At 51.9% G+C, this 57671-nt stretch carries 51 protein-coding genes and 1 pseudogene (2 of these 52 cut by a window edge); 24 read left to right on the forward strand and 28 right to left on the reverse strand.

From position 1 onward, the window contains the following. Positions 1-495, forward strand: partial view of a Glu/Leu/Phe/Val family dehydrogenase gene (locus ACO0K8_RS18040; protein WP_422948037.1) — the 3' end only. The gene continues 537 nt to the left of window position 1, outside the view; only the last 495 of its 1032 coding nucleotides appear in the window; the start codon falls outside the window, past its left edge; it ends in the stop codon at positions 493-495. A 343-nt stretch (positions 496-838) separates the two neighbouring features. On the opposite strand, the gene ACO0K8_RS18045 is transcribed toward ACO0K8_RS18040, so the two are convergent. Further along, a complete protein-coding gene (locus ACO0K8_RS18045; protein ID WP_422948038.1) occupies positions 839-1864 on the reverse strand; it encodes a transglutaminase domain-containing protein in 1026 nt (341 codons plus the stop codon). A gap of 211 nt (positions 1865-2075) precedes the next feature. Between ACO0K8_RS18045 and ACO0K8_RS18050 the strand changes: the two genes are divergently transcribed. From ACO0K8_RS18050 to ACO0K8_RS18075, 6 genes are all read left to right on the forward strand, one after another. Further along, a complete protein-coding gene (locus tag ACO0K8_RS18050) occupies positions 2076-2975 on the forward strand; it encodes a DMT family transporter (RefSeq protein WP_422948039.1) in 900 nt (299 codons plus the stop codon). Positions 2976-3116: 141 nt separating this feature from the next. Continuing rightward, the gene (locus ACO0K8_RS18055; RefSeq protein ID WP_422948040.1) at positions 3117-3416 is read left to right on the forward strand and encodes a hypothetical protein; all 300 of its coding nucleotides are present in this window, start codon (positions 3117-3119) and stop codon (positions 3414-3416) included. Between the two features lie 82 nt (positions 3417-3498). After that, complete coding sequence (locus ACO0K8_RS18060) at positions 3499-4959, forward strand: hypothetical protein (RefSeq protein ID WP_422948041.1); 1461 nt, start codon at positions 3499-3501, stop codon at positions 4957-4959. Positions 4960-4968: 9 nt separating this feature from the next. Then, positions 4969-5886, forward strand: a complete 918-nt coding sequence (locus ACO0K8_RS18065; RefSeq protein WP_422948042.1) for a metal ABC transporter substrate-binding protein — start codon at positions 4969-4971, stop codon at positions 5884-5886. Then, positions 5883-6683 (forward strand): metal ABC transporter permease, encoded by an 801-nt coding sequence (locus ACO0K8_RS18070; RefSeq protein WP_422948043.1) that lies wholly within the window; start codon positions 5883-5885, stop codon positions 6681-6683. Before ACO0K8_RS18065 ends, ACO0K8_RS18070 begins: the two co-directional genes overlap by 4 nt. Positions 6684-6860: 177 nt before the next feature. Further along, entirely contained in the window at positions 6861-7454 is a 594-nt protein-coding gene (locus tag ACO0K8_RS18075) for a hypothetical protein (protein ID WP_422948044.1), read from the forward strand. Positions 7455-7478: 24 nt separating this feature from the next. Here the strand turns inward: ACO0K8_RS18075 and ACO0K8_RS18080 are convergent, their stop codons facing one another. The 9 genes from ACO0K8_RS18080 to ACO0K8_RS18120 form a co-directional block, all read right to left on the reverse strand. Beyond that, positions 7479-8159, reverse strand: a complete 681-nt coding sequence (locus ACO0K8_RS18080; RefSeq protein ID WP_422948045.1) for an ABC transporter ATP-binding protein — start codon at positions 8157-8159, stop codon at positions 7479-7481. Then, positions 8152-9381 carry an FtsX-like permease family protein gene (locus ACO0K8_RS18085; RefSeq protein ID WP_422948046.1) on the reverse strand — a complete coding sequence of 410 codons (1230 nt, stop codon included), beginning with the start codon at positions 9379-9381 and terminating at the stop codon, positions 8152-8154. The genes ACO0K8_RS18080 and ACO0K8_RS18085 overlap by 8 nt, the downstream gene beginning before the upstream one ends. Continuing rightward, positions 9381-10664 carry an efflux RND transporter periplasmic adaptor subunit gene (locus ACO0K8_RS18090; RefSeq protein WP_422948047.1) on the reverse strand — a complete coding sequence of 428 codons (1284 nt, stop codon included), beginning with the start codon at positions 10662-10664 and terminating at the stop codon, positions 9381-9383. The genes ACO0K8_RS18085 and ACO0K8_RS18090 overlap by 1 nt, the downstream gene beginning before the upstream one ends. A gap of 147 nt (positions 10665-10811) precedes the next feature. Then, complete coding sequence (locus ACO0K8_RS18095) at positions 10812-12134, reverse strand: TolC family outer membrane protein (RefSeq protein ID WP_422948048.1); 1323 nt, start codon at positions 12132-12134, stop codon at positions 10812-10814. A 160-nt stretch (positions 12135-12294) separates the two neighbouring features. Beyond that, positions 12295-12618: a rhodanese-like domain-containing protein gene (locus ACO0K8_RS18100; RefSeq protein WP_422948049.1), complete on the reverse strand. Its 324-nt coding sequence runs from the start codon at positions 12616-12618 to the stop codon at positions 12295-12297. A gap of 54 nt (positions 12619-12672) precedes the next feature. Next, positions 12673-13323 (reverse strand): protein-L-isoaspartate O-methyltransferase family protein, encoded by a 651-nt coding sequence (locus ACO0K8_RS18105; RefSeq protein ID WP_422948050.1) that lies wholly within the window; start codon positions 13321-13323, stop codon positions 12673-12675. Between the two features lie 168 nt (positions 13324-13491). Next, complete coding sequence (locus ACO0K8_RS18110) at positions 13492-16683, reverse strand: efflux RND transporter permease subunit (protein WP_422948051.1); 3192 nt, start codon at positions 16681-16683, stop codon at positions 13492-13494. 3 nt (positions 16684-16686) lie between these two features. Next, positions 16687-17838 (reverse strand): efflux RND transporter periplasmic adaptor subunit, encoded by a 1152-nt coding sequence (locus tag ACO0K8_RS18115; RefSeq protein WP_422948052.1) that lies wholly within the window; start codon positions 17836-17838, stop codon positions 16687-16689. 111 nt (positions 17839-17949) lie between these two features. Continuing rightward, positions 17950-18603, reverse strand: a complete 654-nt coding sequence (locus ACO0K8_RS18120; RefSeq protein WP_422948053.1) for a TetR/AcrR family transcriptional regulator — start codon at positions 18601-18603, stop codon at positions 17950-17952. Positions 18604-19127: 524 nt separating this feature from the next. On the opposite strand from ACO0K8_RS18120, the gene ACO0K8_RS18125 reads away from it, so the two are divergent. Next, a complete protein-coding gene (locus tag ACO0K8_RS18125) occupies positions 19128-19481 on the forward strand; it encodes a YkgJ family cysteine cluster protein (protein WP_422948054.1) in 354 nt (117 codons plus the stop codon). Positions 19482-19621: 140 nt separating this feature from the next. On the opposite strand, the gene arsA is transcribed toward ACO0K8_RS18125, so the two are convergent. Then, the gene (gene arsA, locus ACO0K8_RS18130; RefSeq protein WP_422948055.1) at positions 19622-21397 is read right to left on the reverse strand and encodes an arsenical pump-driving ATPase; all 1776 of its coding nucleotides are present in this window, start codon (positions 21395-21397) and stop codon (positions 19622-19624) included. A gap of 95 nt (positions 21398-21492) precedes the next feature. Continuing rightward, positions 21493-21861, reverse strand: coding sequence for an arsenite efflux transporter metallochaperone ArsD (gene arsD / locus ACO0K8_RS18135; RefSeq protein ID WP_422948056.1), 369 nt, complete (start codon positions 21859-21861; stop codon positions 21493-21495). 500 nt (positions 21862-22361) lie between these two features. Here arsD and ACO0K8_RS18140 point away from each other — a divergent pair, with 500 nt between their 5' ends. The 5 genes from ACO0K8_RS18140 to arsH all read left to right on the forward strand — a co-directional run bounded on the left by ACO0K8_RS18140 (position 22362) and on the right by arsH (position 26053). Further along, positions 22362-23012: an outer membrane beta-barrel protein gene (locus ACO0K8_RS18140; protein ID WP_422948057.1), complete on the forward strand. Its 651-nt coding sequence runs from the start codon at positions 22362-22364 to the stop codon at positions 23010-23012. A 286-nt stretch (positions 23013-23298) separates the two neighbouring features. Then, entirely contained in the window at positions 23299-23640 is a 342-nt protein-coding gene (locus tag ACO0K8_RS18145; protein WP_422948058.1) for an ArsR/SmtB family transcription factor, read from the forward strand. 33 nt (positions 23641-23673) lie between these two features. Then, positions 23674-24162: an arsenate reductase ArsC gene (locus ACO0K8_RS18150; RefSeq protein WP_422948059.1), complete on the forward strand. Its 489-nt coding sequence runs from the start codon at positions 23674-23676 to the stop codon at positions 24160-24162. A 75-nt stretch (positions 24163-24237) separates the two neighbouring features. Beyond that, positions 24238-25344, forward strand: coding sequence for an ACR3 family arsenite efflux transporter (gene arsB, locus ACO0K8_RS18155; protein WP_422948060.1), 1107 nt, complete (start codon positions 24238-24240; stop codon positions 25342-25344). Between the two features lie 16 nt (positions 25345-25360). Beyond that, the gene (arsH, locus tag ACO0K8_RS18160; protein WP_422948160.1) at positions 25361-26053 is read left to right on the forward strand and encodes an arsenical resistance protein ArsH; all 693 of its coding nucleotides are present in this window, start codon (positions 25361-25363) and stop codon (positions 26051-26053) included. A gap of 175 nt (positions 26054-26228) precedes the next feature. On the opposite strand, the gene ACO0K8_RS18165 is transcribed toward arsH, so the two are convergent. From ACO0K8_RS18165 to ACO0K8_RS18185, 5 genes are all read right to left on the reverse strand, one after another. Further along, positions 26229-27176 carry a polysaccharide deacetylase family protein gene (locus ACO0K8_RS18165; RefSeq protein WP_422948061.1) on the reverse strand — a complete coding sequence of 316 codons (948 nt, stop codon included), beginning with the start codon at positions 27174-27176 and terminating at the stop codon, positions 26229-26231. A 232-nt stretch (positions 27177-27408) separates the two neighbouring features. Further along, positions 27409-28125, reverse strand: a complete 717-nt coding sequence (locus tag ACO0K8_RS18170) for an SIMPL domain-containing protein (protein ID WP_422948062.1) — start codon at positions 28123-28125, stop codon at positions 27409-27411. A gap of 257 nt (positions 28126-28382) precedes the next feature. Beyond that, positions 28383-29435, reverse strand: coding sequence for a M48 family metallopeptidase (locus ACO0K8_RS18175; RefSeq protein WP_422948063.1), 1053 nt, complete (start codon positions 29433-29435; stop codon positions 28383-28385). Next, positions 29432-30514 carry a YjgN family protein gene (locus tag ACO0K8_RS18180; protein WP_422948064.1) on the reverse strand — a complete coding sequence of 361 codons (1083 nt, stop codon included), beginning with the start codon at positions 30512-30514 and terminating at the stop codon, positions 29432-29434. The genes ACO0K8_RS18175 and ACO0K8_RS18180 overlap by 4 nt, the downstream gene beginning before the upstream one ends. 363 nt (positions 30515-30877) lie before the next feature. Then, entirely contained in the window at positions 30878-32011 is a 1134-nt protein-coding gene (locus tag ACO0K8_RS18185; protein WP_422948065.1) for a serine hydrolase domain-containing protein, read from the reverse strand. 326 nt (positions 32012-32337) lie between these two features. On the opposite strand from ACO0K8_RS18185, the gene ACO0K8_RS18190 reads away from it, so the two are divergent. Together ACO0K8_RS18190 and ACO0K8_RS18195 are read left to right on the forward strand one after the other, a co-directional pair. Next, entirely contained in the window at positions 32338-32994 is a 657-nt protein-coding gene (locus ACO0K8_RS18190; RefSeq protein ID WP_422948066.1) for a response regulator, read from the forward strand. Between the two features lie 7 nt (positions 32995-33001). After that, on the forward strand, positions 33002-34387 hold the full coding sequence (locus ACO0K8_RS18195; RefSeq protein WP_422948067.1) for a sensor histidine kinase: 1386 nt from the start codon (positions 33002-33004) through the stop codon (positions 34385-34387). A gap of 383 nt (positions 34388-34770) precedes the next feature. Here the strand turns inward: ACO0K8_RS18195 and ACO0K8_RS18200 are convergent, their stop codons facing one another. Continuing rightward, a complete protein-coding gene (locus ACO0K8_RS18200; protein WP_422948068.1) occupies positions 34771-35790 on the reverse strand; it encodes a LacI family DNA-binding transcriptional regulator in 1020 nt (339 codons plus the stop codon). A 429-nt stretch (positions 35791-36219) separates the two neighbouring features. Next, positions 36220-36444, reverse strand: a complete 225-nt coding sequence (locus ACO0K8_RS18205; RefSeq protein ID WP_422948069.1) for a hypothetical protein — start codon at positions 36442-36444, stop codon at positions 36220-36222. A gap of 82 nt (positions 36445-36526) precedes the next feature. Here ACO0K8_RS18205 and ACO0K8_RS18210 point away from each other — a divergent pair, with 82 nt between their 5' ends. After that, on the forward strand, positions 36527-37912 hold the full coding sequence (locus ACO0K8_RS18210) for a GH1 family beta-glucosidase (RefSeq protein WP_422948070.1): 1386 nt from the start codon (positions 36527-36529) through the stop codon (positions 37910-37912). Between the two features lie 108 nt (positions 37913-38020). Here ACO0K8_RS18210 and ACO0K8_RS18215 read toward each other — a convergent pair whose 3' ends face one another. Continuing rightward, a complete protein-coding gene (locus tag ACO0K8_RS18215) occupies positions 38021-39223 on the reverse strand; it encodes a cation:proton antiporter (RefSeq protein WP_422948071.1) in 1203 nt (400 codons plus the stop codon). Between the two features lie 129 nt (positions 39224-39352). Next, positions 39353-41785, reverse strand: coding sequence for a TonB-dependent receptor (locus ACO0K8_RS18220; protein ID WP_422948072.1), 2433 nt, complete (start codon positions 41783-41785; stop codon positions 39353-39355). A 230-nt stretch (positions 41786-42015) separates the two neighbouring features. Here ACO0K8_RS18220 and ACO0K8_RS18225 point away from each other — a divergent pair, with 230 nt between their 5' ends. The 3 genes and pseudogenes from ACO0K8_RS18225 to ACO0K8_RS18235 form a co-directional block, all read left to right on the forward strand. Then, positions 42016-43602, forward strand: a complete 1587-nt coding sequence (locus ACO0K8_RS18225; RefSeq protein WP_422948073.1) for a tryptophan halogenase family protein — start codon at positions 42016-42018, stop codon at positions 43600-43602. A gap of 276 nt (positions 43603-43878) precedes the next feature. Next, positions 43879-45222 carry an MFS transporter gene (locus ACO0K8_RS18230; protein WP_422948074.1) on the forward strand — a complete coding sequence of 448 codons (1344 nt, stop codon included), beginning with the start codon at positions 43879-43881 and terminating at the stop codon, positions 45220-45222. Positions 45223-45345: 123 nt separating this feature from the next. Then, positions 45346-45501 (forward strand): annotated as a pseudogene (locus ACO0K8_RS18235) (YkgJ family cysteine cluster protein); the annotation flags it as partial. A gap of 48 nt (positions 45502-45549) precedes the next feature. Here the strand turns inward: ACO0K8_RS18235 and ACO0K8_RS18240 are convergent. Beyond that, the gene (locus tag ACO0K8_RS18240) at positions 45550-47388 is read right to left on the reverse strand and encodes a putative bifunctional diguanylate cyclase/phosphodiesterase (protein ID WP_422948075.1); all 1839 of its coding nucleotides are present in this window, start codon (positions 47386-47388) and stop codon (positions 45550-45552) included. A 255-nt stretch (positions 47389-47643) separates the two neighbouring features. Here ACO0K8_RS18240 and ACO0K8_RS18245 point away from each other — a divergent pair, with 255 nt between their 5' ends. From ACO0K8_RS18245 to dacB, 5 genes are all read left to right on the forward strand, one after another. After that, positions 47644-47841: a hypothetical protein gene (locus ACO0K8_RS18245; protein ID WP_422948076.1), complete on the forward strand. Its 198-nt coding sequence runs from the start codon at positions 47644-47646 to the stop codon at positions 47839-47841. A 53-nt stretch (positions 47842-47894) separates the two neighbouring features. After that, the gene (locus tag ACO0K8_RS18250; protein WP_422948077.1) at positions 47895-49454 is read left to right on the forward strand and encodes a methyl-accepting chemotaxis protein; all 1560 of its coding nucleotides are present in this window, start codon (positions 47895-47897) and stop codon (positions 49452-49454) included. Continuing rightward, entirely contained in the window at positions 49451-49582 is a 132-nt protein-coding gene (locus tag ACO0K8_RS18255) for a hypothetical protein (RefSeq protein WP_422948078.1), read from the forward strand. Before ACO0K8_RS18250 ends, ACO0K8_RS18255 begins: the two co-directional genes overlap by 4 nt. A 9-nt stretch (positions 49583-49591) precedes the next feature. After that, a complete protein-coding gene (locus ACO0K8_RS18260; RefSeq protein WP_422948079.1) occupies positions 49592-49858 on the forward strand; it encodes a YkgJ family cysteine cluster protein in 267 nt (88 codons plus the stop codon). A 224-nt stretch (positions 49859-50082) separates the two neighbouring features. Further along, positions 50083-51516: a D-alanyl-D-alanine carboxypeptidase/D-alanyl-D-alanine endopeptidase gene (gene dacB, locus ACO0K8_RS18265; RefSeq protein ID WP_422948080.1), complete on the forward strand. Its 1434-nt coding sequence runs from the start codon at positions 50083-50085 to the stop codon at positions 51514-51516. Positions 51517-51521: 5 nt separating this feature from the next. On the opposite strand, the gene ACO0K8_RS18270 is transcribed toward dacB, so the two are convergent. The 6 genes in view from ACO0K8_RS18270 to ACO0K8_RS18295 are tightly spaced (each overlapping or abutting the next) and all read right to left on the reverse strand, a layout consistent with a single transcriptional unit that may run on beyond the window. After that, complete coding sequence (locus ACO0K8_RS18270; RefSeq protein ID WP_422948081.1) at positions 51522-51899, reverse strand: Na+/H+ antiporter subunit G; 378 nt, start codon at positions 51897-51899, stop codon at positions 51522-51524. Then, positions 51896-52174 carry a K+/H+ antiporter subunit F gene (locus tag ACO0K8_RS18275; RefSeq protein WP_422948082.1) on the reverse strand — a complete coding sequence of 93 codons (279 nt, stop codon included), beginning with the start codon at positions 52172-52174 and terminating at the stop codon, positions 51896-51898. The genes ACO0K8_RS18270 and ACO0K8_RS18275 overlap by 4 nt, the downstream gene beginning before the upstream one ends. After that, positions 52171-52686 carry a Na+/H+ antiporter subunit E gene (locus ACO0K8_RS18280; protein ID WP_422948083.1) on the reverse strand — a complete coding sequence of 172 codons (516 nt, stop codon included), beginning with the start codon at positions 52684-52686 and terminating at the stop codon, positions 52171-52173. Before ACO0K8_RS18280 ends, ACO0K8_RS18275 begins: the two co-directional genes overlap by 4 nt. Then, positions 52683-54431 (reverse strand): monovalent cation/H+ antiporter subunit D, encoded by a 1749-nt coding sequence (locus ACO0K8_RS18285; protein ID WP_422948084.1) that lies wholly within the window; start codon positions 54429-54431, stop codon positions 52683-52685. Before ACO0K8_RS18285 ends, ACO0K8_RS18280 begins: the two co-directional genes overlap by 4 nt. After that, positions 54428-54790, reverse strand: coding sequence for a Na+/H+ antiporter subunit C (locus ACO0K8_RS18290; protein WP_422948085.1), 363 nt, complete (start codon positions 54788-54790; stop codon positions 54428-54430). The genes ACO0K8_RS18285 and ACO0K8_RS18290 overlap by 4 nt, the downstream gene beginning before the upstream one ends. After that, on the reverse strand, positions 54790-57671 hold the 3' portion of the coding sequence (locus tag ACO0K8_RS18295) for a monovalent cation/H+ antiporter subunit A (protein ID WP_422948086.1). It continues 157 nt past the right edge of the window; only the last 2882 of its 3039 coding nucleotides appear in the window; its start codon lies beyond the right edge, outside the window — the gene reads right to left on this strand; its stop codon occupies positions 54790-54792. The genes ACO0K8_RS18290 and ACO0K8_RS18295 overlap by 1 nt, the downstream gene beginning before the upstream one ends.

The following is a 57671-nucleotide window of genomic DNA, read 5'->3' on the forward strand; positions in this document are numbered from 1 at the left end:
GGCCACGTCGGTTACGACTATGCGCGTCAATTGCACGCTGCCGGTGCCAAGCTGATCGTTGCCGATATCGACCAGGCTTCACTGAAACGCGCGCAAGAAGAATTAAATGCAGAAGTGGTCGGCATCAATCAGATCTACGACGTGCAAGCCGACATCTACGCGCCATGCGCTCTGGGCGCCACTTTAAATCCAGACACGCTGTCGCGTCTGAAAGCGAAGATCGTCGCCGGTGCCGCGAATAATCAGTTGGCCACTGCCGACATGGGCGAAGTGTGCCGTCAAAAAGGCATTTTGTACGCACCCGATTTCGTCATCAATGCCGGTGGCATCATCAAGGTCTGCTATGAGTACATGAACACGCCGGAAGACGGCATGGACGCCCACGTACGCCGCATAGGCGAGACGCTGGCAGAAGTGTTCGCCCGTGCCGATAGCGAAGGCTTGCCGACCAGCGTAGTAGCTGATCGCATCGCCGAGGCACGCTTCAAGAACTAAAGCAAACTCATTAAAAAAGCCCGATATCGCGCAGCGCTATCGGGCTTTTTACTTTGCGGCTTAATTAGGGCTTACACAAAATTGTTCCAGCTAGGCGTGCCGCCGCAGACAGTACACCAGTACGGCAAGGCGGATACAACGACGCTGGGGCGGTTTTGCGTAAGTCCTAAATAAATCAAAAAATTTAGCACCCTGCCCAAGGCGCATATTCCATGCGGCTTTCAGGCCAGGCAGGCTGAAGACCCGCATGGGATATGCGCGCCGGGCCTGTGCCTTAAAAATTTGTGTAGAGTAGTTGCTGCGCAGCGGCAAACCTGATGCTGGCGCTCAGCCTTAGCCCCGCTTAAGGTCTGAGCTCATAGGCCAATAAGCTGATGTATTCCGCCTCGCCGTATTTCTTGGCCATGACCTGTAGTTCGCCCTGAATTTTTGAGCTGAAATTAATCGAAAAATCTCGCTCTTGCCGGTCCATCTCTATCCAGAGATTGCTTTGTACCACAGCGATTTTTTCAAACACCTCGGTGTTGATCTTGAATTGATAAGCATGATCCAACTTCAATTGAAACTCCAGAGGGGCAGCCTGGATCGCCGCCATGTGATACGGCAAATCAAAAGTACGCACAAAGCTCCCAGAAAAATCGGTTTTTTTAGCGGTATTCCAGGCCTCGCTGGCTGAGATATCGTTATGAAAAAACGTCGGCTGTATCAGCGGTAACGCCTCAAATTCTTGCTGCGACAGGTGGGGAGTGCGCTGTAACTGCCAGCGCTCTTCTGCGGGTAAATGACTAAACACAAATTGTTCGGGTGCCGCCAGAAAAAAGCTTTCTGAAAGTACTTTACTGTACTTGCCTTCTTTGACATAACCGGCGCCCCAAGTAGCATCCACCATGCGCCACTCGCCATCTACTTTAATCGCGTTCCAGGCGTGATTTGGTTGATCAAAATGCGTACCCTGCTGCGTTCCGTAAGACTTGGCATAGCCTGCGATACTGTTTACTTCTAAGCCTGCATGGGTGGCCAAGTCTTCAAATAGGGCGGCAAAGCCACTGCATACGCTGACCCGCTTTTGCAACACTTCGGCGCTGGACATGGCTTGCACATTGCCGCTCAAAAAGGCCTCTACGTCATACGCGATGCGATCACTGATCCAACGATAAATTGCACGCACTTTTTCAGTGTCGCTGTGTAAATCCTGTACCAGATAAGCGGCCAGCGATTTGCTATTCGCTTCGATCTCAGGAGGGGCAGCCAGCGCATGTGCGTCAATTGCAGCGCGCTGCCTGGCGCTGACATCATGGGCACTGGCGCTGGCACTGAGGAAGACCGCAGTAGCGAGACTGGCAACCGATAAAAGCCGATAGCAAAACATGGGGGAACTCCTGCTCAATTCAAATTTCCGGCCAAAAGACATTTTCAATACGCTGAATGCATCAAAGCCGCGCCTCAAAAGTGTGCCTCACGGCAAGTATCACGGTCAATTGAAATTTACCTATGGCAATAATTTTTTAGATAGGAATAGCCAGAGCCCACGCTTTAGGGCAAGCTGACGCCCTTCACAAAAAAACCCATGCGAGCGCAAGATGACGCGTCAAAGTTTCCGAGCCGATTTATTAATGTTGTGTATTGCCATGATCTGGGGCTCGACCTTTGTGGCGCAGCGTTTGGGCATGGATGCCGTGGGTCCGTTTTTTTATTCGGCGTCACGCTTTTTGTTAGGGGCTTTGCTGCTACTACCTCTCATCTATTTTCGTAGCGCACCAGAAAACGCCAGTAGCGAGAGTCTGTGGCGCGATGGTGCCCTGCTCGGTTTGATCATTGCAGTGGGCATCAATCTGCAGCAAGTTGGCCTGCAATTTACCTCGGTCGCAAATGCCGGTTTCATCACCAGCCTATACGTGGTGATCGTACCCATCATAGGCTTATTCTTGCGCCACCAGATGCATATGGCGACTTGGGCCGGCGTTGCTTTGGCCGCAATTGGCATGTATTTTTTGAGTGTGCAAGGCGACTTCGTGATCGCCAAGGGCGATTATCTGCAATTACTCGGCACTCTGGCCTGGGCTGCCCATGTGATCTTGCTCTCCGCCTTATCCAAAAAGCATGACCCTATTCGTTTATCGGTAGTGCAGTTTTTTGTCTGCGGTATCGCCTGCTTGATTTTGTCATTGATCCTTGAAGAGCGGGCATCGCAGCACTTAGTGCCGGCGCTACCCGCTATCTTGTATGGCGGTGTGCTTTCGGTGGGGATAGGGTATACCTTGCAAGTGGTGGCGCAACGCAACGCCATCGCTTCCCATGCGGCGATCATCTTTAGCATGGAGTCGGTGTTTGCCGCGCTCGCTGCCTGGCTGGTACTAGGTGAGACCCTGAGCCCACGCGCCATCTTCGGCTGCACCTTGATGCTAAGCGGTATGTTAATCGCCCAACTGGTGCCGCTTTACCTGCAAAAAACACCGCCTAGCGCACCGCATGCACAATGATGCGCCGGTATTTTGAGAATAATAAACCTATGTATTTTTAAAAAATGGTGCAAACATGCGCTATCTATTACAATTAGCATCCTTGATTTGTCTACCTTGATTTAGCCCGCCGTGCAAAACCGCCACCGCACATACGCTCATTTGACTGCCATTTTTCTGGCATTGCTACTGTTGTTCACGCAACAGATGGGGTTTGCGCACGCGATTTCGCATCTGTCTGATCTTGGCTCCGGCAGTGTCAAAGTCAAGCAAATACCGCTGGAACAAGCCTGCGATCACTGTCTGGCGTTTGCCCAGGTTGGCTCGGCATTAACGAGTGATGCCGGCCCTTTCAAGGCCACGCCGCTGGACGCTGAAGTTGCCTTGTCCAGAGCCACGCCAGATCATTGCGCCAGAACCGTCTGCGTCTTTCAGTCACGCGCCCCGCCTGCAGTAATTTAGAGAAATCCTTTTTTTAAGCTGGTGCCGGCTGGAGTTTCGCTAGTCCCTGCTTAGTTTCACTCTAATTACAATCAGGAACATCATGTTCAAAAAAAGCATTTTAGCGACGGCGCTGGCCGCCGCTTTCGTCCTCCCTGCGTGCGCCTCTGCCGCAGAAAATAAGGAATTAAAGCTCATTCGCCAGCAAATGCAGCAAATGAAAGACAGCTATGAAGCGCGCATGGCAGCGCTGGAAAAGCGATTGGAAATCGCCGAAGCCAAGGGCCAGCAAGTGTCTGAAGCCATCAATCAGCCAGTAGTGAGCAATGTCTATGCAGCAGCACCGACAGCACCAATTGCGGCGCCAGCCATCAATGAAGCTAGTGCTAGTCCCACGCCTAGCAAAGTAGCGGCCGCCGCGAATGTCTTCAACCCAGCGGTGGCGCTCAATCTGACTGGCACCATGAGCAATTTATCGCAAGACCCTGGGCAATATAAGCTACAAGGCTTCATGCCTACCGGTGGTGAGGTCGGGCCAGGCGCGCGTAGTTTTTCTCTAGGCGAGTCTGAACTCACTTTAAGCGCGAATATCGATACCAATTTCTCTGGTCAATTGACCTTTGCTTTGGCGGCCGACAATACGGTGAGCGTAGAAGAGTCTTTCTTCCAGACCAAAGCACTACTCGATGGCAGCAATTTGAAAGTCGGACGCTTCCTGTCTTCTATCGGCTACCTGAATAACCAACATGCGCATACCTGGGATTTTGTCGATGCTCCGCTGGCGTATCAGGCATTTTTCGGCGGACAATATAAACCGGATGGTGTGCAATTTAAGTGGCTGGCACCGACCGATCAGTTTCTTGAGTTTGGCGTGGAACTGGGCAATGGCGCCAGCTTTCCCGGCAATGACAGGAACAAAAACGGTTTTGGCTCCAGCGCCCTGTTCGCCCATCTAGGCGACGATATTGGCGAAAATGCCAGCTGGCGCGCAGGTTTGTCTTATCTCAGCAGCAGTGCAAACAATCGTGGTTTTGAAGAAACTGGCCAAAACGGCGCTACAGTCAACAATGCCTTCAGCGGCAGCTCCAAAACCTGGATCGCCGACGCCATTTTCAAATGGGCACCCGATGGCAACTCCACCCAGCGCAATTTCAAATTACAGGGCGAATATTTCCGCCGTGACGACAAAGGATCGCTGAGCTACGACACCCTATCCCCAGACAGCAGCACGGGCAATTATGCGTCTGCGCAATCGGGCTGGTATCTGCAAGGGGTGTATCAATTTATGCCGCAATGGCGGGTCGGTCTGCGCTACGACCAACTCAATTCCGGCAGGCCGGCTATCGGACTGGTGGAAAACGGCAGCCTCAATGCCGCCGATTTCCCTACGCTGCTATCCTATAAACCTAGCCGCAGCAGCATCATGTTTGATTATTCCTTGTCGGAATTTAGCCGTTTCCGGCTCCAGTTTGCACGCGACAACACCAGACCGGGTGTCACCGACAATCAGATTTTTTTGCAGTACAACATGAGTCTGGGTGCCCACGGCGCTCACAATTTCTAGGACGCTTCCATGAAAATCCCTCACAAAACTATCGCTGCTGCGCTGCTGCTGACCGCCACTGGCCTCGTTACATTGCCTGCCCACGCAAGCCTGAATGTACTCACTTGCGAACCTGAATGGGCCGCGCTGGCCAGTGAAATCGGCGGCGACAAGCTCAAGGTGGCCAGCGCTACCACTGCGCTACAAGATCCGCACCGGATCGAGGCGCGTCCTAGCCTGATCGCCAAAACCCGCAATGCCGATCTGCTGATCTGCACCGGACTTGAACTGGAAGTGGGCTGGCTACCCATCTTGCTACAGCAATCGGGCAATCCCAAAATTGCAGAAGGGCAGCCAGGTAACTTTGAAGCGGGCCAGTTTGTGCCGCGTCTGGATATACCTGGCAAGCTCGATCGTAGCGAAGGCGATGTACATGCCGCTGGCAATCCACACATACAACAGGACCCGCATAATATCGCCAAAGTAGCCGATGCCCTGCTTAAGCGTCTGAGCCAAATCGACCCGGCCAACGCAGCCTATTACCAGAGCCGCCATAAGGATTTTTCTACACGTTGGAATGCCGCTATGCTGAAATGGGAGCAGCAAGCGGCGCCGTTAAAAGGCCAGTCTATCGTCGAACATCATAAAAACATGGAGTACCTTTCGAACTGGCTAGGACTGCGCGCAGTGGGCACACTGGAAGCCAAACCCGGGGTGGAACCGAGCGCGGCGCATCTAAACGGCTTGCTTGCGCAATTGCAAAGGCAGCCAGCCAAACTGGTAATGCGCGCCGCCTATCAAGATGGACGCGCCTCGCAATGGCTGTCTGAACATGCGCATATTCCTGCCGTAGTACTACCATTTACGGTAGGTGGTGACGACAAGGCGAAAGACTTGTTCGGCCTGTTTGAACTGAGCGTACAACGTTTATTGGAAGCCGCAAAATGATACCAGACGCACTCTCAGCCTTTGATCTTGGCAGTAATCTGAGTATCATCGCACCGGCGCTACTAGCCGGTATTTTGGTGCTGGTCACGCACATCCCTTTGGGAGCCCAGGTCTTAAAACGCGGCATCGTCTTCATCGATCTGGCGATTGCGCAGATCGCTGCGCTCGGTGTCATCATTGCCGGCTCGGGCGAACTTGATCCGCAAGGCTGGGCCGTGCAGGCAGCGGCCGCATTGGCGGCAATTTTAGGTGCGCTATTGCTGACCTGGACTGAGAAACGCTGGCCAGAAGTACAAGAGGCGCAGATCGGCGTCTTGTTCATACTGGCCGCCACAGCCGGTCTGTTATTGGTGGCACATAATCCACATGGCGGCGAGCATTTGCAAGACCTGCTGGCCGGCCAAATCCTGTGGGTGCGCTACCAGCAGTTATTGATCCCGGCGCTAGGCACGGTCGTTATTGTCGCCTTACTGCTGTGGTTTAACGAACGCATGAGCCGACTCGGGTTTTATCTGATTTTTGCTCTGGCAGTGACTGCCTCGGTGCAACTGGTCGGTGTGTATCTGGTATTTGCCAGCCTGATCGTACCTAGTCTGGCGGTACGCAATTATCCCGAGCGACGTCGCCTGCCTTTGGCCTATCTGATAGGCATAGGCGGGTATGCCAGCGGACTACTACTCTCGACTATTTTCGACCTACCCTCAGGTGCTTTGATCGTCTGGTGCCTAAGCTTGCTGGCGATGCTGGTCTACGCTTTTGGCCCGCAAAAAACCGCTACCGAGGTAACTACTCACTAAAGCTTTGCGCCAGGTCATTGAACTGTCGCCGGCTTAGGCTTAGGCTTAAGCTAGCGACAGTTCAATTTCTCAAAACCGATAGGCTGGACGCGCATATTCCATGCGGGCTACAGGCCAGGCAGGCTGGAAACCCGCATGGAATATGCGCACTGGGCTTGCCTCTAAAAAAATAACGATATGAAAATCACCGTACTCTTCCCGACCAAGACCGAAGCCAGCCTGTTCCACGACGATGACGTCACCTGCATCGTCTCCGGCGTCGGTCTAACTGCCACCGCCGTAGCCACCTTGCGTGCGATTCAGCAACAGCAACCCGATGTGTTAATTCTGGCAGGCATCGCCGGTATGTATCCGCATGCGCCATTCAAGATCGGCGATGTGGTATTGGTAGAGAGTGAGGTGGAAGGTGATCTCGGTTTCTTTACACCCGCAGGTTTCGTACATCTGGCGCATCTGCCGCTGGATATGGATTTCGAGCGCCGCCATATTCTGCACTGTCTGCATCTGCCGCAAAAAGCGGGCTTCCCGCTGGCGCGTAGCACCTCACTGAATGCGGCGATGGCGCCGTTTATCGCCACTGGCGAGTTAGATATAGAGAATATGGAAGGGGCGGCTTTTTTTCATGTCTGCCAGCAGGAAAACCAGCGCTTTATCGAACTCAGGGCGATCTCCAATCTGGTCCAGATAGGTGATGATCAATGGGATATGCAGGGCTCGGTACGCGCCATGACTGCCGGTCTGCATCAGTTGATTGCTCTACTCAGAAAATAAATAAAAATAACCGCCCGGCGAACACTAGACGACCTTGCCGTCGACCAGTTCTATGATGCGGTCGCAGCGTTTTGCCAGCTCCATATTGTGCGTCACCATCAGGAAGGTGGTGCCGTTCTCGCGATTGAGTTTGCGCATCAGCTCAAAAATGGCATCGGCCGATTTGGTGTCGAGATTACCGGTAGGTTCATCAGCCAGTATCAGCGGCGGGTTCAATGCCAGCGCACGGGCAATTGCCACCCTTTGCTGCTGACCGCCAGAGATATTGCTGACCAGACTATTCTGCCACTGCGTCAACCCCACTTGCCCCAGCAATAGCTGTGCGCGTTCGCGCATACTGTCGTCTGGCCTGCCACGCTGCATCAGCATAGGCATCATCACGTTTTCAGTTGCCGTAAATGCCGACAGCAGATAATGTGACTGGAATACAAAGCCTATCGCCTCGCCGCGCAAACTGGTCACATGGGCTTCATCGAGGATGCTGGTTTCCTGCCCGGTGAGATACAACTTGCCGCTGCCGGGTCTGTCTAACAGACCGATGATATTGAGCAAAGTACTTTTGCCCGATCCTGAAGGACCGATCAGTGCGACAAATTCACCCTTACGGATATCGAGATCAATATCGAACAAGACCTGGGTTTGAGCAGGCGTACCCAAGGCATACGACTTACAGACTTTATCGAGGAGCAGGAGAGATTCAGCCACGGATCGCCACCACAGGATCAAGACGAGCCGCACGGATAGCCGGCGTGGCGGCAGCTAGTAAACCAGTCAACATCGCAATCAAGGCACTCCAGAAAAACAGTTTAGGGTCCATCTGTATCGCAAACATAGAGCTACCATCAGGGTTCTTGGCAACCAGTTTCCATGCGGAGAGTAAACCCATGGCGAAAGCAGATCCCATCAAAGAACCGAGCAAACCAACTAAGGCCCCCTGAATCAAAAAAATCCGCATGATCTGGCCGCGACTGCCGCCCATGGCGCGCAAGATTCCGACTTCTTTCTGACGCTGCACCACCGACACCACCAACACGCTGGCGATACCTGCCGCTACCGAGAGTGCGACAAAGATGCGTATCATCAGACTGGAATAAGTCTGAGCTCGCATCCCCAGAAAAAACTGACTATTATTGGCGATCCAACTCATCGCATTTAAGCCTGTGGCATTGGCAATAGACTGAGCGATGACTTCGGCCGCATACGGATCTTGCACCGTTAAATCGATGCTAGAAACCCCACCGACCATATTCAACAGACTTTGCGCAGTCGACAGTAAAACGTACACGGTACGCTGATTGGCGCCACGGCTACCCAGATCAAAGATGCCGGCGATGTTCAGGGTAAGACTGGCACCTGCGGAGGTGGTTACCCGCAATTTATCACCGCGTTGCACGCCAAGATCTTCGGCTAACTGTATGCCTATCAACATATCGGTATTGGTCATGCGAAAACTACCGACGACCATCTTCTCGGGCAAAGGTACAATTTTGCTGTAATGATCTGGCTCTATGCCGACCAGAGAGATGGCGTTAGTCGCACTGCCACGCACCACCAAGGCAGGGCCGCTGGCAGCGGGTGAGACCGCCACCACGTCGCTGCGCGCCTCCATCTGATCGCGCACTTTTTGCCATTGATCGATGATATTCACGCGCTGCGATGGTTTTTGTACAGTAGCCGCAATCAATTGTCCCGGCGCATTTTGCAGCACCATATTGGCCTGCTGCTTGGGTCGTTCCAAAGTAATATGCGGTTGTGAACTTAAAACACGCCGAAACAAATTGCCCTGCATACCGGCTAGCAGCGCCGACATAAAAACAATCACACCAACACCAATGGCAACACCGAGAATAATAAACAGCGATTGCAGACGCCCTTCACGCAAGAAGCGTACTGCCACTATCCATTCAAACGGCAGCCAGCTATTCATCAGCGCCCCGCCTGTTTTTTCGCGACATCAGCGCGCACCCGGGCGCCTTCCAACACTGCACTACCGGTCGCAGGCAATACTATATCGTTGTCATTGAGTCCGGCGAGTATCTCTGTGCTTTTGTCGCCAGACATGCCTAGCTTGACTACCCGTCGCACCGCCTTACCATGCTCCACCAGCATCACCCACGGTTCTTGACTTGCCGCATCGCGGATCGCCTCGACATTTAAAGACCGCGTGTCTTTGCGGCGCGCCACCTCGATCTCTACCGAGACCGTCATATCTTGCTTGAGAAATGCCGGTGCCTCTGCCACATTGAGTTTGACATCCACCGAGCCACGCTGGGCGTTGACGCCGGGATTAATATAGGCGACCTGTGCATTAAATTTTTGGCCAGGATAAGCATCGGCCTGCGCCAGAGCGGTTTGCCCCAATTGCAAATAACGTAGATTTTTTTCGTCAATTTGCACCAGTAACTGCGTCAGCCCCATTGGCGACAAGACCATCAGCACTTTGCCGGGTTGTACCGTGTCGCCGCGCTCGACGTCTCTTAAAATCAGGACCCCATCAGACACAGCCGTAATTTTGCTGTGAGCTAGCCTGGCCTGTGCTGCATGCAGATTGGCACGTGCTTGCTCCAGCGCAGCGCTGGCAAGCTGGTAATCACTCCCTGATGGCGTCGTCGATTGCAGCTGCAACTGCACACTGCTGTACTGACTTTTGGCGATATCGAGATTACGCTGCACATCGTCGAGCTGAGCCTTGCCTATGAAACCCTGCGCCACCAGTTCGCGCGTACGCTCATATTGCTTTTGTACGTTGAGTAAAGTGACCTGCGCCTGCTTCAGGGCTTGTTGAGCCATCGGTTGCGTCTGTTCATGAAACTGCCTGAGCTTGACCTCCGCCTGGCGTAGTGCAGCAGCAGCTTGTTCCACGGCGGCTTTCTCATCGCTCGCTTCCAGTTCTATCAGCAACTGACCTGCCTTGACGGCCTGCCCTTCTTTGACAGGTACGGCCGCGACGCGCCCAATCACTTGAGTACCGACATCGACTCTGGCCGGGGTCTCGATACGGCCGCTGGCCACCACGGTCTGTATCAGTTCGCCGCGCTGCAATTGAAACGCCTTCACTTTACTACCTAGCACCAAGGGCCACAAAAAATACCCTAACGCGGCCAACACCAATACCCCGACTATCGTCATTGAGAGCCAAGATTTGAGAGTTCGCTTGCTGGCGAGCGAGTTTTCTGGCGTGGTGGTTACGGCTGTTGCGGTCTCAGTCATCTGCACACTTCCTGTTGAGTTATTCCTGTCCCAGCTTAGTCTCCACCAAAGGCGCAATTGAAGATTTGATATTCAACAAACAATCGCACAGCAAAAATAAAAAGCCCGCAATCTACGGGCTTTTTATTTTCATTGATACGCTGAAGTTCAGTGTTCCAGCAAGGCGTTGATTTCACCCAAATCTTGCTCTTTCAAGATACCTGCGGCAGCTTTCAGGCGCAGACTATTCATGATGGTGTCATAACGTGCTTTCGCCAGATTTTGAAATGTAGTCGAGAGCTGTTGTTGCGCATTCAAGACATCGATATTAATCCTGACGCCAACCTGATAGCCCAGCATATTCGAATCCAAAGCAGAGCGACTCGATATTTCAGCAGCTTCATAGGCTTTCACCTGCGCCAAACCGGCAACTACACCGATATACGCTTGACGCGCGCCTTGCGCAGCCAGTCTGCGGGTACTCTCCAAATCATTGCGCGCCTTGTCTTCCAGTGCGATACTTTCTTTAACACGGCTATCGGTAGCAAAGCCAGAAAAGATAGGAATATTCCATTGCACACCTATGGTATTTGGCTTGATCACGCCAGTCTGACCATTATAGTTTCCACCAATCGCGGTGCGCTCGCTTCTTGCTATCAAATCCACAGTCGGATAATGTCCGGAGCGACTCTTAGAAATCTCACGCTGAGCAATCTCGACTGCCACTTGCGAAGCCACTACGCCAAAGTTTTGCTGTTCTGCCGACTCCACCCATTTTTCTATGCTCTCTGGCTGAGGTGCCGCAAGTTGGCTACCTTTTTTCAAGCCAGCCAATTCGTCTTTCACATCGCGGCCAATAATTTGCATCAAAGCAGCGCGCTTAATCGCGACATCGCCCTGACCTGCAAACTCTTGTGCAGTGATTAAATCAAAACGTGCTTGCGCTTCGTGGCTGTCGGTGATGGTCTGGGTACCGACTTCAAAGTTGCGCTTGGCTGAAGCTAATTGCTCAGAAATAGCGACTTTTTGCGCCTGCAAAGTCTTTAAAATATCTTTCGATGCCAGCAAATCAAAATACGCCTGACTGACTCTAACGATCAGATCCTGCTGCGCTTGCGCAAATTGGGCATCGGTAACGACTACCGACAATTTACCCTGTTCATATTGCTGCCAATTCGCCCAGCGGAACAGAGGTTGCGTCAGGGCCAGCGAATAACTATTCGTGTTGTAGTCAAAGTTACCTGAGCGTCCCTGATCAGGCGTGACGTCTAGTTTAGTGCGGGTATCACTACCGCTAAGTCCGATACTTGGCAACAGACCCGAACGGCCTTGCACCAGTTTTTCTTGTCCAGCCACCTGTGAAGCCCGCGCACTACCGTAGGTAGCATCATTGGCAAGGGCGTCTTTGTATATCTGCAGTAAATCACTGGCACCGGCATTGAGCGACAGAAAAGCACTGGCAATCAAAGTGGCAATGAGGGAAGTTCGCATGAAATGCTCCGAAAGTAAGGTATCAAATTGCTAGCGCTGTTTTGCACTATACAAAACAGCTTAAATTTACTCATAAAGATTGAGAAAAAAATTACTCCCGCCAAACTAGATACAGTCTAGGTACAGCCGAGGGAGTGGTTCTGCAACAATCAGGCTAATACTAATAAGTAGGCATGCTGTTATCGACTTGCTGCGCCCACGCATGGACGCCACCAGTCAAATTAATCACCTGAGCAAAACCATTGCGCTCAAGAAAATTAGCCACCTGCATACTGCGGCCGCCATGATGACAAATGCACACAATCACACTCTCGGGATCGAGCTCCTGCATACGCTCCGGCACAGTCTGCATAGGCATCAGCATGACATGCGGGATATGACAGGTCTCATACTCCCAAGGTTCCCTGACATCTAACAAAATCAGAGGATTTTTTGTAGTATCGGCCAGGCTTGCGGCTAATTCGGGAGCAGTGATATGTTGCATGAGCTTATTCCGGTAACATTTTTTGAATTGCTGGTGCGCTTAGTTCGCTTAAATTCAGAAAGTAAACCTTGATTCAGGCACGGACTGAGACAAGGCCGGCACCAAGGTTTCAAATAAATTTTTGGTATTGAAAAACAATTCGGACTCGCGCGAAATCATTTGCGCAGTCATGACTGGCGCTTTTCCTATGAAGACAAACATTCTGCCACCAGCCGTCAATTGATTTTTCAAGAGCTCAGGTATCACTTCCAGCGAGCCACAGACCACGATCGCATCAAAACTAGAACCAGTCTTGCCGAGCAAAGCATCGCCCCAAACCACATCCACATTAAAAATACCTTGATTTTGCAAATTAGTCTCGGCCAATGTTTTTAGTTCAGGAATCGCCTCTACCACCGTCACTTGCCGTGCTTGATGTGCCAGCAATGCTGCCAGATAACCGCTACCAGCTCCGACCACCAAGACGTTTTCACTTTTTTTGACGGCAAGATCTTGCAAGATCCGCGCTTCCAGTTTTGGAGAGAGTGCGACCGTTCCACCCGGCAGAGGTAATTCGGTATCAAAAAACGCCAGACTCTTTTGATCTTCCGGAAAATAATCCTCGCGTTTAACCGCAGCCAACAAAGCCAAGACCTCGGGAGATGAGACATTCCAAGGGCGGATTTGCTGCTCTATCATGTTGAAACGGGCTTTTTCGATATTCATTTTAATGACTCGCTAGGTGTAAAACTAAATTATTCAATTGGAAAACCTTAGGACTTACGCAAAATTGTTCCACCTAGGCGTACCGCCGAAGACAGTACTTTAGTACGGCAAGACGGATACAACGACGCTGGGGCGGTTTTACGTAAGACCTAAACATCCCGCATTTTATCAAAGCGCGTCACTAGTTTGCTTATTTCCAGCCCATTTTCGCTTGAACCACTGCCCCAGATCATCCAAATAGGTATAAATCACCGGAACCACGACTAAAGTAAGCAGCGAGGAAGTGATAATCCCGCCTATCACAGCTTGTCCCATAGGTGCGCGTTGCTCTGAGCCTTCGGTCAAGGCAAACGCCAGCGGCACCATACCAAACACCATCGCCAGCGTGGTCATCAGGATAGGCCGCAAACGGACGTGCGCCGCCTCCAGCAAGGCCTCGGTACGCTCTTTACCCTCCTTGCGCACCTGATTGGCAAAGTCGACCAGCAAAATCGCATTCTTGGTGACCAGGCCCATCAACATAATAAAACCTATGATGGAGAACATGTTTAAAGTAGAACGGAAAAACATCAGCGCCAAAAACACCCCGATCAAGGTCATAGGCAAGGCCGACATAATCGCAATCGGCTGCAAGAAGCTGGCAAATTGCGAAGCTAAGATCATGTAAATAAAGATCACCGCCAAAGCCAGCGCCGATAAAGCATAGCCGAAAGATTCGGTCATATTTTTGGTCGCGCCACCCATTTTGTAGCGATAGCCGGGTTGCCACTGCACGCTGTCCAGCACTTTTTTCACTTCGGCACTGACTTCACCAGCAGAACGTCCTACCACATTGGCAGATAACTCGACCTCACGAGTCAGGTCACGTCGGTTGATCTGATTCGCGCCGGTAGACAAACGGATATCGGCGACCTGGCGCAGAGGCACCATGCGTGGCGAACCATCCGCATTATTTTGCGAACTGGCCAGCATCAGCTTGGATAAATCCTCAGCATTATTTCTATCGTCCGGTGATAGACGTACCGAGACATCGTAATTTTCATCATCCGGCGCGCGCCAGGTGGTGGCCGCTTCACCTGCCAGCAAGGGCCGCAAGGCCGCACCTATCTGCGCCACGCCGACACCTAGATCGGCACCGATATCACGCTTGGGAGTGACAGAAATGGTGGGTTTCTGCGCCTTCATGCTGGAGTCGATATCGACTACACCAGGAATGGCGCTGATACGACGCTGTACCTGTTCCGACAGTTTTGCCAATTGGTTCAGGTCGGCACCCTGCAGACTGAAACGTAAATTTTTATTATCGCCACCAACACCATCGAGGGCGCCAATATGCGTGACCGTGATGCCAGCGATTTGCACCAGGCGATTACGTAAGGGAATCGACATCTGAGTGGTGCTGCGCGTGCGGTCTTTGCGTGGCACCAGACGGATGAAGACGCTCACATAATTCTTGCCTTGGGTAGCACCGGTATTGACGGTACTGTAGGTATCGGTCACTTCAGGGAACTCCTTGAGTACCGCCTCAACCTGATGCACCTTGGCCTCGGTCAGTTCCAAAGACGATCCTACCGGGGTATAAAAGGTAACCCCGGTTTCAGAATAATCGGCTTGCGGTACAAATTCGCTTCCTATCAGGCCGGTGGCCGGTATCATCAAACCCGCGACAAAGGTGAGTACGGCGATCAGCAAAGTCTTGATACGATGCTTAAGCGACCAGCGCAAGATAGACTGATACAAGCTGGAGAACCATTGCACGCCACGCTCGAACTGCTCCAGCACCCAGCCTATGGTGTGCGCGTAGATGCCTTTACGTGGACCGTCTTTTTTAATTGCGTGTCCATGCGCATCGGGATCTGGCCAGATCGAAGACAGCATAGGATCGAGCGTAAACGAAACAAACATGGAGATCAGCACTGCAGCGGTAACGGTAATACCGAACTGGTGGAAGAAGCGCCCGATAATCCCGCCCATGAAACCCACAGGTAAAAATACCGCAACGATAGAGAAGGTCGTCGCCAATACTGCCAGTCCAATTTCGGCGGTTCCTTCCAATGCGGCAGTATGATGATCCTTAAACTTGCCGTTGACCTTCATGCCGGCATGTCGGACAATATTTTCACGCACCACGATTGCATCATCGATCAGCAAACCTACGCACAGCGACAAGGCCATCAGAGTAATCATATTGATGGTGAAACCGAATATATCCATGAACAGGAAAGTACCGATCAAGGCTACCGGCAAAGTAAGACCGGTGATCACGGTAGAGCGCCATGAATTAAGAAACAAGAAGACGATCAGGATAGTTAAGGCGGCTCCTTCTATCAAGGTCTTGCGCACGTTCTCTACACCGACGCGTATCTGGCGCGAACCGTCTTTGATGATCTGCACTTTCAAACCTGGATACTGGGCCTTGAGTTGCGGTTCCAGCGCCTTCAAAGCCTCGCTCAAACCATCGGCCACTTCTATGGTATTTTGGCCCTGCGCCTTCAGGATATCAAGCGCTACGGTACGCTGTCCATTATGTAGCGCCAAACTCTCTTGCTCTTCTTGTCCGTCGACGATACTCGCCACTTGTGACAGCAAAACAGGCTGGGAGCCACGTTTGGCGACCACGATGCGGCCGAAGCCCTCGGGATTTTCGATACGCCCCTGAATTTGCACTACTTTTTCATTTTCCAGTGAGCGTATGGCACCGCTAGGCAATTCTTGGTTTTCATTGCGCAGCGCATTAATGACTTGATCAACGCTCAGGCCCAAGGCTTCCATTTCATTCGGTTTGAGGTAAATCTTGATTTCGCGTTTGACGCCGCCAACCAGCGTAACGGAGCCGACGCCGCGCACATTCTCCAGACGTTTCTTGACCAGTTGATCGGCGATGGTGCTCATCTCACGGAAATCGCGTTGTTTGATTTTATCGTCGTTCGTCACTGAAACCGAAAAAATCGGTTTATCGGCAGGATCGTATCGTGAGACTCGCGGCTCTTTGACTTCCTTACGAAATTTCGACTTAATCAGCGCGACTTTTTCACGTACGTCTTGCGCTGCCTGAGCCGGATCGACATTCAGATCAAACTCCATCACCACCACCGAAGTGCCCTCGTAAGAACGAGAAGTCAGAGCGCTGATTCCATTGATCGTATTGACCACCTCTTCGACTTTACGGGTAATATCGGATTCTATCGTTTCGGGCGCAGCACCTGGGTAATCGGTTTGTATCACCACCACCGGAAAAGTAATATCCGGAAACTGATCGACCCGCAGACGCTTATAAGAAAACAGACCCAAGACTACAAACGCCACCATCATCATGGTCGCCAGCACCGGATTGCCTATACTGATACGTGTGAACCACATGGCTTACACCTTGCCAGCTGAGGTAGGCGAAATCAGCTTGACGGCAATGCCGGCACGCAAACTACCTAAATTAGTCTTCACCAGTTGCGCACCCTGCTTCAAGCCAGCTAGCACTTCTACACTAGCGACACCAGCGCTGTCGCCAGACAAACCCAGGCTAACCGGTTTTAGCTGCAAACTATTATTTTCTATCACGTAGACGAAATTTTTACCGTCTTCATTGCGCACCGCAGTCTGCGGAATAGTCAACACGCCGCTCTTCTGCTCTACCACGATTTGCGCCTCACCAAACATGCCGGATCGTAAAACCCCATCGGTATTGGTAATCTGGATATAGGCCATGATAGAACGTGATCCCAGCGTGGTACCTGGGTTGATACGACTCACTTTACCGCTCACCGTATTGGCAACCCCTTCTATTTTCAATTGCACAGCCTGAGCAATCTGTATACTGGCGATATCTTGCGTCGGAACCGGTGCCTCCATCTCCATGATGCGCAGATCGACCACTTCTAACAGACGAAAATCCGGCGAGACTTTTTCGCCTGGCTGTACGCTACGGCTACTGATCAAACCAGCGATAGGTGCGCGTATCACGGTATCGGCCAAAGCCTTTTGCGCCACCGCCACAGCGCCCTTAGCGCTATCGACATTAGCTAAGGCAATCGCATATTGATTCTTTGCGTTGTCGTAAGAATTTTGTGAAATAAAGGCTTTATCGAGCAATATTTTATTATTGTCGCGTGCCTGTCGGGCGATCTCTAGCTGGCCATTGGCTGCCGCCAGACTACCTTGCGCCTGCGCCAGACGTGCATCGTAATCCGTCGTATCCATCTTCACCAAGACTTGCCCGAGCTGCACAGACTCACCTTCACGCACCAGCACCTCACGCACTTCGCCCGCTACTCTGGCTTTGACCTGGCCTTGATTGTAAGCACGCAAAGCACCCGAGAGTGTTAACAATTTACGCACATCACCACTGCCCACCGTCACGATATCGCTAGGTAAAAATTCCAGCACTTGCGCCGCCACAGTCACCGCGGCTTGCTTAGCGCCTGCTGCTCCAGCGTCGGAAGTTTTTTTCTTCATCACTATGATGCCCGCACCGACCAACAGTAAAAGGGCAACGATCCAAATTCCACGACGCTTGAGCATGCTGATCCATTCGATAAAAAAGCCTGAGTTATTTTAAAAATCTCAGGCTAAAACTTCACTAAATAAAAAAATTCCGGCAATCGCAGAAACGCGAGCATTGCTGCATGCAGATCAAGCTTTAGCATTCACTAACAAGCCATGCGTTGCCATTTCTATGTATTGCTCCAAATAGGCATCCAATTTATCCGGCTCAATCTGACAAATCCCCTGCGAATGCTTCCAGACCATCATCATGATTATCGGTGCGATTAAAATACGCGGCGCGATTTCCAAGTCCAAAGCGCGTACCTCGCCCCTAGCCATGCCGCGTGCCAGCATGGCGGTGACTAGCTTATCGCCCCGGTCGATCACTTCTTCCTGATAGAAGCGCGCCAACTCAGGGAAATTACCTGCCTCGGCGATCATTAGCTTGGTCAATCCGGATAACTTGGTGTTGCCGATTCTATCCCACCAGGTCGTCATCAATAAACGTAACAACTCGGCACTCGTACCGGTGAATTGGCCTATCATGCCCTCGGCCTCGCCTATCATAGGGATCACCGATTCACGTACCACTGCCTTGAACAATTCTTCCTTACTACAAAAATACAAATACAATGTACCCTTAGAAACACCCGCAGCACGCGCCACATCATCGAGCCGGGTAGCAGCGAAGCCACGCTCGACAAAATGGTCGAGAGCGGCAGCGAGCAACTCTTGTGGCCGGGCATCTTTGCGACGCTCCCAGCGGGGTTTAAAAGGGCATATCATTATATTAACACTCAATTAATAACTTATGAGTCAGTAATATAATCATCTGCGCCTACTGCGTCAAGTCAGCGTTGTAATGCGCCCAACAGCAAGTCGGCACCAGCGCTAACTAAGCGACACATTCAGAGGTCAGCGCACACTATAAAGCCTGTCCTAAGGTCAGGGTCAAGCAGATAATTATTTAACTTAAACTAAGTCGTATCCACCACTTGGCCTTATTCTGGCAACTATCTGAAAATTTCGAAGCCGTATGCGCAATCAGCATGCGGCGGCTGGCACCAAATTGGCCTGCAAGCCGCATAGACATTGCGTATTTGATTTACAGCTGGATAATCGCCAAATGGCGAAACGGGTGTAGATACGTATAAAACAATGATCAAATTTTGACGAATTCTCTCAAATAAGCTTGTCAGTGGGTAAGCAACTATTCATTGAAAATTGTGATTGGAAGTTGTTGGCATAGTTCGCTATGATCGGATAGCCTCGATATTCATTACTTTGCTACGCATCTAAAAAATCTCAAGAATCAAAAATACACGATGACAATTAACAGCCAAAAAATCAGTTTTTTCCGACGCCATATCCCTGCATTCGCGTGCATACCGGGTTGTCATGACTGCTGTGGTCCCGTCACCACGTCTACCGATGAAATGGCCAGGTTACCGCTGAAGTCCGAGGAGCAGCATGCTGCGGCGCTGGCCGATTTAAGCTGCCCGCATCTGGGCCAAAATGGTTGTGAGGTGTATGAGGAGCGACCGCTCATTTGTCGCTTGTTTGGGACTACCCCGAAATTAGCCTGCCCTCACGGCAGACGCCCGGAAACCATGATAGATCCCCAGATGGAGATCGCGATTGATCGGTTTTTCCACTCTACTCGCCAGGTCTTGGTCTGATCAAACAAATCTGAATTTCCTGATTCCCCACACGAGCGCTCTGCCAATACAAACACTGTAGCAAGGGACAGAGGCAAAAGGTAAGCGCCTGGCACTACCTCCGGCTTAAGCGTTTCCCAAAAAACCTTCTGCAAAAATTTTTAAAGCTGCGCCGTTGAGGTTGTACCGTGTATCAGTTGCTGTAAGCGCTCAAGGCCGACCGGCTCTTGCGCTTGTAGCGGTATCACTGCCCAGCGTTGCGCATATTTGTTGGCCACTTCATTGATTTGCGCTAGCTCGTTATAGGCACGCTGGCGCAATAAAGCGGAACTAGGTTTGGCCATCGCCAAACTATTATTGATGATCCAGGCCCATGGCGCTATCCCGGCCCGCTGCAAATCTAGCTGCAGGCCCGCCGCTTCCAAGACCGGCGTGGTTTCTGCCAGGGTGATAATGAGCACCTTGGTGAGCGTCGTGTCTTGCAGCTGCATCATGGGTGTAGTGAAGTGCACACTGGTATTGATCATCTTGCGCTTAATTTCTCTGTCATACGAGCCGGTAGCGTCGAGCAGTAATAAAGTATGGCCGGTCGGCGCGGTATCCATCACGACAAATTTTTTGCCTGCTTCCCGTATGATTCTGGAGAATGCCTGAAACACCGCAATCTCTTCGGTGCAGGGTGAGCGCAAATCTTCTTCCAGCAAAGCGCGACCCGCCACATCCAGATTTTTTCCTTTACTGGCCATCACTTCTTGCCGGTAGCGCTCAGTTTCCGCATGCGGATCTATCCTGCTGACGGCCAGATTTTCCAGGCTTCCAGCTAGCGTCTCGATCAGATGTGCGGCCGGGTCTGAGGTGGTGAGATGGACAGCATAGCCGCGACTGGCCAACTCCAACGCGATCGCTGCCGCCACGGTGGTCTTGCCGACTCCGCCTTTACCCATGGTCATAATTAAGCCGTGACCACTGCCAACCAGACCATCGACCAGGCTCGCCAGACTGGGCACCACAGGGATAGATACGGCTGTTTGCGTGGGGACGTTTTCCAAAACGCCACTCACCAAAAGTGCGCGCAAGGCCGGCAAGCCGACCAGATTAAAAGGGCGCAAGGGCACAAAATCAGTGGGCGCATCACGTAAAATTTCTGGCATAGCGGCCAGCGCAGCTTGCTCACGCTTCCATACCGCTGCAGCCAACAGATCGCTACCGACTTCGCTTTGCGGCAGCGCCCCATTGATCACCAGATATTGATGTCGAAAGCCGATAGCGGCCAGTTCCTCATGGGTGCGCGCTGCTTCTCTGAGCGTCGCGCCCTGAGCGCGCGCCACCAGTATCATACGAGTACGTTCAGGATCGGATAAAGCGGCGACCGCGGCATGATATTGCTCGCGTTGTTTTTCTAGCCCAGCCAGTGGCCCTAGACAAGAAGCATCGCCCTTGCCGTCTTCCAGAAAACCCGACCATGCGCCGGGTAGTTGCAGCATCCGTATGGTATGCCCGGTCGGCGCCGTATCAAAAATAATGTGATCAAAATCATGCAAAATGGCCGCATTGGTCAGCAGGCCAGTGAACTCATCAAATGCCGCGATTTCTGTGGTACAGGCACCGGACAATTGCTCCGCTATGCTATTCACCACAGCGGCCGGTAACACACCACGTACCGGCCCCACGATCTTATCCCGATACACTTGCGCAGCTGCCTGCGGATCGATTTCCAGCGCCGATAAATGCGCGACCGCAATCACTGGAGTGATCGTGTTGCCTATCGTGATCCCAAAAACCTGCCCCACATTGGAGGCCGGGTCGGTGCTCACCAGTAAAACACGCTTGCCCTCATCAGCTAGCTTAATCGCAGTGGCACAAGCGAGTGAGGTTTTACCCACTCCGCCCTTGCCAGTGAAGAATAAAAATTGCGGAATATTTTCTAGAAAAAGCATGGCGTTTCCCTCATCACGATTAAATGCCAACAACGTGCGCTCATGCTTGGAGCTCGCTAGGTGTTTGGCTGCTAAACAGTATTTTTAACCGCACATCAGCAGAATTTTTTTCCACCGCAACATCCTGCATCAGGACTTAATGCAGCGTTGACCGGCAACAGACTGATGCCCGCCCATCGCGCAAGTTCTGCACGTTGCGGGTAACGCCCGGTCAGCGCGATCTCACCCTTAACCAAAATTAAGGGCAAGCCCTCGGCGCCAGAGCGCTCCAAAAATGCTTTGACCACCGAGTTCTCGGCAAAGGCCATAGGCTGTTGCGCCAGATTGTAGCGCTCTACCTCCACGCCTTGCGCTTTGGCCCAGTCCAGATCGGCGGAAAAACTCACTAGTTGCTGATCGACATCGACACCACAGACGCCCGTATTGCAGCACATGGCAGGATCAAATATTTGAATAGCGTTCATGCTCAGGTTTCCTTGATTTGTTATGGGCAAAAATAATACAGTCTGGCAATGACGTGCAAAAGAAAGCGTCCACTACAACTTAAGTGCTTTAGACCAAGCCAGCCTTGCGCCAGATCATTTTATTTGCGGTTATGGTGCCAGGCAGTTTTTCCATATTTTAAATGTTGAGAATGCAGCAGCCAGAAAAATACAACAGCACTCTGCCAGCGCATATTCCATGCGGCTCTCCGGCCCATGTGAAGGATCAGGTGTAAATTTTTGGTTTGATAGAAAGTGCTTCACTTACAATTTAAATAAAGAAAAGACAAGCCCTAAAAATTATCCACTCGATATCTAATTGTTTTTGTGATATTGTTTCACAAATACAATTCTTTCGTGTTTATATCTAGAAATTTTTCTTTGCGATATCTATCGAAATTATTTTTCCAAGTCCCTGTGAAAAGTAAAAATAGTCAGCCAACGCAAATTTCAACGAAAAAAAGTTACTTAAAAGGTTTTAAATGAAACGCATAACACTTGCAATACTTGGTATTTCTTATCAACTAATTTCATTCTCTGCAAATGCAGCGGAACACAATAGTTATGTAGGTGCCGGTTTAGGTCAATCATATTATAAAATTGACACTGGAATGAAAAATGAGTCGTCAAGGGCTACCGGTGCGAAACTGTTCGGCGGTTTTGAGTTCTCTCCGTATTTCGCTGTTGAAGGTGGATATGCCAGATTCGGCAATGCCACGCTAAAAAGAGGAAGATTGAGTTTGCTTGCTAATCGTACGACAGTGCTTGAGGAAGCTACAGTTGAAACTAGTGCGTTTTACTTGGCTACCAAAGCGACTGCGCCTATAAATGACTTGTTTTCTGTGTACGGAAAACTGGGTGTATCGAGAAATAGTACCCTGTGCTTTGTGGTAACTTCAATTCAATATTCAGCAGACCGATCGAGCGTTACCACTAACGTTGCTGAATCAACATGTAATTCAACAGGTCTATTAGCGGCATTCGGAGCTGATTATAACTTATCAAAAAATACAGCCATTAGTATTGAATACACCAGCTACGGTAAAATTCAATCTGGCCTACATTTATTTGACTCATCCTCAGATTCCAGTAATGCGGGCATGCTCTCCGTAAATGTTCGCTATTCATTTTAAAAAACGAATGTAATTGAACTGGAATTGCCATTCGCACATCTTTATTTATGAATGTACGAATGGCAGATCTATCCTATTCAATTTCTATGTTTTTATTTCATTATGCAGCAAGTGGCTTTGATCATGATGTGTGCTTGATTATTAGCTGACTTACTGCATGGCTTAACCCCAAACAACATCACTTCGCAGGAAATAAGCAGTTTTACAGATCTTGATTTACCCATTGATTCCACTATTCGATTATTGTAGAATCGTCATAATGTAAACTTTTGATTGAGATTCCATGATGGAAACCAAGAAGGTGTTAGCCGCGTTGGCGGCGTTGGCGCAAGAGTCGCGTCTGGCGGTATTTCGGCTTCTGGTGCAAGTTGGTCCGGCTGGCATGGCTGCCAGCAAGATCGCCGAAGAACTGGGGATACCGCCGTCTTCCCTGTCTTTTCACTTAAAAGAATTGTCGCACGCTGATCTGGTCGCTACCCGGCAAGATGGCCGTTTTGTGATTTATTCGGCCGATATCAGCACCATGAACAATGTGTTGGGTTTTCTGACAGAAAACTGCTGCGGCGGCATGCCTTGCACGCAGCCCCAGAGTCTGCAATGTGAAGATAGCGAAGTCGCGTGCAAATAGAGATCTTTTAACATTTTCAAATCAGGGATGATGATGAACGTATTATTTTTATGCACCGGTAACTCTTGCCGCTCGATTTTGGCGGAGGCCACTTTTAATCACCTGGCACCAGCCGGTTGGCAAGCCATGAGTGCCGGTAGCAAACCTACGGGCCAGGTGCATCCGCGCTCACTGGCTTTGCTGGCACGAGAAGGTATAGCGACGGCAGGATATTTCAGCAAATCCTGGGATAACTTACCAGCCACACCGGACATCGTGATTACGGTGTGCGCCAGTGCGGCAGGTGAAACTTGCCCAGCCTATTTGGGGCCAGTATTGCGTAGCCATTGGGGGGTAGAAGATCCGGCCCATGCCACGGGTAGCGATGCAGAAATCGATGCTGCCTTCATGACGGCCTATCGCATATTGCGTAGCCGGATAGAGGCATTTTTCGCCCTGCCGCTGGAGCAAGTGCTTAACGATAAGCTGCAGCTTAAAACCGAGCTGGACCGTATCGCTAGCTTGATGCCAACATCTGTTTAATTCGGACTGACGCAAAACCGCCGCAGCAGCGACGCGATAAGTTCTCTGCACGCGCCCCATCCAATAAGGAAGATGATGTCCATACAATGTGAAGTCTCAGGCAAAATTGCTGCCAAGGCGCCCCTGAATTTTTTTGAACGCTACCTCACTGCCTGGGTCGCGCTGTGTATCTTCGTTGGTATCGCGCTGGGTCAATTTTTTCCCGCTGCGTTTCAAGCCATAGGCGCAATGGAGATTGCCAAAGTCAATTTACCGGTGGGTCTGTTGATCTGGATCATGATCATACCTATGCTGTTAAAAATTGATTTCAGCGCCTTGCACCAGGTGAAAGATCACGCCAGGGGCATAGGTGTGACCTTGTTGATTAACTGGTTGGTCAAGCCGTTTTCTATGGCGTTTTTGGGCTGGCTTTTCGTCCGTCACTGGTTTGCGCCCTTACTACCGGCTGGCCAGGTCGATAGCTATATCGCCGGTCTGATCCTGCTGGCGGCAGCACCGTGTACGGCGATGGTGTTCGTCTGGAGTCGCCTGACCAATGGCGACCCGTATTTCACTTTGTCGCAAGTGGCAATCAACGACCTGATTATGGTGTTCGCGTTTGCGCCGCTGGTTGGCTTACTGTTGGGCGTGTCGAATATCGCGATCCCCTGGGATACTTTGATCACCTCGGTGCTGCTGTATATCGTGATCCCCGTCATCATTGCGCAAGTGATACGCAGACTCTTACTGTCTAAAGGGCAGGCGCATTTTGATGCCGCTATGAACCTGATTCAACCATGGTCGATCGCTGCGCTACTGCTCACTCTGGTGCTGCTGTTTGCCTTTCAGGGTAAGGCCATCATTGCGCAACCTATCGTGATTGCCTTACTCGCGGTGCCCATCCTGATACAGGTGTTTTTCAATTCGGCGCTGGCGTATTGGCTCAATCGACGACTGGGCGAAAAGCATAGCGTCGCCTGCCCGTCTGCCTTGATCGGAGCTTCGAATTTTTTTGAGTTAGCGGTGGCCGCAGCGATTAGCCTGTTTGGTTTTGAATCGGGTGCGGCACTGGCGACCGTAGTCGGGGTGCTGATAGAAGTACCGGTGATGTTACTGGTCGTCAAAGTAGTCAATGCGACCAAGCCATGGTACCAAGACGGCGCGCAAGTCATAGCCCAGGAGACACATCGTGTCGCTCAATGATCTTAGCCTGCCTAGTTTGCAGCAAAATTTATTCGATCAACCAAATCTGGAAAAACTCGCCAGCAAAGCAGCGTTTACCCATGCGCCGCGCTTTTTGCTGCTGTACGGTTCCTTACGCGAACGGTCTTACAGCAAGCTACTGACACTGGAAGCAGCACGCTTGTTAATTGCCATGGGTGGCGAAGTGAAGGTGTTTGACCCGCAAGGCTTACCGCTGCCAGACGCCGCGCCTGAAACCCATCCCAAGGTGCAAGAACTGCGCGAACTGGCCTTGTGGGCCGAAGGCATGGTCTGGTGCTCGCCCGAGCGGCATGGCGCGATGACCGGCATCATGAAAGCGCAGATCGATTGGATACCTTTATCGGTTGGTGCGGTACGTCCGACTCAGGGCAAGACGCTGGCGGTGATGGAAGTATCGGGTGGCTCGCAATCGTTTAACGCAGTCAATCAACTGCGCATACTGGGGCGCTGGATGCGCATGATCACCATCCCCAACCAGTCTTCGGTGGCCAAAGCTTTTCTCGAATTTGACGAGGCCGGACGCATGAAACCATCGGCCTACTACGACCGAGTGGTGGATGTGATGGAAGAATTATTCAAGTTCACCCTGCTGACCCGTAACGCCTCGCCGTATCTGGTAGACCGCTACAGCGAACGCAAAGAAAGCGCGGAAGAATTATCCAAGCGCGTCAATCAGAAAACGCTTTAGTCTGAAGCGAGCATTCGTGCGTAGAGCCAGAACAAAAGTCAAAACACTGCCCTGCCAGCGCGCATATTCCATGCGCCTCTTCAGGCATACTGGCTGCAAAGCCGCATGGAATATGCGCGGCGGCAGGGTCGATTTTGAAATCTGCGCAAAACTAAGTCATTGCCTGATTACGCGTTTACAAGCCCTGTAATTTCAAGGTCTCTATCTCGGTATCGGCATCATCGACCAGGCGCGCCCAACCATCAAATTTTGCCATACCCAAACTGCGTGCCATAGACAGTAACAGGCTCTGCCCGGGTGCAGGACGTTCAGGCGTGAGGCTATAGACCGGGTCGGCAAAGGCAGCCGCTGGCGTCGTGATGGCCCAGCCCATCTGCTTGAACATAACGATCACATCATCGAGCCACAGGGCATTGATCAGATTGTGATGCATCAGCATCACCATCGCAATGTCGCGCCCCTGCAGTTGCTGCGACAGCGCACGATACGCCAGCGCCCTTTGCCGCACATGCGCCAGATACGCGAGCTTGATGGCAGTGACGTCAGCCTTGCTATTTTTTTGCAAGACGGCTCGCAGTTTTTCATCCAAACGCCAGTCGCTGGTGTCGAGACTCACGTACGCATTCCGGTAGCCCTGCTGCTTGAGAAAGTTGCGCATACCTTCGCGCTTCTCGGGTGTATTGCCTTCTCTCAGATAGGTGTAACGAAACCACTTTTGGTAGCCCGGCAAGGTACTGATAATCTGATCGCAAGCGAGCACCTCGGCCTGATACTGCGCCAGACTCACCGCCGCACTATCGAGATCGAGGTGGCTCATGGTGTGGTTGCCAATCGCATGCCCGGCCAGCCCCCAGGCTCTGGTCAACGCCAAACCGCTAGCCTGATTCGCACCATAATTTGCGGTCACAAACAGCGCGGCCTGAATGCCATGCTTAGTCAGCGCATCCAAAATAGACTGATTACGTGCCTGCGCACTCAATAACGGGGTCTCCGCCAGATCCGGACCATCGTCAAACGTCAGGGCGACACTTTGCGCCTGAACATCCAGCGCACACAAGCACAGCGCTGCCGCCAGAGCCGCGAAGCGGTAGATAAGTGGCTGGGAATTTTTAATCAGAGACATAGGGAATACCATAATAAAATTCGAAAAACCAACTAGGACATCGCATCCTAAACAAAGCTATTGAGCACTCTGCCAAGGCGCATATTCCGTGCGCGTCTTCAGGCACACTGGCTGCAAAGCCGCATGGAATATGCGCAGTGGCAGGGGCGATTTTGAAATCTACGCAAGACTAAGTCATTGCCCGTTGCCCGCTTACGCGGGCTGGAAAATAGCAGCGTTCCGCTCTGGCTAGCTATTTGATTTTAAAAATAGCGTCGACTGACTGCTCAAATTTAAGTGCCACGATCATCAACAGATCGCGCGTTTCCTGCTCATTGCGCTGGATAGCCTCTGTTTCGGAATTGGAAGTCTGCAAGCCAATTGCGCTACTCAGATTCTTAAGCTGTCCGGCTGAGATAGCGGTGGCAGCCCCCACGTGTTTACCCAAACCACGCGCCATGGCTTCGGCCCGACGTTGCGCATCCTTGACCGCTAGCGCCGACAGGTCCATCTCTATCTGGTCGCGGGTGGTAATGCGAAATGAGGTCGAAAAATGCGTGAGGTTTTTCATGTTGAGCAAGGTGGACATGAGAGGACGCCATTCTTTCAGATCATTCACCTCGATATGGACCGTGCATACGATGTCATATATCGGTTCGGCTTTCGGATCGGTCTCGTTAGCTTTGCGGATTTCCCTGCGTACGTCGCGAATCGCTATCTCGTTGGTGCCACCGCCATGCTCGGTCATCACGGCCTGCAGCTCGGCGGATCGGGCATCAATAAGGGCGCGCGCCACGGCAGGATCGGCGTCGTAAGCACTGATCTCGAAATCAATGTCACCACGGTCGGGGGCGACATGCATGTACGCATTGCCGCTGGAATGGATGAATGGGTAAGTCGGTAAATCTGCGGCTTGCGTTGGCAGTAAAGAGATCATCAAGCTGGCAACAACTAAGATTTTCTTGAACATTAAAACTCCGTAAAAAGTTGAATCGAAAAAAATGAACACTGCATCATCGTCAGCTTGCGGCGCTTGTTATACGCTGATTCGATGACGTCAAAAGATGTTCCGCATTACTCTATATAGAAATCTATTTACCCCCTCTGCCAACGCGCATATTCCATGCGCTTCTTCAGGCACACTGGCCGCTAAGGCGCATGGAATATGCGCAGTGGCAGGGTACGATTTCAATTTCATGCACCACTGCGGCATGCTAGCCGATGACGCTAATCGGAGCTACGCGGGGCTGCCTGGCCGCGTATCCGCATGATGCGATCTGCGCCGCTTGGGTGGCTAGACAAATACGGGGTAATGCCTGGATCTAGTTGATTGAGTTTTTCAAAGGCGTGCGCCATATGTTCTCTGGCAATGCCGTTTTTATCTAGCATGCGCAATGCATAATCATCTGCCTCAGTCTCGGCATCGCGTGAATATTTTAAATCTAACAGCAGAGTCGGGATATTCGCGATGACGGCCGAGACGTCTCCAAATAAAAGAGTGACTCCCGCGGCAATCGCCGAACTTTGTATGATGCGCCGGCTTAAATGACGCTCGTGCAAATGCCCTAGCTCATGCGCCAACACGCCCATCACTGCGTCCTCATCGGCCATTAAGGCGACCAATTCATCGGTCAAGATGATGTCGCCAGATGGCAGAGCAAAGGCGTTAGGGCCAATTTTACTTTTACGAAATTGCAAATGAAAAGCCGGACTATCGGGCGATGGAGCTTGCAGATTTTGAAATCGGCTGAGGATGGCTTGTTGCTGAGCCGGTGATAGTTCCGATTTTTGAAAGGCATCCTTATCCAGATATTCCAGGATGCCATCACCCAGACTGCGCTCTACCGATACCGGCAGATTCATCGCCAGCGTACGCGAGGCGACTGGCAAACCGTAAAAATAGATCAGCAAGAGTAGCGCGATGGTCGCACCCAGGGCCAACAGACTGCCATGCCAACTTTGCTGCATGCGCACTACCCAGGAGTCTTGAAAACCAAGCTGCTCCAATAGGCGATTGAAGGCGGCATGGTCACTAATCTCCAGATAAGCGCCATCTGGGAAAGTGACTTTGCGTGGCGCGGAATTGCTACGCTCGGATAAACGCAATTGCGCCAGTGGACAAGCACGCCGCCAGCCCTCTGCAACGCCATTGTGTCCGCCCGCCCCAGCCTCAGCCGCGCCATTTTCTTGTAAGTGTGCGACCCCATCCTGTACCGTCAACAGCACGTGCATCAGGCGCGATGTTTTACCATCAAAATAGTGCGCGGCCACTGCTGTCATAGTGAGATGTCAAAATCCAATAAGTCGGCCATGCCTTCGCCAGTTGCACTGACTTGTTCTTCGGTAACGGCAATAAAATGATCCAGACTACCGTTCATTTGCAAGGACAAATTTTCGACCCGGTAACGTAAGGCTCTTACCTGGGCGAATGGAATAAATAAACCCAAAGTACAGACTATGCCGAGAATATTCGTCAGCATGATGCTAGTCATACGACCCCATTTTAAATGGCTAGAAAATTGATGCTCACCTAACTTGGTATGATTCCAGATCAGATTTTGTAAGAGCGTCAAAAAGATAGGGTAAACCGCAAACATCCACAAATACAGAGCCAAGAAAAATCCTATGATAGGGAAAATGATCGCGCTACCGATGTGGCCTTTACGAATTGCCGACAGAGCCGCGAAGGCGGCACCGCCAAACACCAGACTAATGACCACCAGACCGGCCAGCATGATGCCGAAACCGACCAAATAACACCAGTAAAACGATTTCACCTTGCCGTCAAAAGAAAAGTGCGTGGCACCGAAACGGCTCTCATTATGCTGAAAACGCTTGATGCGCTGATGCATGAAAGGCGCCAGTAAATACATACTGAACAGCGCAAGTAAGGGCCAGAGCAAATACGTGACGTAGGCTTGCGCGGCATCACCGCGAAATCCGAAACGTATGCCGCGATAACTAGAGTTATATAACTTAAACTGTAGACTTTTCCAGACTAGCCAGGGCATCACGCTAGCGAGTATCGCCATCATCAGCAAACCCAGCGTCAGCGAATGTTTAAACGCCAGCTGATAGGCAAGCACAAACACCAGCGCGACGATGCGCCCTTTTAAAATCGCAATGGCATTGCCATGGTATTCAAAACTACTGCCAGCCAACGAGGTATTCGAATAAAAATAGCGATTGCGTCTGACCTTGGCCCAGGCCGAATAGATCCCCAAAGTAAGAATAGAAAGCAGCAGATTGACTATCCAAATGCGAAAATATTCGCTACCGCTGCCTTTGAACTCTAGCGACACAGGACTAGCGCTATCGAAGACCGGTAGCGCCGTGCTGGCTTGATGAGTCAGATCCATAATTATTCCTGTTTATCCCTTAAAGCCCAGCACGATGCCACCAGATTATCATAGTGTCAAGCATGTTTAGCAAGTTTCAATGCGTTTGCATACTGGAGTAACGCGGGTCCAGCGTAACGCGGGAATTGGATAAAGCGGCCGGTGTGCTGGGTGCGTAGTTGATGGCGATTCGAGGCAGTCAATGCCTCTATCTCTGCAAATAGGCACTGCCGCTCTCAGTGTAAGCTAGCGACGCTAAGCAATCATGCATGTGCAATCGGCTCGCTAGCGCACGCAGCGGAATATTAAATTCAAAACCCAGCAAACGCTTAAATATATTCAATACTTAAGCGTTTGTGTCGTGCTTAGCTAGCGTATTGAGGATCAAAGAATAGAGGGCAAGATATATTGTTCCAGTATGGTAAAGGGGCGCTCGGCCTTATCTGAATTATAGTTCTCACCCGTAAAGACCACGACCAGTTCGAGCTCGGGGATGATGAACAGGTACTGCCCGCCATTACCCCAGGCAAAATGCATCATTAGCTTCTTACCTTTATACGGTTCTAATCTTAACCACCAGAGGTAGCCATATTTCCATCCATTATCAATCAGGACGTGTTGACTGCTAACCGTATTTACCCATGCGGCAGAGAGTAGTTGATTACCCTTCCAACTGCCTTTTTGTATCATCAGTTGGCCAAGCTTGGCCAGATCGCGCGGACGCATTTGCAAATGGCCGCCGGTATCGGTCTGCTGCTGATGATCAAAATCGGCCCATTGCACGTTGCTGATACCTAGCGGGGCGAGCAAAAATTTTTTAGAAAATTCGGGTATCGATGATCTACTCGCCTCTGCAATCACGCGCCCCAGCGCAACCGCGCCGCCAGTGCAGTAATGCGTTGCAGTTCCTGGCGCAGCAGCTTGCGACAGGTATAGCAAGTAGCGCACCCAATCGGCGGACTTGTACATTTTATCTTCATTTCCGGGAGAATCAGGATTGCGGTCGTCGCAGCTCAGACCGGTACTCATCGTCAACACATGTTCTAGCGTGATGCCTTGTTTCAGCCCAGGCGCGTCTGGATAAAGCTTGGCCAAGCGTGCGCTCAGAGGCTCATCCACCCCGCTCAAAAAATGCTGATCAATAGCAGCCCCGACCAACAGTGCAGTAATACTCTTAGTGGCCGAGCGCAGATCGTGCAACATGTCTTTGTGGTAGCCGTTCCAGTATTGCTCAAACACCGGTTTGCCTTGTCTTAGCACCAGCATGCTGGCCAGGCCATGGGTTGCTGCAGCGGGTAAATCAGTCAGTGCGCGAGCTAGTAAGCTGCCATCCATGCCAACCTCGTCCGGTGCAACCAGCACCCATTCTTCGTTCGGATTTGGCGGCACTTCGATGCGCGCTGCCGTAGCAATGGGCGGCGCGACAATAGCGTCCGCCGATTTGCTATTGCCAGCTCCGCAGGCTTGCAGTAGCAAGATGCAGACGCTGCTAATCAACATATAAATAATACGCCTCATACTGTTTACTACTAAATAATCTCGGTTCACACATGTCTCCCTAGCTTTTCTCTATAAACATCAAAATACCAATGCAGAAATATCGTCATGCTACGCACTTTAGGACTAAGGAAAACGGCTGCGACCAGGCGGGTAAGACTATGCCTTGGCGCTGTTAGCGCAGTTCTGACTTTACATCTTTTGGCATTTTACTAAGCTCAAGCTTAGGCTTAGCTTAAGGTCAGAAGCAAGGCTAATTATTCCAACCCGGCTGGTCACCCAAACAGTATGTGCAGCGATGATACTGAGGAGGTTTTGCACAAGTCCTAACGATATATAATCAGCCCATGCATATACTCATGATAGAAGACGACCTGGATCTGGGTCTGGCATTGCAGCGCGCGCTTAAGGCCGACGGTCTGTCCAGCGAGTGGCTACGCCGCATCGCCGATGTGCCTCATTCATTCGAGGGCCGATCGTATGACTGCGTGTTACTCGACCTGTCTTTACCGGATGGCACAGGCATGGATTTACTCCGGCGCTGGCGTCGCTGCGGGATGACGCTACCGGTCATCGTCATCACCGCCAAAGCCTTATTGGAAGACCGGCTCGCAGGCCTCGATGGTGGAGCCGACGATTTTATCGTCAAACCGTTTGCAACGGCTGAACTGGTGTCGCGCATACGTGCAGTGCTGCGCCGGTACGCGCAACAGGCCAGTGAAGTGTGGAACATAGGTGCACTAGAAATTGAACCACGTAAGTACCAGATCAGGCTTGACGGTAATAAGCTCGATTTGTCACCACGGGAATTTCATCTGCTACTGGAACTGGCGCGTGAACCGGGTGCCGTGGTCGCCAAAGGCGAGCTGTCTCAGCGGCTCGCGCCGCTAGGCGATCCGCTTGATTTTGGCGCAGTTGAAGTCCATATGTCGAATCTGCGGCGCAAGATCGGGGCGCACAGAATTCAGACTGTACGCGGCATCGGTTATCTGCTGCTCACTTGAAGTGTACATGCATAGTTTGATGCGTCCTACTTTAGTCAGGCGAGTATTTTTCTCGCTGCTAATCGCTTGCTCGGTCATTTGGACTATCATGATGGCGCTCGATCTGAGCATTAACCTAGGTGATGCGAAGACCAGCGAAGAGCTCAGCGAACTAAGTGCCTATCTGGTCGATGGGCTGGCCCAGATAGAGAATGAAGCGGCCGCCGGCAGCTTCATTCTGGGCGCGGTCGGCGAGGCGAAACGCCCGGCATATAACTGGCGCAATTTCGGCTTTGTGAAGTATCAGCTCAGCGACCGGAATGGCCGCCTGTTACTCTCCAACCTGGCCGTTAGTGAACCTGCGCTTGCTGGAAAAGTGGGACAGGTATCGGCAATTGAGCGCAATGGCCGGCGCTTTCTGCTGCTCAGAAGCGAAACGCCGCGCTGGTCGCTGAATATAGCCTTACCGCTGCACACTTTTTGGGGAATACTCAGAGACGACTGGCTAGAATTAACGCTCAACATCCTGATCGCGTTTCCTTTTATTTTTATCCCAGTCTGGATTGCCATCTCCCGGGGTTTACGTCCGCTCAATCTCTTATCCGAGCGGATCGCCGCACGTGGGAGCGGCGATCTTTCGGCTGTCAATGTCGATCCTAGATACGCCGAGATGAAACCCCTGGTGACGGCACTCGATAGTTTGTTAGCGCAATTAAGACACACCATCCATCGCGAGCACGCCTTCGTCCAGGATGCCGCGCACGAATTAAGAACGCCGATGGCGGTCATTTCAGCACAGGCCCATGTATTGAGCATGGCCAGCAACGCGCAAGAGCGCGGTGAAGCCGAGCGACACATGGATCTGGCGATCGCCAGAGCAGCGCATTTGATACAACAGCTACTCGACCTGGCACAACTAGATGCCAGACCAGCGCAGCCATCAGAGGCGCTCGATGTGGCCCAACTAGTGCGTCAGGAATTGGCTCTGCGCGCCCCAACTGCGATCGCCCGCAAGCTAGATCTGTCGCTGGAAGCGCCCGATAGCCTGTGTCTGGCGCTAGAACCAAATGCCTTTCGCTCAGTACTGCAAAATTTAGTCAATAACGCTCTCCATTACGTGCAACAAGGCGGACGCATCGTGGTCGAATTAAAAGAACAAGATGATGTGGTGAGCTTATCGGTAGCAGACAATGGCCCCGGCATCCCCGAGTATCAAAGAGAGTTGGTGTTCGAGCGCTTCCATCGTGGCACAGGCAATACTGCACCAGGATCTGGCTTGGGACTAGCCATAGCGCGCCAGGCTGCCGCCGCTTTAAACGGGACCATACACATTGCGACGGGTTTAGATAACAGCGGCTGCCAATTTGTGTTGCGCCTACCAAACAGTAAATCTATCAGACTAAAATTTGACTGATAGATTTGACTGATAAATTTGACAGATAAATCGGCCCGATACGGACCAGATCACGAACTTGAGGGCTGCTCGCTTTTTTTTGCAGGCGAGTTTCGCTAACATTTCTGAGTTATTAGCGATGCTGCACCCAGAATCGATATGCCACATACTCCCATCCGGTATATTTTCATTGCGCAATAAGGACGTGCGAAATCAGCTTAATTTACTAAAAAATTGGGGGAGTATATAAACTATTAGGCCAAGCCGCGCGCGGCGAGTAATGCATGGGCGCGATCCGCCCCTACAAAAAACTTTATAAAAGCCAAAAGGGAAGCATCACAGCTGCTGTTGTGGATTTCCGGATCAACACTGAATCCGGCCTTGCTCAGTAATGGCTAGCTTGTTTATCGCAATCTGCGCGTGGTTTCTCGCACTACCAGCTCTAAGGCCGGCAGCGTGATATCGACAGGTGTGCCGCTGATCAGTCCCAGCAAGGCGCTGCTGGCAGCTAGCCCCATGTCGTACAGAGGTTGGCGGATGGTGGTCAGTGGCGGGGTGGTGTACAGCGAGGTTGGCAAATCATCGAAGGCGATTAGCGAGATATCATCCGGCACCCGTATGCCCTTGCGGTACAGGCTTAAACGGACACCGTAGGCGCTCTGGTCATTGACCGCGAACACGGCGCTAAATTGCTGCTGACTTTCGATCAGGCGATTGATTGCCAATAAACCGCTGGCTTCATGCAGATCACTCTCGGCCACCAGTTTGGGATCGTACTCAATGTCGGCCTCCAGCAAGGCGCGCCGGTAGCCTGCCAGACGCTCGTCGGCATCTGGATTATCCGAAGGCCCGGCCACGAAGGCGATGCGTCGGTGGCCTAGCTCGATCAAATGGCGCACCGCCAACATGGCACCATATTCATTATCGAGTTTAAAGCCGATCGCACTGTCGCTGCTGAGCGCCCGCCCGGTGGCAACGATAGGTCTTTGCTTGGCAAAGCGCAGCACATCCTGATCTGCGATATGGCCAGAGAGCAGGATCAAGCCATCGACCTTACGGGCCAACAGCAATTTAATTCGGTCGGCTTCTTCTTGCGCATTCCAGTGGCCGCTGACGATCACCGAGGCATAACCGGTAGCTTTCAGGCCATCATCAACGCCACGCAAGGTCTCGGCAAAAAACGGGCTGGAAATATCCTGCACCACGATGCCTATGGTCATCGATTTGCCACTCTTGAGACTCTGAGCGAGCTGATTCGGTTCGAAGTGCATCTCGGCGATCGCGGTCTCTACCGCCTTACGCTTATCTGCCGACACTTTGGCGGTGCCGTTTAAGATACGCGACACGGTGCTTGGCGAGACCCCGGCCACCCGCGCCACATCGAGTAAAGTCACCGGAGCTTGATTCAATTCATTGTCGATCACTGCATGCCTTTCATACTTTAGCTAGATTTGGAGTTACGCAAAACTGCTCCCGCGTCTTGGGATCCGCCTTGCCTTACCAAAATTCGGACTTCGGCGGCCCGCCTATTTAGAGCCATTTTGCGTAACTCCATAGAGAACACATCGCTGTTGAAAACCTTTTCAATGACAGAGTAACATAAATTATTAACAGCATTCACCCGCTACTCAACAAATGCCCGTATCTATAGAGAATAGGAACAAGATACTGATTTAATTATAGCGTTGAATAGATGCTTTTACGACAAATGGCTTAGAGCGCACAAGGGATCCTGTATCTTTAAAGTGTCAACGCTAGCCGCTCCTCGCCTCAGTCAGTTCAGTACGAAAATATCGCATAGCTAAACGCTCAAAAGAAAACGATTTCATCAATTCAAGAATAAAAAATGCCAATTATGACAAAACCCAAGGTAAAACCTTTCCGTCAGCCAAAACATCACCTATCAATTTTGGCAAAAAACGTGAAAATGCGTGATTTTCCTTGAAATATTCTTGACCGCTTGACGAATTCCAGTAAAATATGAAAACGATTTCATAAAACAGACTTATAAAAACCATACCTCCGGAGACTTGCATGCTGACACCATTCGCAGTGATAGCGCCACCTGTTGGCGTCATCGCTTAGCATCATTTAATACACGCATTCCTACCGCCATTTCCTCGCTTGTGCGATTCTCCAAGCACTTTAAAGATCTGCTACATGACTATGTCAAATAATAATTCCGAGTCTGCTTTTTCCTCTTCCTTTATTTGGGGCGTCGCTACCAGCGCCTACCAAATCGAAGGTGCCGCCGCTGTCGATGGCCGCGGGCCATCTATCTGGGATACCTTCACGCACACTCCTGGGAAAATCATTGATGGCAGCACCGGTGATGTCGCCTGCGACCACTACCATAAGTATGCAGAAGATGTGGACCTGATCGCCAGCCTCAGCGTTGATGCCTATCGGTTTTCTATCTCGTGGTCACGGGTGCAGCCGCTAGGTTATGGTGCATGGAATGAACCAGGTTTTGAGTTTTATTCCAAACTCTTAGACAAACTAGCAGAAAAAAATATCGCCGCTCACGTCACCCTGTATCACTGGGATTTACCGCAAGGCTTACAAGATCAGGGCGGCTGGCTGAGCCGCGATACGCCCAGACATTTTGCCGAATATGCCGCCGAAGTCGCGCGCCGTTTTGGTAACCGGGTCGCCACGATCGCCACCCATAATGAACCCTGGTGTACCGCGAATCTAGGCTACGGCAATGCACAGTTCGCCCCTGGTATAGCCGATACCGCCTTATCGATACAGGTATCCCATCATTTATTGCTCTCGCATGGATGGGCGATGCAGGCGATGCGTGCCGTCAATAGCAGCGCCAAACTGGGTATCGTACTCAATCAATGGACCGCAATGCCAGCGACCGACTCTGCGCAAGACCAGGCCGAGGCCGAATGGGAATATGCGCGCTCGGTGCAATGGTTCATGGATCCCATCTTCAAAGGCAGCTACCCGCAAAAAGCGCTAGACCGCATGGACATGAGTCAATTCCATGTGGCAGACAATGACATGGCCGAGATACGCCAGCCTATCGATTTTCTGGGGGTGAACTATTATTTCCGCTCGTATATCAGTACCGAAGTCCCTGCCAAAAAACCAGAAGGCAAACTCGGCTTTAGCGACATGGGTTGGGAAATTTATCCGGATGGATTAAGCGACCTGCTGCTACAGTTGAATCGCGAATATACCGATCTGCCGCCTATCTACATCACCGAAAACGGCATGGCAGTGGCCGACGCTATACAAGATGGAAAAATCGATGACGCAGCACGCATAGAGTATGTGCGCCTGCATTTGAAAGCGCTGCACGACGCAATCGCACAGGGCGTCAATGTACAAGGCTATTTCTATTGGAGCCTGCTGGATAATTTCGAGTGGAACTCCGGCTACGCCAAACGCTTTGGCCTGGTGTATGTCGATTACGAAACGCAAGAGCGCACTTTAAAAAACAGCGCGCTCTGGTATCGTGATTTTATTCAAAATCAAGTGGCAGCACGAATAAACCCGGCGCACTTTCTAGGACAAAGGCAGCCACGACGTTAGGGCTCAAAATAAAACTCAGGAAAATTTGACGATGAAATTGGACAATTAACCAACACGGAACAACGCAAATCGCTGTTCCGTGTTTGTTATACTCTGAGTTGCGTCGACCTATTTCGATCTAAAAATCAGTTGCTTCATTTTCTGCAGTTTCGGCGCTACTACCGGTACCGTTAACATAGTGCTGAGTACGGCCATCACCAGCAGCGCGGTGAAGGTCTGATTGCTGATGATGTTTTTATCGAGCAGCACATTGGCGAAGATAATCATGATCAAGCCCTTGGTCTGAAGTAGCCAGCCCATGATAGAGGCCTCGCCCCGCTCCCATTTAAGGATTTTTCCGGCAGCATGTATGCCTGCCATTTTGCCGCCGACTGACACCACTAAAAACAGCAGTCCTGCGCCGAATACCGCTACCCCGCCTAACTGCCAGTTAGTGCGCAGACCGGTGCTAAGAAAAAATACCGGCATCAGCATCATCAAAACAAAATGGCGGAGTTTATCCATTTCCTCCTGATCGAACCAGGCGCCATCCATCACCATGCCCGCCAAAAATGCCCCCACCATAAAATGCAGGCCAGACCAGTCGGCAAAATACGAGCAGGCCGACAACCAGATAAAGGCCGCATACCAGCGATCGCGCTCGGGTATCTTGCGCATCAAACGACGAAATACATAACTGGCGACGGCAAAGCCAAACAAAAACATCAATTGCCGCCAGACTCTGTCCCAATCGAGCAAAATCAGCGCTAACACGCCCCAGATCGCGACATCATCCAAGCTGGCGTAACGCAAAATGCGTTGACCTATGGGCTGGCGCAAAATTTCCAGTTTCTCCATCAATAAAATCAAGACTGGCAAGGCCGTCACCGCACAAGACATTCCCACTCCCAGTACAAACTGCCAGCTGTGCGCTTTTGGCCCCATCCAGTCCGGGCTATACCAGAGTAAAAATACGGCGGCGGCGCTACCAAATACCAGCGGCACGCCCAAAGCCAGGCTGGCGGTGATGCCGCTTTCGCGCCGGTATTCCCACATTTTTTTGAGATCTAGCTCGACGCCGGCGATCATCACAAATACCATCACTGCCCACCAGGCGATGCCATTGAGCGCACCTATCACTTGAGGATTAAACACGAAACGATAATAGTCCGGGAAGATTGCGCCAAGCACGCCCGGCCCCAGAACGATACCGGCAATAATTTGCACCACTACTAGCGGTGCCCAATAATCGGTATTCCCCAGACGCCAGATCAAATAAGGGACACTAAAAATCAATGTCATCGCGATCAAAAAAATTTCGGTGGTATTCATGTATGTTTGCGGACCAGGGATAGGGTAAAAACGGAATAAAAAAAGCCCCCTATCATAGTCGAAAGGGGGCTACTTATCAGGAATTAAACCTGAGAATAGTTAAGGCTAATAGCAGTGCTACTTCGCCGCTTAGAAATCCATACCGGCATTGAAGCCAAAGGTACGTGGCGCCAGGTATTGCGATTGCCAGACCTGAGTACCATTACCATTCGAGAAGCCATTTTGCGCGCTAGTCTTAATCGCGTTATCGCTGACATTTCGAACAAAGGCGTCGATATAAAATCTACCGGCCGCATAGCGCAGACCCAGATCGGTACGCGCATAGGCTTCTTGTTTATCCGGCGCGCCGAAATGGTCGCTAAACACGCTCAAGCCACTTTCAGATTCGTAATGCACACTGATGCGCGGCGTGATCGTCGCGTCGCCCATGTGGAATACATGTTGATACTGAAACTGCGCTTGTATCTTCGGTGTATGCGGCATGGTGAAGCCAGTCACATCAACACAAGTACTGATAGTCGGATCGGCGACGCATTTTGGCAAGGCGTAATCGTTAGAACCACCGATCAATTTACCCAGCGTTGCCTTAGGCGTGTAAGCCAGTGAGACTTGTATCTTGTCGTCCTTTGTCAGTTTGACGGCGATCTCGGTTTCGAAACCGGCAATCTTGGCACCTTCTGCATTATTCGTTGCCAGAGTATGCGAACCATCAGGATTGGTCACTGGTGCACTGAACTGGAAATCCTTGAAGTCTTCGTAGAAGAAGGCATTATTAATTTTAACTGTGCCGCCAAACAAAGTGTGCTTACTACCGATTTCATAGTTAGTCAGAGTTTCTGCACCGTAGGTTCTGCCGCCATCTTGCAGCCCACCCGACTTGTAACCTGTCGAGTAGCTGGCATACATCATATTGTCTTTATTTAAGTCGTAACTAATGCGCGCCAGACCAGTTACTTTATCACCGGTGTAAGTACCATCGTTAGAAGGCTTACTTGGGCTATAGCCCTGCCCCGGTTTGGTCGGATCGATGTGAGGATTGAGCGGGGTTTGCGGTACTGTCGCATCGTAGTTCCAGGTGTAGCCATTGCCGCCGACGTTGGTGCGTGTGTCTTTGGTGTAACGCAAGCCACCGGTAAAATGCAGGCTTTCTGTCGCGTTCCAGGTAGCCTGGCCAAATGCGGCTGAGGATTCTACGGTTTCTTTAGGTTGAATGAAACTCCCTTGCCAGCCGACGCTACCTTGTTGGGTACCGTTCATGATAGGGATATCAAAACGGATGTCATTGGTCTCGGCCGCATAGTACAAACCGAGCAACCAGTCTACGTCGCGCTTACCTGTCGATTGCAATTCGAGCTCATGGCTGTAGTTGACATAGTTAGAGGAAACCGTATTGTTTTCCTGATGCGAGCCGCCCGTAGTGAAGCTAGTCGGAACCGCCGCACCACCATCCTGATCATAACGGGATGAACCGCTAAATTTTGAGTACCCGGCGATATACGCCATAGCCATACCGTCATTGATGGCGAAATCTACACGGCTGCGTAGCGAATCCGAATTACGTTCAACCGCAGGCGCTGTATCGATCAAAGCCGACCATAATTTTTGACCATCACGCGGTGTTTGCATCAGATTCATACCCGGTGTGCCGCGGTCGGTATACTTTTCGTAAGACAGATTCCAGTTAATTGCCGCAGTCGGTTTCCACAACATGCTGATACGGGCCGCACTCTGATCTTGCGCGCCATACTTAGGTCCATTGGCAACGAAGAGATTCGGGTTCATAGTCTGAAAACCGAGCAGGCTACCTTTGTTCGATGCTGCATACGCCGCTTGCTGGCTGGCGATAGAAATACTTGGCAATGTTTGATAATCAACATAGCCATCGTGTTTTTCGTTGATATACGCAAAACGCAAAGCCATGGTGTCGCTGACCGGCACATTGAAAGCACCGCGCACACCGAGGCGGTTAAAGTTACCCATGCCGCCTTCAATATTGCCGGAAGTTTCACCTATGATAGGTCGCGCGGTCTGCATGTTCACTGCACCAACCGTTGCGTTACGACCCCACAGCGTACCCTGAGGTCCGCGCAAGACTTCTATGCCTTCCAGATCAAACAGCAAGGCAGTAGCGCCCTCAGGACGCGGTGAATAAATACCATTGATAAAAGTAGCGACTTCAGGATCGGCGTATTCAGTCTTGGCGCTATCGTTACCGACACCGCGCATGGTCATCGTGATGACGCCATGATCACCTTGCGCCGTTGCGGAAAAACCCGGCACCAGATTCACCACGTCTTGAATAGTCTGTACATGCGCATCCTCGAGTGCCGCGGCATTCAATGCAGTTATAGCGACCGGGGTTCTTTGCAGGGAAGTGGCGCGCTTAGTACCTGTCACGAACACTTCGGCGATAGTAGCGGACTCACCGGTCGCTTTTACCTGGGCTTGTGCTGGTGATTGTTCTTGCGCATGCGCCGTGTGGATGCTGGCGATCAAAGTAAGGATAGCCAATTGAATAGGGGAGCCCAACATCTTACAGGGCTGTGGTGTGCGAACGTTCATACGTCTCCTGTCTCGTTAATTTCATTGCCGGTATCCCGGCTTTGTTTATATTATATTTGAAAACGATTTCAATTTTCTTGAAACCGATTTCATAATAGGTGTAAATCCGCTCAGGTGCAAATTTAAAACGCGCAATTTTCATAATTTTTGGCGTATTATTGACTCTTGTTGCGATTTAACCACTCAAAATTTCGACGAACCGTCATTAAAAAACTAAAAATGAGACCAAAATGAAACCGATTTCAAACATCTTAATTGTTGGTGGAGGGACTGCCGGCTGGCTTACCGCCGCCTTTCTGGCCAAATCCTTAGGAGCAGCATCAAGTAAAGCAGTGCGCATCAGCGTGGTAGAGTCGCCAGAAATCGGCATTATTGGCGTCGGTGAAGGCACGTTCCCCTCGATACGCGGCACACTGGCAGCCATAGGCATAGCCGAGGCGCGCTTTATCAAAGAATGCAATGCCAGCTTTAAGCAAGGGATAAAGTTTGTCGACTGGGTACGCCCAAAAGGCAGCCCCGGAATTGATCATTACTTCCATCCATTTAGCCAGCCAAGTCAGCGCCAGGGCGGCCCCGAATTACTGCCTTACTGGTTGCAAGGTGCTGCGGGCAACAACATCCCCTTTGCGCAAGCGGCGACCATGCAAAAACGCATCGCCGATGCCTCACACGCGCCGAAACGCAGCGAAGACGGCGACTTTTTGGGGCCGATGAATTACGCCTATCATTTCGACGCCAGCCTGTTTGCCAAACTACTGGAAACACACGCAAAATCTCTCGGTGTGCAGCATATCTCGGCCACCGTTGAGCAGGTCCAACTGGCTGAGGATGGTGCGATTGCGGCCGTCATCACGCATGCAGCAGAGCGCCTCGTTGCCGACCTGTACGTAGACTGCAGCGGCTTTCGGGCGCGCCTGATCGGCCAGGCATTAGGCTCAGCGTTTACCGCGGTTGACGAGGTTCTGTTTGTCGATCGCGCACTGGCAGTGCAAGTGCCTTACCCAGCCAGCGACAGCCCCATCCCCTCGTACACTATCTCGACTGCACAAGAAGCTGGCTGGATCTGGGATATAGGCTTGCAACAGCGGCGCGGCGTCGGCCATGTCTACTCCAGCCGCCACACCGATGAGGCCCGCGCTGAGCAGGTATTGCGAGACTATTTACGTGACCATATTGGCCCGGACAATGCGCAAATAACACCGCGCATGCTCAAGCTAAAGGTCGGTTATCGCGAAGTGCACTGGATAAAAAACTGTGTAGCGATAGGCCTGTCAGGAGGGTTTCTGGAACCGCTGGAAGCGTCCGGCATCGGCCTGATAGAAACCGCCGTGTATCTGCTAAGTTACTTGTTTCCGCACGATGGGAACACCGCTCCGGTGGCCAAACTATTCAATAGCATGATGAAGGACAGGTATGAACGGATAGTCGATTTCGTCAAGATGCACTATTGCATTAGCCAGCGCAAGGACAGCCAATTTTGGCTGGACAACGCAGAGACACGCAGCATCCCAGAGAGCTTGCAAGAGAAACTGGCGATGTGGCGCTGCCGTCCGCCGCATAGACTGGACTTCATTACCGATCTTGAAATGTATCCGCCGTCTAGCTGGCAATATGTGCTGTACGGGATGGAATTTAAGACGGCACTGCATGCCAACGCCCTCGCCTATCCGCGCATGGAAGAGGCGCGCCAGGAGTTTCAGATGATAGAGCAGATGTCGCGACGCGCATTGGATAATCTGCCCACACACCGTGCCTTGATCGAGCAATTTTGCGCCCGCTATCGGCAACAATTACACGACAAGCAAGCAGCAGCATAGACGTAACATCAGCGCAAAAAAAGAATGATGGGCCGTCTTTGTTCATGCTATCCTGATTTATGAAAACCTTTTCACGTGGTTTTCAAAAGCATTTTCAAGACCATTTCCATGGCCACTTTTAGACAGGGAATATCGAGCACCGCAGAGCGCTCATACTGACGTTTTACCTATATTTGTAGCAAAGACTACAAATTAAAATTTGAGCACCCTAAGCCGCCTAGCTTTCGCGAACGGCAGGTGTTGCTCAAGTTATTCAAGCTAAAAAAGAAAGCTGACATGCAAGAGACAAGCAAAAAAATATCACCTCTATTCTGGGTGCCGACCGGCTATTTCACGATGGCACTGACCTATATGACGCTCACCAGCGTCACCGCCATCATGTTTAAAAACATGGGCATGGACAATGGCAAGGCGGCCGAATACGCCAGCTACCTGATACTCGCCTACACCATCAAACCCTTGTTCGCGCCCTTTGTAGAAATGTACAAAACCAAGAAATTTTTCGTGATCTGCGCGCAAGTGCCGGTCGGGCTAGGTTTTTTCGGCGTCGCGCTGGCGATGTCTTTACCTAATTACATGCCGATATTGATGCTGCTGTTTTGGGGATTATCGTTTCTGGGCGCGACCCAGGACATCGCCTCTGACGGTGTGTACGTCACCTCGCTCGACAGCAAAACACAATCGCTGTATTGCGGCATTCAGGGCTTGAGCTGGAACATCGGCCCGATTATCGCCTCCGGTGGTCTGGTCTACCTGAGCGGCAAACTGCACTCAGAAGTGTTCCACCATGATCCCAAAGTATTCGGGCCAGAATGGGTCGATGCCTGGCGCATCGTGTTTTTTATTGTGGCAGCGGTCACGGTATTGATGGCGTTCTGGCATATGCGCATGATGCCCGATGGGGCCAAAGCCGAAAACACCCCGACCAGCGCCAGCGCAGTCTGGTACATCATGTCCGATTCGTTCAAGACGTTTTTTCAAAAGCGCGATGTCTGGCTGATGATCGCCTTCGCCTTTCTGTTTCGCCTGAGCATAGGGTTTTTGGAAAAAATCGGCCCCTTCTTCATGGTTGATCCTGTCGCCAAAGGCGGCCTGGGTTTATCCAATGAATTGCTGGGCATCATTTACGGCACGTATGGCTTAATCGCGGTGCTGGCGGGTTCACTCTTGGGCGGCGTATTTTTGGCACGGCGCGGCTTGCAGCCTTCGCTGTTTCTACTGTGCTGCGCAGTGAATCTGCCCAACATCACGTTTCTGATCATGAGTATCTACCAGCCCAGCAATCTATTGCTAATCACCGCTGGTGTCGCGATAGAGAAATTCTTCTTCGGCTTTGGCGGAGTCGGCTTTATGATTTATCTGATGCAGCAACTAGCACCGGGCAAATACACCACCACGCACTACGCTTTCGGCACCGGCTTGATGGGCTTATGCATGATGGTCACCGGCGTCATCAGTGGCCATCTGCAGCAACTACTGGGCTACACCAGTTACTTCGTATTTGTGATGCTGGCCACCATTCCTTCTTTTCTGGTGTGCTGGTTTGCGCCCTTCCATCAAAAAGAGGCGGTGATCGCGCCACCGGAAAACCCAGCAACCACAGTATCCGCGGCGACATAGACGGCAATCCCAGAACTATCACTCAGGGCGCGCAGCAATCTGACGCGCCCTTTTTACGCAGAATATCTAACACTCATGTAGCTAAAAGTGAGCTGCCGCACTCGCCTAAGTTAAAATAGCGGCATGAGTAAAGCTCTGTCCTGTCGCCCCCATTGTGCCGCCTGCTGTATCGCGCCCTCCATCACCAGCCCCATCCCCGGCATGCCCAATGGCAAACCTGCTGGTGTCAGATGTATCCAACTGGCTGAAAACAACCGCTTCCGCATATTCGGAAAACCTTAACGGCCAACGTTCTGCGGTGGGTTGCGATCTAGCTTAGATGTGATTCTAGGTTTTATCCGACACAGCGGTGTAATCATATTTCCCATTCACCGAATACCAAGCCAGCAAGTCTTCGCTCGGCATTGCACGTGCATAGAGCCAACCCTGGGCAAATTCAACGCCATGAGCCTTCAGAAAACTGGCCTGCTCCTGTGTCTCTACGCCTTCGGCAACGACTTGCAACTCCAACTCGCGCGCCAAATGAATCATGGCTCTCAGCAGCTTCTGCCCCCTGGATGCATTCGCGATATCCTGCACAAAAACCCGATCCAGCTTTAACACAGTTAAAGGTAAATCCTTTAGCCGCGACAGCGATGAATAGCCGGTTCCAAAGTCATCCAAATGGATGCCAAATTTCAAATGTCGAATCTGACTGATCAATTCCAGAAAATGCGGGTCATTACTCATAAAGCAACTTTCCGTCAATTCGAAATCAAGCAATCCTCCGGCAATTGTTTGGGCCTCATGTAACTTAGGGAGCAGCTCTGGATCACGCAATTGCTGCACACTAATGTTAATTGCAATCCGCATCGGGCAACCCCTTGCGCTCCACATTGCAGCATTGCTCGCCGCAGTCGAGATGATCCAGTGTCCAAGAGCGATGATTAATCCGTTGGATTCGCAGCGGGGAATAAACTGGTCGGGTCTGATACTGCCGGCTTCAGAATGCGTCCAACGAATTAAGGCTTCCACCGCATTACAGCTTCCGTCTCTTAAGTCCACCTTGGGTTGGTAATGCAAGGTGAACTCACTCCTGTCAAAAGCCAAGCGAAGGTTGTGATCCAACCAATGAAGGTACTGACTCTTTTTGACTAACTCCTCGCTAAATCTACAGTACGCAGGTTCGCCCAGTTGCTCCGCTTCCGTCAGCGCAGTGTATGCATTGCGAATCACGTCAGCCAAAGAAACACCATCGTCAGGATAGGTAGAAGAACCAATGGAAACTTGAACCATAATGGCTGCATCTTCCAGTTGAAATGGGGTCTTCATTCTCTCAATGATTCGATTGGCGAAGCTGGCAAGTATTGCATCATCAATATCACCAGTTGCCACGATGGAAAAACGCATTCCCAATGATTTTCCAAGTTGGTATCCAGGAGGCAGAATTTCTTTCAGAGCGTTTACAAATTCGGCCACGATGGCATTACCGTACTGCATACCAAAATTGCTGTAAACCTGAGAATAATTCCGGAAAAATATTCCAATGATTGCAAATGGCGTTCCAGCTGCAGTCAACTCTTCGGCCCACTCTAACTGCCGCTGCCTGCTCGGCAACCCTGTGTCCGGATCCGTATAGAGCATCTTCTTGATGACATCTTTGGACTCATTGAGCGCATTGACCGTTGAAATAATCTTTTCTCTGGATTGCGCGAAGCCGACGGCAAAAATCATCATGCCGACAGTGGTAAATGGCACCGCTAACAGTTGGTCCAAATGCTCGGCGCTAATGTCACTTCCAGGTAAACGAAGCGGTATATACAGAAGTGGATACGTGAAAAATGCTATCCCGATGAGGCAGTAGTTGCCCAAGGGATCTGCGAGGTGCTTGGTCAGCGCCTTGACACCACAAGCTGTTGTGAGTAGTACGATAACGACGTCAACGGCAATGCTTAGGTCATGGCTAACGTAAGCCGCGATCGCAGCGCCAAACAGGGTAAAACCAACAAAATTTCGCTCACGTTTCCAACTTTGCCCCAATGCTTTCGCACTGTACGCGAAACCAATGAGTAAAAGGGCGACGCCTATCAGGCAAGGCACTGCGGTAGTTAAATCGGTGAAATCGCCTTTTATCTCAATTGCGCCCCAAAATACAGAACCTGTCCATGCAAACGCTCCAATTGCCATGGAAGCCGCAAGAATTCTATACCCGCGTATATTCCACCTGCGATTCTCTCTCCAATAGATCCACGCTAGCGCAGCACAAAAGGCGCTACACGAAATAGCAACGCCATCAAAAAATGTTAGGCCGTGATTGTGCATTGGTATGATTTCGGTTCGCACTGCAGAGGGAGCCATCAGACATGAATTTCATAACTTGCTTCCATTGAGCGAATAGATTCTAGTCTTGTGAAACGCTAAGCGTCAATTCAAATCAACTCTATGCGCAGTCAATTGCGTCTGCATTGGATGGCGCAACTCGGTGGGCTAGTGCAGAGTGGCGGGTCCAAGGATAGAAAAAGTGGTAGGGACGACTTGCAAGCATGCATGGTGATGGCCAGATTCGACCGCGCTATTCCCAGCTTAGGGTTTTGCGGGTCGGGCGCTTGCCCTTGGCAGGATGAGATTGACCGCTCTTAAGGATAGCTCTAAAATAATCGACACGACATGCCACGTTGCGGGAGTATCTCATTATGCGGATGAACGTACCAGTCACCCAACAAGAATTTGATTACCCGCGAGACCAGATGCTGGTGTCCACTACCGACACCCGCGGCATCATCACCCATTGCAATCGCGCCTTTGTGACCGTCAGCGGATACGACTACGACGAGCTGATCGGACAAAACCATAATTTGATTCGACACCCAGACATGCCCGCGGCTGCCTTCAAAGACTTATGGTCTACCGTTGGACGTGGCCATCCCTGGACTGGCATCGTAAAAAACCGCAGCAAAAACGGCGACCACTACTGGGTAGAAGCCAACGTTGTGCCTATCATGGACAATGGCAAACCTATAGGCTATATGTCTGTGAGGGTCAAGCCGACCAGGGCGCAGATAGATGCCGCAGCAGCCCTCTATGCGCAGATAAATGCAGCTGGCACATCCAAGAAAATGCCGTTTTATCTCAAAGGCGGGCACCTACGTTACCACGGGCTGCGTGGACTGGCCGGGTATGCCAGAAATGTCTCACTGACGGCTCGTTTAGGAATGGCACTGAGCATGATGATCGTGCTTAGCATGCTGCCGCAATTTCTCAATATTGAAAGCTTCACCCGCGTAGCCCTACAACTAGGCGTGCTAATACTAGGGGCCGGCCTGGTTATCTTTTGGTTCGATCGGAACTTTGCGGCCGCGATTAAAGACGCCGCCCGGTTAGCCGATGACCTTGCGGGTTGCAACCTGACAAGCGCGGTTAAGTCTGGTCATCCACCACCAATAGGTACGCTGATACGCAGTCTCAAGCAGATCCAGATCAACCTGCAAGCGGTGGTGGGTGATGTGCGTACCGAAATATCTAGCTTTACCCGTGCCACCTCCGAAATCGCTACGGGCGCGATAGACCTGTCGGCACGCACAGAATCGCAAGCGAGTAGTCTGGAAGAGACTGCCGCCTCGATGGAGGAACTCTCGAGTACTGTCAGGCACACGGCCGATACCGCGCTGGAAGTCTCTGCTGAAAGCGCGCGCAGCACCGATGTTGCCCTACGTGGCAGCGCTGCGGTTCACAAAGTTGGCATTGCGATGCAGGCGATAGACGCCACTAGTATCAAAGTGCGCGACATTATCGGTGTCATCGAGGGAATTGCCTTTCAAACCAATATCCTCGCGTTGAATGCGGCGGTTGAAGCGGCGCGAGCCGGCGAGCAAGGTCGAGGCTTTGCCGTGGTCGCCTCGGAAGTACGGGCGCTGGCGCAACGCAGTGCCACTGCCGCCAAAGAGATTCGCGAACTGATCGCCACCTCGGCCGAGCAAATCACCGAGGGTACGCAACAGATGACAAGTGCCGGCGCGACTATTGACGAGATGGTGGAATCCGTGCGCGAAGTTGGGAAACTGATCCATGTCATCACGAATGCAACCAAGGAGCAAGCTATAGGCATAGCGCAAGTTAACGAGGCAGTGACAGAGTTAGACAATGTGACCCAACAAAACGCCGCCTTGGTAGAAGACTCGGCAGCCTCAGCCAAAGGCTTAGATCAAAGCGGGGTGATGCTGACAAGAGCGGCCCAAGTGTTCCATCTGCCATGAGCCCTAGTAAGCAGACTTCCTATGCCAATGAAAGCGCCTGTAAAATTTACTTATCGGTAGTTGCTGGTATTTTCAATGGCACAGGCATCAAACCCGATGCCCGTTCGTATCACTGCACTCTCAGTTAAAATAGCGGCATGAGTAAAGCCCTGTCCTGTCGCCCCCTTTGTGCCGCCTGCTGTATCGCGCCCTCCATCACCAGCCCCATCCCCGGCATGCCCAATGGCAAACCGGCTGGCGTGCCATGCATACAATTGATGGAAGATTTACGCTGCGCCATCTTTGGACAGCCCGAACGCCCGGCCTGCTGCTCAGGTTTACAGGCCTCGGCCGAGATGTGCGGCGAGGACAGAATTTATGCCTTGCATTGGTTGCATGAGCTGGAAATCGCGACCCGCCCCTGAACCGGCACCAATTAAGCTTTATTGATACTCCCTCCTGTATATTTCTAATGCGCATATCCTATATGCGCAAACACGCTATTTATATAAAAATTTAGGGGAGTATATGAATTTTCGATTGAATTTTTGCTAGTTAGTGGTGCGGTATATTTGAAGTATGAGAATTCACCAGCCCTTGCACCATGACTACTTTAAAATAGCGTTTGCCCCGACTTTTAAGCCCGTCCATGTTCAAACTTACCGCCCTGCTGCTGCCCTTCATATTTTGGTCCTTACCCGTTAGCGCGCAAACCGAGTTACCAATGGCTGTCGATGCCGCCTTAAAAAAAGCCAACATCGCCACCGGCAATCTCAGCCTGATGGTGTTGCCTGCAACTGGTGGCAACCCGGTATTGAGCCAGTATGCCGAGCGCGCGATGAACCCGGCCTCCACCATGAAACTATTAACGACTCAGGTGGCGCTGGATGAACTGGGACCGAATTTTCGCTGGAAAACCCAGATTCTCGCTGACACCGCCGTCAAGCAAGAAGTCTTGTCCGGCAAGCTGTATCTACGCGGTGGTGGCGACCCGAATCTGACCTGGGATAAGCTGGCAATCATGCTGCGCAAACTGCGCCAGCAAGGTCTGCGAAAAATCGAAGGCGATATCGTGCTAGACCGCAGCTATTTACAACCAACGCGGCCCGATCTGAATACCAGCTGGTTTGACGAGGCCCCCGATGCTTATTACAACGTGGTGCCGGACGCCCTGCTAGTCCATAGCAATATCATCGCTTTCGCACTGGAAGCGGACGCTAGCAAGCTCAGTGTGCGCTTGATGACGCCGCTGGATAAAATAACGATCAACAACCGCCTGCAACTCAATAACAAGCCCTGCGCCGATTGGGAAAAAACCTGGTTGCCGCCGACCATAGAAAGTGGCCAGGCGCAGCAAATCGAAATCACTTTAAATGGTAGTTTTCCACGCCGCTGCGAGAAAACCACCTATCTAAATCTGTTAGATCGCAATCTCTACATCGCGCATATGCTGCGTTTATTGTGGCAAGAAATGGGGGGTATTTGGCAAGGTCAGGCGGTCGACGGCGTCACTCCGGCTAGTGCTATTTTGCTGGGCGAGCGCCAGTCTGACACGCTGGCCGACACGCTACGCATCATCAATAAATATTCAGATAACAGCATGGCGCGTTTATTGTATATGACGCTGGGCGCGGAATCAGTCGCTGCGAATACCTACCCCGATCACCTACAAGCGGCGCAAGCACGGGTGCGTAGCTGGTTAGCGTTGAAGGGGATTAACGATCAAGCTTTGGTCCTGGAAAACGGCTCGGGTTTATCCCGCATAGAGCGTGTCAGCGCCGCGCAACTGGCCTCTGTATTACAAGTGGCAGCGCGCAGCAATTGGTATCCGGAATTTGCCAGCAGCTTACCTATCGTTGCGCTCGATGGCACCATGCGCAAACGCCTGAAGACCGGCTTAAACGGCGGCAACGCCAGAATTAAAACTGGCAGCATCAAGGATGCCATTTCTATCGCTGGCTATGTGCGTGATGTGCATGAGCTCAATTGGATCGTAGTTGGCATCATCAACGGGGAAAATGCCGGCAAGGGCCGTCCGGCCTTAGACGAGCTGATCGCCTGGGTGGCCGCAGGCCAGCCATAACAAACTTAACGAACTTTAGAGGGATCGGACAGGGCTGGCGGCACCGGTTCTTCTACCTCATCAGGCGGATTAGTGCGGCTCCGAAATAGCGCTGCACGTGCCAGCATGATGGTCGTTACCGGCACCGTCAGTGACAGCAAAATAATGATCAGCCAGGCATGCAGCGCCAGGCTTTGTTCGAGCGCCGAAAAATAGATGATGGTGGCCAGAGTCACGCACCAGGAGGCGATGGTAAACGTCATTGCCGGCGGGTGCATGCGCATGAAAAAATTCTTAAAACGCAGCAGCCCTATCGCAGCCGTCAGCGTAAACACACCACTGGCCAGCAACAGCAAGGCCACCGGTATTTCTACCCATAAAGAGAGTGCTTGCGGCTGTATCATTCGATCACCTCACCACGCAATAAAAACTTGGCCATCGCGGTAGAACTGACGAAGCCAAACAATGCAATCAAGAGCGCTGCCTCGAAGTACATCGCGCTGCGATAGCGTATCGCCAGTACCATCAAGATCAACATCGCGATGGTGCAGATCACGTCCATCGCCAACACCCGGTCTTGTGAGGCCGGACCACGTATCATGCGCAGCAGACACAGGGCCATCGCTGCCACATATAAACCCAGAGTAGTGGCAATGGCAACAAACAAAAATGTACTCATTCGAAAATCTCCTGCAATGGGCGCTCGTAGCGCGACTTGATTAAGGCTATTTCGACCTCGATGTTGTCGACCTCAAACATGTGCACCAGCAAGGCGCTGCGATCAAGTGCCAGCTCAGACCAGATGGTGCCGGGGATCACCGACATGATGGCCGCTAACACGGCCAGGCCATTGGGGTCGCGCAACTCTAAAGGCACGATCACAAAGTCGCCTTCAGGCAATTGATCGCTGCGCGCCAGCGTGCCGCGCAGTACACGCCAATTCCAGATCAAGACGTCATAGCCGACTTGCCAGAACAGGCGCAACGCCACGCCTGGTTTCTTGAAACTGACCGCCGTTGGCCGCAAGGAGGCGGTCAGCAATGGTGCCAGCACTCCGACCAACACGGCCAGCAAGCATTGTCCCAGACTAAAGGCATTATTCAGCAACAGCCACATGGCAATTAAAGCCAGACTCAGAACCGGTGCCGGCAGCAGTCGCGCTAAGCATCTTTTGAACAGAGCAGGGATCATGGATTAATCTCATCGGGAGCCGCCAGCAAGCGCTCGGCATTGGTCTTAGTTGGCACCGGCTGGGTGCTCAAGACGGCGGTAATATAGGCTTGCGGCTGATACAGTAAAGCGGCGGTGGCGCGTGCATACTGAATGAGTGCTTCGGCATGTATAGTCATGCTCACGCAGACCGCCACCAGCAGCATGATAGGGGCGAATTCGACCACTCTGAGCACCGGTGCGCTACGCCCTAACGGTGTCCAGAAAAAACGCATGCCGGTACGCGACAGCGCGATCAAGGCAAATAATCCTGAGATGATCAGCAGACTTAAGAATATCCAGGCCGCAGGCGACACCGGAGTCAGCTTATCGGCGCTCTGCAATAGCGCCGTCAACATCGCAAATTTTCCGACAAAGCCGGACAGCGGCGGCAAACCTGCCAGCAACAAACTGCAACACACAAAAGCCAGACCTAATAAGGCAGTCGAGGCCGGAATCGCCCGGCCCACCAGGATATCTTCATCTTGATCGAGATTGCAATCACGCTCACGGCTGTAGGCGATTTCTTGTTCCACCAAAGCGAAGGGTAGCCGGTCTTCTTCATCTTCCGGCGCGCGCTGTAGCGCTGGGTCTGGATTGCGCGAGCGCTCCATCAATTCGGCTAACAAGAAAAAAGCAGCGACCGCAAACGTCGAGCTAGGCAAATAATATAAAGCCCCTGCCGTCAACGCCGGGTTAGCAAAACCGAGTACGCTCATCAAGGTGCCAGCCGAGACGATCACCGCAAAGGCAGCCAGACGCGCCGGTCTTTGCGCACTGAGCATGCCGATAGCACCGAAAGCCAGCGTCAGCATACCGCCCCACAGCAACCAGCCATTGCCAAAGCCTGCCGATGCGCCAGCTTCGGCCGAAAACAGTAAGGTAGACAGACGCAACAGCACGTAAATCCCGACCTTGGTCAACAGGGCAAACACGGCAGCGGCCGGGGCACTGGCCGCGCTATACGCCGGCACCAGCCAAAAATTCAGCGGCCATAGCGCCGCCTTGGCCAGAAAAGCCACCGCCAGGATGGCGCAACCAGCATGCAGCAAGGCCCTGTCGGCACTCGCCACCGCAGGTATTTTTGCTGCCAGATCGGCCATATTCAAAGTGCCGGAGACGCCATAGATTAGGGCCGCACCCACCAAAAATAGCGAGGATGCAGCCAAGTTAATGCCAAGATAATGCAGACCCGCCCTGACCCGCGCCGGACCGCTGCCATGCAAGAGCAAGCCATAAGAAGCCGCTAGCATGACTTCAAAAAACACAAATAGATTGAACAAATCACCGGTCAAAAAAGCGCCATTTAAACCCATAATCTGAAACTGCAGCAGCACATGAAAATGCGCGCCCGCCTTATGCCAGCGTGCCACCGAGAATAACAAGGCGACCAGAGCGACGATGCCTGCCACCACCAACATCAGCGCCGACAAATGATCCAGCACCAGCACAATCCCAAACGGCACATCCCAATTAGATGGCAGATACACGCCGAAGCCTTGCGGCTGCGCCTTGTCGATCGCCACGCTGAGCATTAAAAACACTGCCACCGCCAAATTGCAAACGGTCGCTAGCAGCGACAGCAAGACCTTGCGTTTATGCCGCTTTTCGCCCAGCATCAGCAATAAGCTAGCCGCGATCAAAGGCACTAGGATAGGTGCCATGGTCAGATGCGGCATCAACGCAGCATTCGCCATCAAGGCCCATTGATTGAGTACGGCCATCATGGCTGCTGCTCCGGCAGCTCAGGATCCGCGGTAGCATCCACATGATCGTTACCAAAAAAACCGCGCTGCGCCAGCATCACGACCAGAAATAAAGCCGTCATCGCAAAGCCGATCACGATCGCGGTTAGCACTAGTGCTTGCGGCATAGGATCGATGTAATGTTGTAGCGTGGTCGGCACGCCAGCTTCCAGTACCGGTTCTTTATCCACCGCTAAGCGCCCCATGCTAAAGATAAACAGGTTGACACCATAGCCCAATAAAGACAAACCGATGATGACTTGATACGTGCGCGCTCTGAGTAGTAGCCAGACCCCGCAACTGGTAAGTATGCCGATAGCACAGGCCATGACGATTTCCATTAGGCGGTCCCTCCGGCTTTGGATATAAATGTTTGATTGGCCGCGTCGAATTGCGCCTCGGCTTGTGCTTCGGCTTCTGCTTCGGCTGCGCGCAATTTTCCGCGCTGTCCGCGCACCGCCTGATGGCCCAGAGCGGTCAGTATCAACAAAGTCGCCCCCACCACCAGACTAAACACGCCTATATCGTAAAACAAGGCGCTGGCAATATGGATATCGCCCAACAAAGGTAAATGCAGATGCGCAGTGTGCGTGGTCAGGAAAGGATAGCCAAAGAAAAAGGACCCCAGCCCGGTCGTGGTCGCCGTCAGCAAACCAAAAGCAATCCAGCGTTGCGGCCTTAATCGTATATTCGCCTCTACCCACTGTGTGCCTGAGACTATGTATTGCAGAATAAACCCGGTAGACAAAACCAGCCCGGCGACAAAACCGCCGCCCGGTTGATTGTGGCCGCGCATAAATAAATGCACGGCAATCAGCAGCGAGATCGGCAGCAGCAAGCGCACCAGTACGGCAGGCACCAGCAGGTAACCGCTAGCGGTGTCGGTCGCAGTATTGGCATGCACCAGATCGGTGGCGATATCAGCCGCTAATAATCGTTGCTGCAGCGGCAGCTCCATACTCTCGGGTGCCGGGCGAAAGCGCCGCAGTAGCGCGTACACGGTCAGCGCGACGATACCCAACACCGAGATTTCACCCAGAGTATCGAGACCGCGAAAATCTACCAGCATGACGTTGACCACATTGGTACCAAAACCTTCGGGCAAGGCACGTTCCAGGAAAAACGGCGAGATACTTTGCGGAAAATCGCGGCTCATCATGGCATACGACAGCATCGTCATGCCGCCGCCCGCTATCAGCGCCAGCATCAGGTCGCGCCCGCGCCGCCCCATGCGTTTGGCCTTAGTGGGCAAACTCTCGCTCTTGCCTTCGACCGCCGCTAACGCCGCAAGTCGCTTCGGCAGCCAGCGCAGCCCTAGCAAGATCAACACTGTCGTGACAGTCTCTACCGATAACTGGGTCAGAGCCAGATCAGGTGCCGAGAACCAGGCAAAAGTAATCACCGTACAAAGACCGGCGACACCCATCAATGCCAGCGCCGTCAGTCTATGAAATTTGGTGGCCCAGACACAGGCCAGTGCCGCGCTGCCACCAATCAGCCAGAGTAATGCGAAGATAGGCGAAAACGGCAAGAGCGTGCGTGCGCCTGGCTTGAGGGCCAAGCCCTGCGTGGCGAGCACAGCCGCAATCAGCACTACTCCAACCAACAGCGACAACTGCGTTTGCAAACGACGGCTAGAGAGCAGCCGCAACAGCTTACGCGCGCCATTGGTCAAAGCTGCCAGCGTGGTTTGAAACAATTGCTGGCCATTGAGCAAACCCAGTAAAGGGGTACGGCTAAACCGTTCGCGCCTCAGTGCACCGCGCAATCCGCAGTACAAAGCAATACCACCGGCCAGCGCCACCAGACTCATCATCAAAGGCAGATTAAAACCATGCCACAGCGCCAGATCGAAGTCTGGCAGTTGGCCTCCGACTACCGGCGTAGCGGCGGTCTCCAGCACAGCATGCATAGTCCATTGCGGCAAAGTACCGACCACAAGACAGGCCAGCACCAGTAACTCAACCGGCACCCGCATCCAATGTGGCGGTTCATGCGGATGGCGCGGCAACGCAGCGCTAGTATCGGGGCCGAAGAAAACATCGACCGTAAAGCGCAAGGAATACACCACACTAAAGATACCCGCCAACACGGCCGCCGCCGGCAACAGCACTTGAAACCAGGGCACACTAGTGACGAAGACCGCCTCGGTAAAAAACATTTCTTTGGAGATAAAACCATTAAGCAAAGGCACCCCGGCCATGGCCGCACTAGCCACCATGGCCAGAGTGGCGGTCACCGGCATAGAGCGCATCAAACCACTGAGGCGGCCGATGTCGCGGGTGCCGGTTTCGTGATCGATAATGCCCACCGCCATAAATAAAGAAGCTTTAAAAGTGGCGTGGTTCATGATGTGGAACACTGCTGCCACCGCTGCCAGCGGGCTATTCAAACCTAATAATGTCGTGATCAGACCCAGGTGCGAGATGGTCGAGTAAGCCAGCACCCCCTTCAGGTCCTTTTGAAAAATTGCCACAAAGCCGCCTAGCAATAAAGTAATCAAACCCGAACCGGTGACGATCCAAAACCATTCTTCACTACCCGCCAGCACTGGCCACAAGCGTGCCAGCAAGAACACTCCGGCCTTCACCATGGTGGCCGAGTGCAGATAAGCGGACACTGGGGTCGGCGCTGCCATCGCATTCGGTAGCCAGAAGTGAAACGGAAACTGCGCACTCTTAGTCAGCGCGCCCAGCAGCACCAGCAGCAAGGCCACCAAGTAAAGCGGATGGGCGCGCACCTGCGCACCTGAGGCTAGCACCACATCGAGATCATAACTGCCGACGATATGCCCCAAGACCAGCACGCCGGCTAGCAAGCATAGGCCGCCGGCACCCGTTACGGTCAAGGCCATGCGCGCACCGCGCCGCGCATCCATGCGGTGGTACCAGTAACCAATCAGCAAAAAAGAAAACAGGCTAGTGAGTTCCCAAAACAGCACCAGTTGCACCAGATTACCGGACAACACCACGCCGCTCATGGCTCCCATGAAGGCCAGCAAGAACGAAAAAAAGCGCGGTACCGGATCGGATGGCGACATGTAATAGCGCGCATACAGCACCACCAAAGCGCCCATCCCCAGCACTAACAATGAAAACATCCAGGCGAAGCCATCCATGCGCAGTACAAAATTTAGACCCAGCGAGGGCAACCAGCTAAACTCTTGCCGTATCACGCCACCAGCGGCCACCTCCGGGAAATATAGCGCTGCCTGCACCACGC

The organism is Undibacterium sp. Ren11W (assembly GCF_049340485.1).
Classification (GTDB): domain Bacteria; phylum Pseudomonadota; class Gammaproteobacteria; order Burkholderiales; family Burkholderiaceae_D; genus Undibacterium.

Coding starts and splice junctions, on each gene's coding strand:
- ACO0K8_RS18150 (WP_422948059.1), top strand. CDS start 23,674: ATGAACGTATTATTTTTATGCACCGGTAACTCTTGCCGCTCGATTTTG.
- ACO0K8_RS18260 (WP_422948079.1), top strand. CDS start 49,592: ATGAGTAAAGCCCTGTCCTGTCGCCCCCTTTGTGCCGCCTGCTGTATC.
- ACO0K8_RS18250 (WP_422948077.1), top strand. CDS start 47,895: ATGCGGATGAACGTACCAGTCACCCAACAAGAATTTGATTACCCGCGA.
- ACO0K8_RS18270 (WP_422948081.1), bottom strand. CDS start 51,899: ATGATACAGCCGCAAGCACTCTCTTTATGGGTAGAAATACCGGTGGCC.
- ACO0K8_RS18100 (WP_422948049.1), bottom strand. CDS start 12,618: ATGCAACATATCACTGCTCCCGAATTAGCCGCAAGCCTGGCCGATACT.
- ACO0K8_RS18205 (WP_422948069.1), bottom strand. CDS start 36,444: ATGACGCCAACAGGTGGCGCTATCACTGCGAATGGTGTCAGCATGCAA.
- ACO0K8_RS18185 (WP_422948065.1), bottom strand. CDS start 32,011: ATGAGGCGTATTATTTATATGTTGATTAGCAGCGTCTGCATCTTGCTA.
- ACO0K8_RS18195 (WP_422948067.1), top strand. CDS start 33,002: ATGCATAGTTTGATGCGTCCTACTTTAGTCAGGCGAGTATTTTTCTCG.
- ACO0K8_RS18210 (WP_422948070.1), top strand. CDS start 36,527: ATGACTATGTCAAATAATAATTCCGAGTCTGCTTTTTCCTCTTCCTTT.
- arsB (WP_422948060.1), top strand. CDS start 24,238: ATGTCCATACAATGTGAAGTCTCAGGCAAAATTGCTGCCAAGGCGCCC.
- ACO0K8_RS18275 (WP_422948082.1), bottom strand. CDS start 52,174: ATGAGTACATTTTTGTTTGTTGCCATTGCCACTACTCTGGGTTTATAT.
- ACO0K8_RS18220 (WP_422948072.1), bottom strand. CDS start 41,785: ATGAACGTTCGCACACCACAGCCCTGTAAGATGTTGGGCTCCCCTATT.
- ACO0K8_RS18290 (WP_422948085.1), bottom strand. CDS start 54,790: ATGGAAATCGTCATGGCCTGTGCTATCGGCATACTTACCAGTTGCGGG.
- ACO0K8_RS18115 (WP_422948052.1), bottom strand. CDS start 17,838: ATGCTCAAGCGTCGTGGAATTTGGATCGTTGCCCTTTTACTGTTGGTC.
- ACO0K8_RS18190 (WP_422948066.1), top strand. CDS start 32,338: ATGCATATACTCATGATAGAAGACGACCTGGATCTGGGTCTGGCATTG.
- arsD (WP_422948056.1), bottom strand. CDS start 21,861: ATGAACGCTATTCAAATATTTGATCCTGCCATGTGCTGCAATACGGGC.
- arsA (WP_422948055.1), bottom strand. CDS start 21,397: ATGCTTTTTCTAGAAAATATTCCGCAATTTTTATTCTTCACTGGCAAG.
- ACO0K8_RS18225 (WP_422948073.1), top strand. CDS start 42,016: ATGAAACCGATTTCAAACATCTTAATTGTTGGTGGAGGGACTGCCGGC.
- ACO0K8_RS18105 (WP_422948050.1), bottom strand. CDS start 13,323: ATGAATATCGAAAAAGCCCGTTTCAACATGATAGAGCAGCAAATCCGC.
- ACO0K8_RS18230 (WP_422948074.1), top strand. CDS start 43,879: ATGCAAGAGACAAGCAAAAAAATATCACCTCTATTCTGGGTGCCGACC.
- ACO0K8_RS18090 (WP_422948047.1), bottom strand. CDS start 10,664: ATGACTGAGACCGCAACAGCCGTAACCACCACGCCAGAAAACTCGCTC.
- ACO0K8_RS18165 (WP_422948061.1), bottom strand. CDS start 27,176: ATGTCTCTGATTAAAAATTCCCAGCCACTTATCTACCGCTTCGCGGCT.
- ACO0K8_RS18145 (WP_422948058.1), top strand. CDS start 23,299: ATGGAAACCAAGAAGGTGTTAGCCGCGTTGGCGGCGTTGGCGCAAGAG.
- ACO0K8_RS18050 (WP_422948039.1), top strand. CDS start 2,076: ATGACGCGTCAAAGTTTCCGAGCCGATTTATTAATGTTGTGTATTGCC.
- ACO0K8_RS18065 (WP_422948042.1), top strand. CDS start 4,969: ATGAAAATCCCTCACAAAACTATCGCTGCTGCGCTGCTGCTGACCGCC.
- ACO0K8_RS18240 (WP_422948075.1), bottom strand. CDS start 47,388: ATGGCAATTGGAGCGTTTGCATGGACAGGTTCTGTATTTTGGGGCGCA.
- ACO0K8_RS18070 (WP_422948043.1), top strand. CDS start 5,883: ATGATACCAGACGCACTCTCAGCCTTTGATCTTGGCAGTAATCTGAGT.
- ACO0K8_RS18075 (WP_422948044.1), top strand. CDS start 6,861: ATGAAAATCACCGTACTCTTCCCGACCAAGACCGAAGCCAGCCTGTTC.
- ACO0K8_RS18095 (WP_422948048.1), bottom strand. CDS start 12,134: ATGCGAACTTCCCTCATTGCCACTTTGATTGCCAGTGCTTTTCTGTCG.
- ACO0K8_RS18140 (WP_422948057.1), top strand. CDS start 22,362: ATGAAACGCATAACACTTGCAATACTTGGTATTTCTTATCAACTAATT.
- ACO0K8_RS18280 (WP_422948083.1), bottom strand. CDS start 52,686: ATGATCCCTGCTCTGTTCAAAAGATGCTTAGCGCGACTGCTGCCGGCA.
- ACO0K8_RS18170 (WP_422948062.1), bottom strand. CDS start 28,125: ATGTTCAAGAAAATCTTAGTTGTTGCCAGCTTGATGATCTCTTTACTG.
- dacB (WP_422948080.1), top strand. CDS start 50,083: ATGTTCAAACTTACCGCCCTGCTGCTGCCCTTCATATTTTGGTCCTTA.
- ACO0K8_RS18175 (WP_422948063.1), bottom strand. CDS start 29,435: ATGACAGCAGTGGCCGCGCACTATTTTGATGGTAAAACATCGCGCCTG.
- ACO0K8_RS18215 (WP_422948071.1), bottom strand. CDS start 39,223: ATGAATACCACCGAAATTTTTTTGATCGCGATGACATTGATTTTTAGT.
- ACO0K8_RS18255 (WP_422948078.1), top strand. CDS start 49,451: ATGAGCCCTAGTAAGCAGACTTCCTATGCCAATGAAAGCGCCTGTAAA.
- ACO0K8_RS18245 (WP_422948076.1), top strand. CDS start 47,644: ATGCGCAGTCAATTGCGTCTGCATTGGATGGCGCAACTCGGTGGGCTA.
- ACO0K8_RS18180 (WP_422948064.1), bottom strand. CDS start 30,514: ATGGATCTGACTCATCAAGCCAGCACGGCGCTACCGGTCTTCGATAGC.
- ACO0K8_RS18045 (WP_422948038.1), bottom strand. CDS start 1,864: ATGTTTTGCTATCGGCTTTTATCGGTTGCCAGTCTCGCTACTGCGGTC.
- ACO0K8_RS18285 (WP_422948084.1), bottom strand. CDS start 54,431: ATGATGGCCGTACTCAATCAATGGGCCTTGATGGCGAATGCTGCGTTG.
- ACO0K8_RS18125 (WP_422948054.1), top strand. CDS start 19,128: ATGACAATTAACAGCCAAAAAATCAGTTTTTTCCGACGCCATATCCCT.
- ACO0K8_RS18085 (WP_422948046.1), bottom strand. CDS start 9,381: ATGAATAGCTGGCTGCCGTTTGAATGGATAGTGGCAGTACGCTTCTTG.
- ACO0K8_RS18110 (WP_422948051.1), bottom strand. CDS start 16,683: ATGTGGTTCACACGTATCAGTATAGGCAATCCGGTGCTGGCGACCATG.
- ACO0K8_RS18060 (WP_422948041.1), top strand. CDS start 3,499: ATGTTCAAAAAAAGCATTTTAGCGACGGCGCTGGCCGCCGCTTTCGTC.